The 56,292-nt window shown below is 71.1% G+C and carries 52 protein-coding genes, 1 tRNA gene and 1 riboswitch (1 of these 54 only partly in view); of the genes, 33 read left to right on the top strand and 20 right to left on the bottom strand.

The window, feature by feature from the left end:
- Positions 1–928: the 5' portion of a DUF6351 family protein gene (locus tag ACWDR3_RS21680; RefSeq protein ID WP_450354165.1), read on the bottom strand. 440 nt of this gene lie to the left of the window's left edge; the window shows 928 of its 1,368 coding nt (coding positions 1–928); the start codon lies at positions 926–928; the stop codon falls past the left edge of the window.
- A 245-nt stretch (positions 929–1,173) separates the two neighbouring features.
- Between ACWDR3_RS21680 and ACWDR3_RS21675 the strand changes: the two genes are divergently transcribed.
- A complete protein-coding gene (locus tag ACWDR3_RS21675) occupies positions 1,174–1,929 on the top strand; it encodes a cobalt-precorrin-6A reductase (RefSeq protein WP_450354147.1) in 756 nt (251 codons plus the stop codon).
- 36 nt (positions 1,930–1,965) lie between these two features.
- Here the strand turns inward: ACWDR3_RS21675 and ACWDR3_RS21670 are convergent, their stop codons facing one another.
- From ACWDR3_RS21670 to ACWDR3_RS21660, 3 genes are all read right to left on the bottom strand, one after another.
- Entirely contained in the window at positions 1,966–4,044 is a 2,079-nt protein-coding gene (locus tag ACWDR3_RS21670) for an MDR family MFS transporter (protein WP_450354146.1), read from the bottom strand.
- 118 nt (positions 4,045–4,162) lie between these two features.
- Positions 4,163–4,936 (bottom strand): precorrin-6A synthase (deacetylating), encoded by a 774-nt coding sequence (gene cobF / locus ACWDR3_RS21665; protein WP_450354145.1) that lies wholly within the window; start codon positions 4,934–4,936, stop codon positions 4,163–4,165.
- Between the two features lie 120 nt (positions 4,937–5,056).
- Positions 5,057–5,590, bottom strand: a complete 534-nt coding sequence (locus ACWDR3_RS21660) for a DUF309 domain-containing protein (RefSeq protein WP_450354144.1) — start codon at positions 5,588–5,590, stop codon at positions 5,057–5,059.
- 99 nt (positions 5,591–5,689) lie between these two features.
- Here ACWDR3_RS21660 and ACWDR3_RS21655 point away from each other — a divergent pair.
- Positions 5,690–5,763 (top strand) — tRNA-Pro (locus ACWDR3_RS21655).
- 101 nt (positions 5,764–5,864) lie between these two features.
- On the opposite strand, the gene ACWDR3_RS21650 is transcribed toward ACWDR3_RS21655, so the two are convergent.
- The gene (locus ACWDR3_RS21650; protein WP_450354143.1) at positions 5,865–7,259 is read right to left on the bottom strand and encodes a hypothetical protein; all 1,395 of its coding nucleotides are present in this window, start codon (positions 7,257–7,259) and stop codon (positions 5,865–5,867) included.
- Between the two features lie 290 nt (positions 7,260–7,549).
- Here ACWDR3_RS21650 and ACWDR3_RS21645 point away from each other — a divergent pair, with 290 nt between their 5' ends.
- The 3 genes from ACWDR3_RS21645 (at position 7,550) to ACWDR3_RS21635 (ending at position 11,334) form a co-directional block, all read left to right on the top strand.
- Positions 7,550–8,941 (top strand): alpha/beta hydrolase-fold protein, encoded by a 1,392-nt coding sequence (locus tag ACWDR3_RS21645; RefSeq protein ID WP_450354142.1) that lies wholly within the window; start codon positions 7,550–7,552, stop codon positions 8,939–8,941.
- Between the two features lie 213 nt (positions 8,942–9,154).
- The gene (locus tag ACWDR3_RS21640; RefSeq protein ID WP_450354141.1) at positions 9,155–10,447 is read left to right on the top strand and encodes an MFS transporter; all 1,293 of its coding nucleotides are present in this window, start codon (positions 9,155–9,157) and stop codon (positions 10,445–10,447) included.
- Positions 10,447–11,334, top strand: coding sequence for an NAD(P)-dependent oxidoreductase (locus tag ACWDR3_RS21635; RefSeq protein ID WP_450354140.1), 888 nt, complete (start codon positions 10,447–10,449; stop codon positions 11,332–11,334). The genes ACWDR3_RS21640 and ACWDR3_RS21635 overlap by 1 nt, the downstream gene beginning before the upstream one ends.
- Before the next feature lie 15 nt (positions 11,335–11,349).
- On the opposite strand, the gene ACWDR3_RS21630 is transcribed toward ACWDR3_RS21635, so the two are convergent.
- Positions 11,350–11,991, bottom strand: a complete 642-nt coding sequence (locus ACWDR3_RS21630) for a helix-turn-helix domain-containing protein (RefSeq protein WP_450354139.1) — start codon at positions 11,989–11,991, stop codon at positions 11,350–11,352.
- Between the two features lie 111 nt (positions 11,992–12,102).
- Between ACWDR3_RS21630 and ACWDR3_RS21625 the strand changes: the two genes are divergently transcribed.
- From ACWDR3_RS21625 to ACWDR3_RS21610, 4 genes are all read left to right on the top strand, one after another.
- The gene (locus ACWDR3_RS21625; RefSeq protein ID WP_450354138.1) at positions 12,103–12,930 is read left to right on the top strand and encodes an IclR family transcriptional regulator; all 828 of its coding nucleotides are present in this window, start codon (positions 12,103–12,105) and stop codon (positions 12,928–12,930) included.
- A gap of 410 nt (positions 12,931–13,340) precedes the next feature.
- Positions 13,341–14,360, top strand: a complete 1,020-nt coding sequence (locus tag ACWDR3_RS21620; protein WP_450354137.1) for an ArsR/SmtB family transcription factor — start codon at positions 13,341–13,343, stop codon at positions 14,358–14,360.
- Positions 14,361–14,447: 87 nt separating this feature from the next.
- Positions 14,448–14,873, top strand: coding sequence for a hypothetical protein (locus ACWDR3_RS21615; protein WP_450354136.1), 426 nt, complete (start codon positions 14,448–14,450; stop codon positions 14,871–14,873).
- Positions 14,874–14,952: 79 nt separating this feature from the next.
- Positions 14,953–15,834, top strand: coding sequence for a hypothetical protein (locus tag ACWDR3_RS21610; protein ID WP_450354135.1), 882 nt, complete (start codon positions 14,953–14,955; stop codon positions 15,832–15,834).
- Between the two features lie 13 nt (positions 15,835–15,847).
- On the opposite strand, the gene ACWDR3_RS21605 is transcribed toward ACWDR3_RS21610, so the two are convergent.
- Both ACWDR3_RS21605 and ACWDR3_RS21600 read right to left on the bottom strand, forming a co-directional pair.
- A complete protein-coding gene (locus ACWDR3_RS21605; RefSeq protein ID WP_450354134.1) occupies positions 15,848–16,795 on the bottom strand; it encodes a 3-carboxyethylcatechol 2,3-dioxygenase in 948 nt (315 codons plus the stop codon).
- Positions 16,792–17,790 (bottom strand): zinc-binding dehydrogenase, encoded by a 999-nt coding sequence (locus ACWDR3_RS21600; protein WP_450354133.1) that lies wholly within the window; start codon positions 17,788–17,790, stop codon positions 16,792–16,794. The genes ACWDR3_RS21605 and ACWDR3_RS21600 overlap by 4 nt, the downstream gene beginning before the upstream one ends.
- Positions 17,791–17,891: 101 nt before the next feature.
- Between ACWDR3_RS21600 and ACWDR3_RS21595 the strand changes: the two genes are divergently transcribed.
- The 8 genes from ACWDR3_RS21595 (at position 17,892) to ACWDR3_RS21560 (ending at position 25,243) form a co-directional block, all read left to right on the top strand.
- Entirely contained in the window at positions 17,892–19,268 is a 1,377-nt protein-coding gene (locus tag ACWDR3_RS21595) for an aromatic ring-hydroxylating dioxygenase subunit alpha (RefSeq protein ID WP_450354132.1), read from the top strand.
- Positions 19,265–19,600, top strand: coding sequence for a non-heme iron oxygenase ferredoxin subunit (locus ACWDR3_RS21590; RefSeq protein WP_450354131.1), 336 nt, complete (start codon positions 19,265–19,267; stop codon positions 19,598–19,600). Before ACWDR3_RS21595 ends, ACWDR3_RS21590 begins: the two co-directional genes overlap by 4 nt.
- A complete protein-coding gene (locus ACWDR3_RS21585) occupies positions 19,597–20,811 on the top strand; it encodes an NAD(P)/FAD-dependent oxidoreductase (protein ID WP_450354130.1) in 1,215 nt (404 codons plus the stop codon). The genes ACWDR3_RS21590 and ACWDR3_RS21585 overlap by 4 nt, the downstream gene beginning before the upstream one ends.
- Before the next feature lie 60 nt (positions 20,812–20,871).
- Positions 20,872–21,450, top strand: a complete 579-nt coding sequence (locus tag ACWDR3_RS21580) for a 3-phenylpropionate/cinnamic acid dioxygenase subunit beta (protein WP_450354129.1) — start codon at positions 20,872–20,874, stop codon at positions 21,448–21,450.
- Between the two features lie 22 nt (positions 21,451–21,472).
- A complete protein-coding gene (locus ACWDR3_RS21575; RefSeq protein WP_450354128.1) occupies positions 21,473–22,333 on the top strand; it encodes an alpha/beta fold hydrolase in 861 nt (286 codons plus the stop codon).
- Positions 22,330–23,169 (top strand): 3-(cis-5,6-dihydroxycyclohexa-1,3-dien-1-yl)propanoate dehydrogenase, encoded by an 840-nt coding sequence (gene hcaB / locus ACWDR3_RS21570; protein WP_450354127.1) that lies wholly within the window; start codon positions 22,330–22,332, stop codon positions 23,167–23,169. The genes ACWDR3_RS21575 and hcaB overlap by 4 nt, the downstream gene beginning before the upstream one ends.
- Positions 23,170–23,249: 80 nt before the next feature.
- Positions 23,250–24,842: an AMP-binding protein gene (locus tag ACWDR3_RS21565; RefSeq protein WP_450354126.1), complete on the top strand. Its 1,593-nt coding sequence runs from the start codon at positions 23,250–23,252 to the stop codon at positions 24,840–24,842.
- A 2-nt stretch (positions 24,843–24,844) separates the two neighbouring features.
- Positions 24,845–25,243 (top strand): hypothetical protein, encoded by a 399-nt coding sequence (locus tag ACWDR3_RS21560; RefSeq protein ID WP_450354125.1) that lies wholly within the window; start codon positions 24,845–24,847, stop codon positions 25,241–25,243.
- Between the two features lie 52 nt (positions 25,244–25,295).
- Here ACWDR3_RS21560 and ACWDR3_RS21555 read toward each other — a convergent pair whose 3' ends face one another.
- From ACWDR3_RS21555 to ACWDR3_RS21545, 3 genes are all read right to left on the bottom strand, one after another.
- Positions 25,296–26,987, bottom strand: coding sequence for a tannase/feruloyl esterase family alpha/beta hydrolase (locus ACWDR3_RS21555; protein WP_450354124.1), 1,692 nt, complete (start codon positions 26,985–26,987; stop codon positions 25,296–25,298).
- A gap of 231 nt (positions 26,988–27,218) precedes the next feature.
- Positions 27,219–28,136, bottom strand: a complete 918-nt coding sequence (locus ACWDR3_RS21550; RefSeq protein ID WP_450354123.1) for an SDR family NAD(P)-dependent oxidoreductase — start codon at positions 28,134–28,136, stop codon at positions 27,219–27,221.
- A 39-nt stretch (positions 28,137–28,175) separates the two neighbouring features.
- Positions 28,176–28,715 carry a TetR/AcrR family transcriptional regulator gene (locus ACWDR3_RS21545; RefSeq protein WP_450354122.1) on the bottom strand — a complete coding sequence of 180 codons (540 nt, stop codon included), beginning with the start codon at positions 28,713–28,715 and terminating at the stop codon, positions 28,176–28,178.
- Between the two features lie 135 nt (positions 28,716–28,850).
- Here ACWDR3_RS21545 and ACWDR3_RS21540 point away from each other — a divergent pair, with 135 nt between their 5' ends.
- Together ACWDR3_RS21540 and ACWDR3_RS21535 are read left to right on the top strand one after the other, a co-directional pair.
- A complete protein-coding gene (locus tag ACWDR3_RS21540) occupies positions 28,851–30,299 on the top strand; it encodes an aldehyde dehydrogenase (RefSeq protein ID WP_450354121.1) in 1,449 nt (482 codons plus the stop codon).
- Positions 30,300–30,372: 73 nt separating this feature from the next.
- Positions 30,373–31,224, top strand: a complete 852-nt coding sequence (locus ACWDR3_RS21535) for an oxidoreductase (protein ID WP_450354120.1) — start codon at positions 30,373–30,375, stop codon at positions 31,222–31,224.
- A gap of 38 nt (positions 31,225–31,262) precedes the next feature.
- Here the strand turns inward: ACWDR3_RS21535 and ACWDR3_RS21530 are convergent, their stop codons facing one another.
- The gene (locus ACWDR3_RS21530) at positions 31,263–32,210 is read right to left on the bottom strand and encodes an amidohydrolase (RefSeq protein WP_450354164.1); all 948 of its coding nucleotides are present in this window, start codon (positions 32,208–32,210) and stop codon (positions 31,263–31,265) included.
- Between the two features lie 23 nt (positions 32,211–32,233).
- On the bottom strand, positions 32,234–33,238 hold the full coding sequence (locus ACWDR3_RS21525; RefSeq protein ID WP_450354163.1) for a glycoside hydrolase family 43 protein: 1,005 nt from the start codon (positions 33,236–33,238) through the stop codon (positions 32,234–32,236).
- Between the two features lie 201 nt (positions 33,239–33,439).
- On the opposite strand from ACWDR3_RS21525, the gene ACWDR3_RS21520 reads away from it, so the two are divergent.
- The 12 genes from ACWDR3_RS21520 (at position 33,440) to ACWDR3_RS21465 (ending at position 45,780) form a co-directional block, all read left to right on the top strand.
- The gene (locus tag ACWDR3_RS21520) at positions 33,440–35,269 is read left to right on the top strand and encodes an ABC transporter ATP-binding protein (RefSeq protein ID WP_450354119.1); all 1,830 of its coding nucleotides are present in this window, start codon (positions 33,440–33,442) and stop codon (positions 35,267–35,269) included.
- A gap of 133 nt (positions 35,270–35,402) precedes the next feature.
- Entirely contained in the window at positions 35,403–35,513 is a 111-nt protein-coding gene (locus ACWDR3_RS21515) for a putative leader peptide (RefSeq protein WP_402344733.1), read from the top strand.
- A gap of 154 nt (positions 35,514–35,667) precedes the next feature.
- Positions 35,668–36,531, top strand: a complete 864-nt coding sequence (locus ACWDR3_RS21510; RefSeq protein ID WP_450354118.1) for a glutathione S-transferase C-terminal domain-containing protein — start codon at positions 35,668–35,670, stop codon at positions 36,529–36,531.
- Between the two features lie 76 nt (positions 36,532–36,607).
- A riboswitch (SAM riboswitch) is annotated at positions 36,608–36,717 on the top strand.
- Between the two features lie 338 nt (positions 36,718–37,055).
- Positions 37,056–38,036: an amino acid ABC transporter permease gene (locus ACWDR3_RS21505; RefSeq protein ID WP_450354116.1), complete on the top strand. Its 981-nt coding sequence runs from the start codon at positions 37,056–37,058 to the stop codon at positions 38,034–38,036.
- Positions 38,033–38,830, top strand: a complete 798-nt coding sequence (locus ACWDR3_RS21500; protein WP_450354115.1) for an amino acid ABC transporter ATP-binding protein — start codon at positions 38,033–38,035, stop codon at positions 38,828–38,830. Before ACWDR3_RS21505 ends, ACWDR3_RS21500 begins: the two co-directional genes overlap by 4 nt.
- A 65-nt stretch (positions 38,831–38,895) precedes the next feature.
- Complete coding sequence (locus tag ACWDR3_RS21495) at positions 38,896–39,924, top strand: ABC transporter substrate-binding protein (protein ID WP_450354114.1); 1,029 nt, start codon at positions 38,896–38,898, stop codon at positions 39,922–39,924.
- 80 nt (positions 39,925–40,004) lie between these two features.
- Complete coding sequence (locus ACWDR3_RS21490) at positions 40,005–40,742, top strand: GNAT family N-acetyltransferase (RefSeq protein WP_450354113.1); 738 nt, start codon at positions 40,005–40,007, stop codon at positions 40,740–40,742.
- Positions 40,743–40,789: 47 nt separating this feature from the next.
- The gene (locus ACWDR3_RS21485) at positions 40,790–40,879 is read left to right on the top strand and encodes a putative leader peptide (protein WP_450354112.1); all 90 of its coding nucleotides are present in this window, start codon (positions 40,790–40,792) and stop codon (positions 40,877–40,879) included.
- A gap of 76 nt (positions 40,880–40,955) precedes the next feature.
- The gene (locus ACWDR3_RS21480; protein WP_450354110.1) at positions 40,956–42,164 is read left to right on the top strand and encodes an LLM class flavin-dependent oxidoreductase; all 1,209 of its coding nucleotides are present in this window, start codon (positions 40,956–40,958) and stop codon (positions 42,162–42,164) included.
- 22 nt (positions 42,165–42,186) lie between these two features.
- Positions 42,187–43,560: an NtaA/DmoA family FMN-dependent monooxygenase gene (locus ACWDR3_RS21475; RefSeq protein WP_450354109.1), complete on the top strand. Its 1,374-nt coding sequence runs from the start codon at positions 42,187–42,189 to the stop codon at positions 43,558–43,560.
- On the top strand, positions 43,557–44,651 hold the full coding sequence (locus ACWDR3_RS21470) for an LLM class flavin-dependent oxidoreductase (RefSeq protein ID WP_450354108.1): 1,095 nt from the start codon (positions 43,557–43,559) through the stop codon (positions 44,649–44,651). The genes ACWDR3_RS21475 and ACWDR3_RS21470 overlap by 4 nt, the downstream gene beginning before the upstream one ends.
- Positions 44,644–45,780 (top strand): LLM class flavin-dependent oxidoreductase, encoded by a 1,137-nt coding sequence (locus ACWDR3_RS21465; protein WP_450354107.1) that lies wholly within the window; start codon positions 44,644–44,646, stop codon positions 45,778–45,780. Before ACWDR3_RS21470 ends, ACWDR3_RS21465 begins: the two co-directional genes overlap by 8 nt.
- Here the strand turns inward: ACWDR3_RS21465 and ACWDR3_RS21460 are convergent.
- The 5 genes from ACWDR3_RS21460 to ACWDR3_RS21440 form a co-directional block, all read right to left on the bottom strand.
- Positions 45,701–46,834: a phosphotransferase enzyme family protein gene (locus tag ACWDR3_RS21460; protein ID WP_450354106.1), complete on the bottom strand. Its 1,134-nt coding sequence runs from the start codon at positions 46,832–46,834 to the stop codon at positions 45,701–45,703. The genes ACWDR3_RS21465 and ACWDR3_RS21460 overlap by 80 nt on opposite strands.
- Positions 46,831–47,592: an ABC transporter ATP-binding protein gene (locus ACWDR3_RS21455; RefSeq protein ID WP_450354105.1), complete on the bottom strand. Its 762-nt coding sequence runs from the start codon at positions 47,590–47,592 to the stop codon at positions 46,831–46,833. Before ACWDR3_RS21455 ends, ACWDR3_RS21460 begins: the two co-directional genes overlap by 4 nt.
- Complete coding sequence (locus ACWDR3_RS21450; RefSeq protein ID WP_450354104.1) at positions 47,589–48,359, bottom strand: ABC transporter permease; 771 nt, start codon at positions 48,357–48,359, stop codon at positions 47,589–47,591. The genes ACWDR3_RS21455 and ACWDR3_RS21450 overlap by 4 nt, the downstream gene beginning before the upstream one ends.
- On the bottom strand, positions 48,356–49,393 hold the full coding sequence (locus ACWDR3_RS21445; protein WP_450354103.1) for an ABC transporter substrate-binding protein: 1,038 nt from the start codon (positions 49,391–49,393) through the stop codon (positions 48,356–48,358). Before ACWDR3_RS21445 ends, ACWDR3_RS21450 begins: the two co-directional genes overlap by 4 nt.
- 130 nt (positions 49,394–49,523) lie before the next feature.
- Complete coding sequence (locus ACWDR3_RS21440; protein ID WP_450354102.1) at positions 49,524–50,444, bottom strand: ABC transporter substrate-binding protein; 921 nt, start codon at positions 50,442–50,444, stop codon at positions 49,524–49,526.
- 451 nt (positions 50,445–50,895) lie between these two features.
- Between ACWDR3_RS21440 and ACWDR3_RS21435 the strand changes: the two genes are divergently transcribed.
- Positions 50,896–51,777: a sulfurtransferase gene (locus ACWDR3_RS21435; RefSeq protein WP_450354101.1), complete on the top strand. Its 882-nt coding sequence runs from the start codon at positions 50,896–50,898 to the stop codon at positions 51,775–51,777.
- A 178-nt stretch (positions 51,778–51,955) separates the two neighbouring features.
- Here the strand turns inward: ACWDR3_RS21435 and absR1 are convergent, their stop codons facing one another.
- Positions 51,956–53,041 (bottom strand): beta-glucuronidase AbsR1, encoded by a 1,086-nt coding sequence (absR1, locus tag ACWDR3_RS21430; protein ID WP_450354100.1) that lies wholly within the window; start codon positions 53,039–53,041, stop codon positions 51,956–51,958.
- Positions 53,042–53,136: 95 nt separating this feature from the next.
- Between absR1 and ACWDR3_RS21425 the strand changes: the two genes are divergently transcribed.
- A complete protein-coding gene (locus ACWDR3_RS21425) occupies positions 53,137–54,987 on the top strand; it encodes a LuxR family transcriptional regulator AbsR2 (RefSeq protein WP_450354099.1) in 1,851 nt (616 codons plus the stop codon).
- A 110-nt stretch (positions 54,988–55,097) separates the two neighbouring features.
- Here ACWDR3_RS21425 and ACWDR3_RS21420 read toward each other — a convergent pair whose 3' ends face one another.
- Positions 55,098–55,952, bottom strand: coding sequence for a helix-turn-helix transcriptional regulator (locus tag ACWDR3_RS21420; protein ID WP_450354098.1), 855 nt, complete (start codon positions 55,950–55,952; stop codon positions 55,098–55,100).
- Positions 55,953–56,292 lie beyond the last annotated feature (340 nt).

Below are 56,292 nucleotides of genomic sequence, written 5' to 3'. Positions count from 1 at the left end.
ACAGATCGCGTACGGCGGTCGGGTCCGCGCTGAAGCGCTCGACACCGGCGTTCAGCGCCTTGTCGTCGTGCGAACCGGTGTACCGGACGCCCTGGTTGGAGAACGGGTTCCGGTCGCCGAGGCGGTTGTGGACGATGTCCCGGAAGGTGAACGTCGCGAACCGCAGATGCGACTCCAGCGTCCGCTCGGGCAGGCGCGTGACGGCGAGGATGTCGTCGAGGTTCCGCTGCTGGAGCGCGGTCCGCTCGGCGGGCGCCGACTCGAATCCCGTGCACTCCTGGAGGCGTGCGCGCAGCCCGGCGGACGTCATCGTCGAGTCGGCGCGCAGACCCTGCCAGAGCGGGTACTGCGGCTCGGTCGGACGGGGGTGGTTCTGGCAGTAGTACTGATAGACCACGCGCAGGTCGACGCGGTAGTCGTACCCCCGGGACCCGCCCCCGAGGACCCCGCTGGTGAGCAGCGCCCCGTCGTACCGCCCGTGCTTCTTGCCGTACGTCTCGACGACCTTGGCGGCGACGTCCCCGCCCCACGACTGGCCGTGCACATAGGTCCGCCGGGGCTTGCCGAACTCCTTGACGAACAACTGGCGTGAGTTCTCGGTGTCCTCGGCCGCCATCCGGGTGCCGTAGCCGCCCCGCCGGTAGGACGAGCCGACCCAGGCGTACCCCTCCTCGACCATCACCGACCAGCGGGTCAGGTCGTCGACGCTGCGCTGCGGGTCGGAGGTGTTGCCGAGGTCGGGGCCGCCGTGGGCGTGGACGACGAGGGAGCCGTTCCAGTCCTTGGGGACGGCGATGGCGTAGAAGGCGCCGTTCTTGTCCTGGCCGGTGTAGCAGGTGGCCTTGCCGACCAGTTCGGCCGGACAGGTCGCGACCGCCGGCGGCGGGGCGGCCGCCCGGGCCGGCGGGGCTCCGCCGATGGTCCCCAGGAGCGCGACCGTCGCGGTGGCGACGACTCCCGCTCGACGCCAATCCCGTGCGCGTGTTCTCCAACTGTCCAAGGCGGCTCTCCTCGTCCAACGCCGACGCAGCGTCGCGCCGTGCGCGGCGATGCTAAATAGGGAGCGGGCGGGGGAGCCATGGCGGAGATCGTTCTGTTCATAGTGTTCGGCGGGCCGATCGCGCGAGCGTCCCGGTGCGGCCTCCCCGCGAACGACCTCGTACGCTCGCACGCATGTCCCCGCACGTCCTGATCCTCGGCGGCACCACCGAGGCCCGCGAACTCGCCGGTGTGCTCGTGGCGCGCGTCGGCGTGCGGGTCACGACGTCGTTGGCGGGGCGGGTAGCTCGGCCCGGGGAGCTGGACGGGGAGGTGCGGATCGGGGGGTTCGGCGGGTCGGAGGGTCTGGCGGACTGGCTGCGGGAGCAGCATGTGGACGCCGTCGTCGACGCCACGCATCCCTTCGCCGCCGCGATCACCGAGAACGCCGCGCGGGCCGGCGCGGCGACCGGAGTGCCGGTGGTGGTGCTGCGCCGCCCGGGGTGGCTCGCAGGACCTGCGGATCGGTGGCACCTGGTCGCGTCCCTGGCGGACGCGGCGGAGGCATTGCAGGGGTTCGGGAGACGGGTGTTCCTGACCACGGGACGACTCGGGCTGTCGGCCTTCGCCGGGGTGACTGACCGTCACTTCCTGGTGAGGTCAGTGGAGTTGCCCGAGCCGCCCTTGCCGCCGGACACCCAAGTGCTGCTGGCCCGCGGGCCGTTCGCCGTCGCCGACGAGACCGCGCTGCTGCGGGAACACCGCATCGACGTACTGGTGACGAAGGACAGCGGGGGAGAGGCGACCGCCGCCAAGCTGACGGCCGCGCGTGAACTCGGCCTGCCCGTGGTGGTCGTACGGCGGCCACCGCTGCCGGAGGGGGTGCGTGCGGTGGCCGATGTGGCGGGTGTGCTGGGGCGGTTGGGGCTCGACGGGCCCAACTCGCCCTGAACGGGAGCGCGGACGGGGTGGTGCCCGTCCGGATTGCTACGTCGACTTGCTCGACGCCAACTCCGGCTGTTTCTGCGGCAGTCCGGTGGACATGTCCTCGACCAGCAGGCGCTTGGCGATCGTGTCCACCGCTGCTCGCAGGTCGGTGCCGGACGGGCGGCCGACGTCCTGCTGCACCCGTTCCTCCAGCCACTTGCCCCAGGCGTCGCCGATGACCGTGGCCTCGCGTTCGCCCGCCGGGGTGTGGGAGAGCAGGGAGCCGTCGCGGGTCAGATAGCCCTCCGAGACCATGCGGTCGAAGACCGGCAGCAGTACTTCCGGCGGCAGATGCCGGCGGGCGGCGATCAGTCCGAGGCTGGAGTGGCCCACCATCCGCGTGTACAGCTCGACCTGCATCACGGCCCAGGCCCCGGCGATGTCCAGCCGGGTGTCGGAGTCGGTGATGATCCGCCGGGCGGTGTCCAGGTCCGTGCTGCCGATGATCTTCCCGACCGCCGCTTCGAGCAGCCGCTGCGAGTCGCCGCCGCGCGGTGACGCGAACCCCTCGCCCATGTCGGTGGAGCCCGCCCGGGCGCTGTCGCGTAGCTGGACCTGCTTGAGGAAGAGCGCGACCACGAACCCGACGACCGCGACCGGCACGGTCCACAGGAAGACCGTCTGGAGCGTGTCCGCGTAGGCGTTGACGATCGGGGCGGCTGTGGCCGAGGGCAGTTTGTGCAGGCCTTCTGGGCTGCTCGCCGCCTTGGTGAGGGTGGCCGGGTCCGTGCCGCCGACCCGCGCGGCGTTGGCGATGCCCTCGGAGAGGTTCGGCTTGAGGGAGTTGGCGTAGATCGTGCCGAAGACCGCGGTGCCGAAGGAACTGCCCAGCGTGCGGAAGAAGGTGACACCGGAGGTCGCCGTGCCGAGGTCGGCGTAGTCGACGGTGTTCTGTACCGCGATCGTCAGGACCTGCATGGACAGGCCGATCCCGGTGCCGAGCACGAACATGTACAGCGACTCCAGCCACGCACCGCTGGAGGGCCCCATGAGGGACATCAGATACAGGCCGACGCCCATCACCACGGAGCCGACGATCGGGAAATAGCGGTACTGCCCGGTCTTGCTGACCACGTTGCCGCTGACGACGGACGCGATCAGCAGCCCGATCACCATCGGCAGCGTCCGCACGCCGGAGACCGTGGCCGAGTCGCCGTCGACGTACTGCAGATAGGTCGGCAGATACGTCAACGCGCCGAGCATGGCGAAGCCGACGATGAAGCTGAGGATCGAGCACACCGTGAAGACCGGGTTGGCGAACAGCCGCATGGGCAGCATCGCTTCCTTGGCCCGGGTCTCCACCCAGCAGAACAGGCCCAGTGCGATCGCGCCGCCGACGAACAGCGTGATGATGGTCGGCGAACCCCACGCGTACTCGTTGCCGCCCCAACTGGTCGCCAGGATCAGCGCGCTCGCGCCGACCGCGACCAGCGCGATGCCCATGTAGTCGATGACCGGCCGGGACACCGACTTCACCACCGGGATGGTGCGGGCGGCCGCGGCGACGACGACGATCGCGATCGGCACGTTGACGTAGAACGCCCAGCGCCAGGTGAGATGGTCGGTGAACAGACCGCCGAGCAGCGGTCCGATGACCGTGGCGACGCCGAACACCGCGCCGATCGCGCCCTGGTACTTGCCGCGTTCGCGCAGCGGGATGACGTCGGCGATCAGCGCCATGGCGGTCACCATGAGGCCACCGGCGCCGATGCCCTGGACCGCGCGCCAGGCGATCAGCAGCGTCATGTTGGTGGAGAGACCGCACAGGAACGAGCCCGAGATGAAGACGATGGCCGAGACCTGGAAGACCACCTTGCGGCCGAACAGGTCACCGAACTTGCCGACCAGCACGGTCGACACGGTCTCCGCGAGCAGATACGCGGTCACCACCCACGACATGTGCTCCGCGCCGCCGAGGTCCGACACGATCGTCGGCAGGGCCGTGCCCACGATCGTCTGGTCCAGGGCCGCAAGGAGCATGCCCAGCATGATCGTCACGAAGACGATGTTGCGGCGGCGCGCGTCCAGCACCGGCGGCTGCGAGGCGGCGGGCGGTGCGGTGTCCTCGGTCACTGTCACGAGGTCACGATCCCACCGGGTTGCCGGAGACGCACGCGTTGCGGGACCGCTCGGGTGGCGGAATTTACTCTTGGGGGCTGTCGTTCGGATCAGCCCGGCGTCGCGGGCACAACAACCGCTACTTCCGGTCGGGATTCCGGCGCAGCAGATAGGTGTCCATGATCCAGCCCTTGCGCTCCCGCGCCTCGGCCCGCAGCCGCTCGATGCGCGGACCGGCCTCGGCGATCGGCCCGGAGACGAGGATCTCGTCCGGGGTGCCTATGTACGCGCCCCAGTAGATGTCGATGTCCTGATCGGCGTACCGCCGGAAGGCCTGGTGCGCGTCGAGCATCACAACGACATCATCCACCCCCTCCGGAAACTCCTCGGAGAGCCGCCTCCCGGTGGTGATCTGGACCGACCCGGCGACCCGGTTGAGCCCCGTCCGATGCCGGGCGACCAGCGCCGAGACGCTGCTGATCCCGGGAACGACGTCGTACTCGAAGGCCACCTCGCCCCGCTCCAGGATCTCCTCAAGAATCCCGAGCGTGCTGTCGTACAGCGCGGGATCCCCCCACACCAGGAACGCGCCGCTCTCCTCCTCGCCCAGTTCCTCGGCGATGAGCCGCTGGTAGATGGCGGCACGGGCACTGCGCCAGTCCCCGACGGCGGGGGAGTACGCGGCACCCCCGGCGGCCCGATCCCGCTCCGGATCGCGGGCCTCCACCACCCGGTACGACCCCTGCGGCACGTGCGCGTCGAGCATGTCCCGGCGCAACTGGGTCAGATCGCTCTTCACCTCGCCCTTGTCCAGGACGAAGAACACGTCCGTGCCGCGCAACGCCCTGACCGCCTGCAGGGTCAGCTGGTCGGGGTCGCCCGCGCCGATACCGATGACATGAATCTTTCGCACGCCCCCGAGTCTGCCGTACACCACTGACAACGAGTGCACCGCGTCTGTGCGGACAGACACCGGGACCTGCGCGTACCTGCGCAGACACCTACCTTCGCCAGCACTTACCTCCGCAAGCACTCACCCCCGCAGCCGAGGGGCCCGCGCCCCCGCGTCCACACTCTCGCCGCCGCGCTCCACGTCGTCCGCCAACTCCCGGGCCCACACGGCCAGTCCCGCGAGATCCATCCCGTACGGCCGCTGCCGTCCCGTGTCCGACGCCCACTCCTCCACCGCTCCGGCGCCCCGTCGCAGCAGCCGGACGCCGCCGGTGAGGTTGCCGCGCGCGGCATGCGTGAGTCCCACCGCGAGCTGGGCCAGCCCCCGCCACAGCGCCCTCTCCTCCTCGGGCCCCGACTTCCAGGCGTCCTCGAACACCTCGTGCGCGTGGAAGGGCTTCCCGGCCGAGAGCAGCTCCTGCGCCTCGACGACGGACCGCTCCGGTGGACGTACGACGCCCTCGGGCTGCCGCTCCACCCCGGCCGCGCCGTAGGGCAGCGGCCGCCCGAGCCCGTCGCGCGGCCGGGCGTTGCGCGCCCGCCCGTCGGCGTCCCGGTCGCGCCGGTCGGAGACCTCGTCCGGCGCTGCGTCCCTGCCGCGTCCCGTAGTACTCATACGCCAAGTGTCGCGCGCCCCCTGCCCCCTTCGGAGCGGCCGGCGGCGTGCGGTAAAGTACTGTCCGCGTGATCACGCGTTTCTCCGCGTGTGTCGCATCGGGACGTGGCGCAGCTTGGTAGCGCACTTGACTGGGGGTCAAGGGGTCGCAGGTTCAAATCCTGTCGTCCCGACGGTGTGAAGGGTCTTCACGGGCGAGAGCCTGTGAGGGCCCTTTTGCGTGGAGGGTCTTTGTCGGTGGAGCCTTTGTCGTGAGGTGCGGTCGGTGATTTCCTCATAGGGAATGCAGGATCTCGCCGATTTTCTCCGCCACCGTCTCCGCCGAGCCCTTCGCGTACGACGAATCCATCGCCTCGTACGTGATGCGGGCATAACTTCGGGATTCGGCCATGTTCTTGGCGCCGCCCTCCAGCATCGACATGACCGCGGTGTGTTTGAAGGGGGAATGCGCCTTGATGGTGAGGGCGGTGTCCGTGGACAGTTCCGGGGAGACTCCGACGAGGACGCCCTCGCCGAGGCGGAGGATCCAGATCGGGACGGGGGCCGTGCCGGTCGGGGTGAAGTCGTAGGTCTTCGTCGGTGCGGTGGGGTGGCCGCCGGGGACCGTGTCGACCGTGACGGAGTCGGTCAGCAGGCGGAGCTGAGACGCGCCGACGGTGGACGTCCTGATGGTCTCGCTGACCCGGACCACCTCCGTGCCGAGCCGCTCACCCTGCACCGTGAGCAGGATCCAGCCGGCGTCCTGGGCGTCGACCTGGGACCACTTGAGGTCCTTGTCGATGGTGTAGCGCTTGGAGCGGAACGCCGGTGACTGGTCGCCGCACGAGCCGACCAGGAAGAACCCGACGACGTCGTCCCCGTACTGCTCCTCCACGTGCCCGGCCGCCGCCCCAGCGAGGTCGGCAGTGATTGGCAGGTCGCCGCTGGCCATGACCGACTCCATCATCACGGAAGACTGGACGCTGTAGTTGACCAGGACGGCGATCGGCCTGCCGGCGGTGTCGTCGATGCGGGTCACGCCCACGCTCTTGTCGGACGGGCCGCTCTCGCCCGTGCCCAGCCACCAGCCGTCGGCGGTACGGACGTCCCGGTTGACGTTCACATCGCAGGTGCCGGTGCCGTGGCCGACCCGCGCGGGCCGGAGTCCTGAAACCGCCGCCGCGACCGCCGTCGAGGTCGCCGTCTTGATCTGCTCCACGTACTGCGCCGCCCCGCTGCCGCTGCTCGCGGCCTGCACATGCGGCGCGGAGAAGGTGTGCGTGACGGTCACGACGATGTCGGCCGTGGCCACGCCGGCCGCCGCGGAGATGATGGTCCGCATGGCGGCGATCGCCTCCGCGCTGATCGACGTCAGGTCCAGGACGGCGAGCGCGACGCGGCGGGAACCGCTCTCCAACAGCAGCACGCGCACGTGCAGGTCGTCGTGGACGGTGGTGAAGCCGTCGAGGGGGAGGAGCGAGGCCGGGAACGCGATCGCGGCCCGTCCGGCGCCCGCCTTCAGCACCGCGGAGCCGCCGCCGCGGTCCGCCTCCCGGTCGGCCGCCCGCGCGGTCGCCGTACCGCCCGCAAGGGACGTGGCCGCCACCGCCGCGGCGAGCGAACCGTTGAGAAACGAGCGGCGACGCAGCGGGCCGTCCTGCTTTTCACCGTTCTTCGCGTTCTCAGCCATGGAATGCACAACTCTCCTTCACGTTCGGGATCCGGAAGACACCCGATGGTGCAAGGGGAGTTGGCGGTCACATAGCGCGCGTCGTGAAATCTGAGCTTGCGCGTTCTGACTACCGCGCATGACCAGGAAACCTCTGCGTAACCTGTGAAAAAGAATGGTTCCGCCGCAGCATGGCGAAATTTCGCACAGCTTTCCCCAAGTCGATTTTCCTAACGTTTCCGTCATCGCCGGTCGATTCGAAACTAGGAGTGTGTGTTTTGGTGGAACGACGTACGTTTATCGCCGGATCAGTGGCGGCCGGATCCGCGGCCGTGGCCGGGGCGGCGACCTTCGGCGCAGGGGGTTTCAGCGCGGCGGCCGCACCCGCCGAAGAGGCCTCCACGGCCGAGCACATCCGCGGTGTCACCGCGATCACGAAGGTGTTCGGCGACGGTCAGAAGCTCATAGCCGTCGCCGTCGAGTACGACCGCGGCATCGACAACTCCTCTTTGTCGACGTCGACGTTCGCCGTCACCGACAGGACGGTCACCAAGGTCTACGCGAACACCGCGATCGACCTCGCCGAGCGGGGCAGGGACGGCCGCTACGTCATCGTCGAACTGTCTCCCGACGACACGGCGGCGGCGCTGTGGGTGACTCAGCAGGGCGGCTCCGGCACCCCGACGGGCACACCCACTGCCAGCTCTAGTGCCAGCGCCAATCCGAGCCCCAGCCCGAGCAGTTCCGGCAGCGCACCGGGCGGCGGGCCCAAGGTCGGCGACAGCACGCCGGGCGGGACGATCGTGGCGGCGAAGGCCTCGGTCGTCCAGAAGGGCACCGTCACCACGACCCGCGGGACCCGCTACGCGGCCGTCGACACCACGCTGACGACAAGTGCCGTGGTGAACCTGATCGTCGACGACTTCGAGCAGTTCACCTTCGAGGACCCCGCCACCGGCCAGACCCTCAGGTACAACCTCTTCATCCCGAAGGGCCATGACCGCCGCAAGCGCTACCCCCTCGTGCTGTTCATGCACGACGCGAGCGTCGTCAACGTCGCCACCGAGGGACCGCTCGTCCAGGGACTGGGCGCCGTGTGCTGGGCGGGCCCCGACGACCAGGCCAAGCACGAGTGCTTCGTCCTCGCCCCCGAGTACGGCTCGGTGGTCGTCGACGACACCTACGTACCCTCGTCGCTGTTCGACGCCACCGCCCACCTCGTCGAGGCGGTGACCGAGAGGTACGCCATCGACGAGAACCGCCGCTACACGACCGGCCAGTCGATGGGCGCCATGATGTCGCTGGGCCTGAACATCAAGTACCCGGACCTGTTCGCGGCCGCGTACATCGTCGCCGGCCAGTGGCCCTCCGACGTGGCCGCCCCGCTCGCCGACAAGAAGCTCTGGATCGTCGTCTCCCAGGACGACGACAAGGCATTCCCCGGCGAGAACGCCATCACCCAGGTCATCAAGGACCAGGGCACCAAGGTCGCCACCGCCGCGTGGGACGGCCAGTCCACGGACGCGCAGTTCGCCGCCGACGTCCGCCATCTGAAGGCGCAGAAAGCCCCGGTCAACTACGCCTCCTTCCAGACCGGCACGACCGTCCCGACCGGCTCCAACACCAGTGCCCACATGGGCACTTGGCGCATCGCCTACACCATCCCGGGCATCCGCGACTGGATCATGCGGCAGTCGAGGTGAGGCCGCCCCGGTAGGAGGGCCGTGCTGTGCCGGACGGTCGCGGCCATCGCTGAAACAGATAACCGCCATCTCCAACCATCTCCGCCGAACGGGAAACAACGACTCCGCCCGCATGTTGGAAACAACAGGCGGTGAACCAGGACCGGTCGGTTCCACACCGGCCGGCCGGTCCGCCGCCGACGGAATCCACCGTCAAGGGATCGGAGTGCTGTGATGTTGTCGACGTCGGCCAAGGGTCCGCGCACGGATCCCGCGCCCACCCCGAAGGACGGAGCCGCCCGGGCTCCGCACACCGTCCGCCGGTACGGCAGCGGCTTCTGGACGGTCGCCGCGGTGTTCGTGACGGCGATGGCGTTCTCCACCGTCCCCACCCCGCTGTACCCGCTGTACCAGGCCCGCGACGGGTTCTCCACGTTCACGGTGACCGTCGTGTTCGCCGTCTACGCCGTCGGCGTGCTGACGAGCCTGCTGCTCGCCGGGCACGTGTCGGACTGGCTGGGCCGCAAGAAGGTCCTGATCTCCGCGCTGGCGCTGGAACTGCTCGCCGCCGTGCTGTTCCTGTCCACCGCCTCGCTGCCCGTCCTGATCGTCGCCCGGCTGGTCACCGGCCTCGGCGTGGGCATGCTGACGGCGACCGCGACGGCCTATCTGCACGAGCTGCACGCCGCGCACCGGCCCGGCGCCTCGACGCGACGGTTCGAGATCGTGTCGACCGCGGCCAACATCGGCGGCCTCGGCGTAGGGCCGCTGGCCGCGGGTGTGCTCGCCGAGTACTTGGGGGCGCCGCTGCGACTGCCGTACGCCGTTTTCGTCGTACTGCTGCTGATCGGTGTCGCCGCCGTCGCTCTGACACCCGAGACGGTCCGGAAGCCGGCCGTGCGGCCCGCGTACCGGCCGCAGCGGGTCGGCGTGGCCCACAGTGATCGCGGATACCTCGCCGCGGCCGCGGCCGGTTTCACGTCCATGGCCGTGTTCGGCCTGTTCACCTCGGTGGCGCCCGGATTCGTCGCGGGCACCCTGCACCACCCGTCCCACGCGCTGGCGGGGCTGGTCGTGTTCGCGGTGTTCGGTGCCGCCGCCGCGGCCCAGACGGGCACCGGCCGGCTCGGCGACCGGACGCGCTGGTACGTCGGCCTTGGCGCCCAGGCCGCGGGGATGGCCGTACTCGCGATCGGCATGCATCTCGCGGGCCTGCCCGTGTTCCTGCTGGCCGGCGTCCTCGCCGGAGCGGGTGCCGGGGTGCTGTTCAAGTCGGCCGTCGGGCACGTGGCCGCCACGGCCGCCCCGGCCCAGCGCGGTGAGGCCCTCGCCGGCCTGTTCCTCGCCTCCTACCTCGGACTGGCCCTGCTGCCCGTCGGACTCGGCGTCGCCAGCCTCTTCATGAGCCTGGGGAACGCCACGACGTGGTTCACCGCCGTGGTGCTGGCGCTGTTGGCCACCGTCGCCGTGGGGGCCCGCCACCACGGTCCGGCCGCACCTGTTTCTTCCACCTTGGAGCGTGTGTGATGACAGAGAACAAGCAAACCGCAAGCACGAACGCGAAGGTCGCCGTCCTCGGGACCGGCGTCATGGGAACCCCCATCGCGCGGAACCTGCTGCGCGCGGGATTCGCCGTGCGGGTGTGGAACCGCACCCGGCAGAAGGCGGAGGCGCTCGCCGACGAGGGCGCGCAGGTCGCCTCCACGCCCGCCGAGGCGGCCAAGGACGCCGAGTTCCTGATCACCATGCTCACCGACGGGGCCGCCGTCCACAGCGCGATGAACGGTGTCGACGGCGCCCTGGCCACCCTCGCCCCGGACGCGGTGTGGATCCAGATGAGCACGGTCGGCGTCGGCGCGACCCAGCACCTGGCCCAACTCGCCGAAGGGCGCGTGGGGTTCGTCGACGCACCCGTGTCCGGGAGCTCGCAACCCGCGGAGCGCGGCGAGTTGCTCGTCCTCGCGTCCGGTCTCCCGGTACTGCGCCCCCGCGTCCAGCCGCTGTTCGACGCCGTCGGCCAACGGACCCTGTGGCTCGAACACCTCGGCGACGGCAGCCGGTTCAAGCTCGTACTGAACAACTGGCTCGCCGTCCTGGTCGAAGGCATGGCGGAGACCGTCAGCCTCACGGAGGCACTCGGCCTGGCACCCGACCTGTTCCTCGACACCCTCGCCGAGAGCCCGCTCGGGTCCGCCTACGCGACCGCGAAGGGGCACGCCATGGTCGACCACGACTTCGCCCCGGGCTTCCCGCTCCACCACGCGGGCAAGGACGCGGCCCTCGCCCTGGAGGCCGCCGACCGGCAGGGGCTGGAACTGCCGCTCACCGCAAGCCTGTTGAAGCGGTGGGACGAGGCGATCGCGAAGGGGCACGCGGACGAGGACGTGGCCTCGGCCGTCACCGCCGCCCGCTAGACGCGACAGACGGGGTCATCGGCCCGGGCCGCTCGTCGTTCCGCGGCCCACACCCCCGTGGGTGACGGTGGGACCGAACTGACGCACCTGAGGAATGGTCGTCACCATGTGCGCCGTCACCCGCTCGCTGAGGCAGACGTGGATGTGCGGCACGTCCCCCGGGAAGCGTGCGAAGTCGCCGGCCGACAGCTCCACCGGCTCGTTCAGGGGGCCCGTGCGCAGCTTGCCGGTGATCACGTAGATGTGGTGCAGGGTGCCCGCGGCGTGCCCGGGGATGGTCTCGTCCCGCCCGCCGCCGCGCTCCAGCCGGAGCATCAGGGTGCGGACGTAGCCGGAGCCGTACGTCTCGTCCAGCAGGCGTTCGGTCCAGTTGGGGGCGTCGGTCCACTCGACCTCGTCGTGCCGCTGGACGTAGACCGGGGTGCCCCACTCGGTGAGCAGCCGCCGGGCGGGCATGTCGAGGGCGGCGCCGAGGAGGGCGAGGGTCTCGACGGTGGGGTTCCCCTCGCCGTGCTCGATCTTGGACAGCGTCTGCTTCGACAGGCCGGAGCGGCGGGCCAGTTCACCCAGGGACATGGCCCGCTCCAGCCGGAAGCGGCGCACGTTGCGGGCCACGAGCTCGTTCTCACCGGGGTTGCCGTCACTTTTAATGTGCATCCCGTCATTGTTGACGAACGACCGGCCGCTGCGCATCCTTGTCACGTAAAGATTTCCGAGCGGTGTATTGAAAGTGACACCCGCTCGCCCCTCGATGTTGAGGTGACCCCCATGACCGCCACTCTCTCCGGACCCGGACCCGGGTCCACCCGCGACGACCGTGCCGCCGTGGACAAGGCCTTCTGCCTCCTCCTCGCCCTGGAGGACCGGACCGGTGGCGGGGTGGGCGTCAGCGAGCTGGCGCGGCGGGCGGGGCTGAGCAAGTCGACCGCGTTCCGGGTGCTGGGCATGCTGGAGCGCAACGGCGTCGTGGAGCGCACCGGCACGGAGTACCGCCTCGGCGAGCGTCTGCACCACCTCGGCCGGTCCGTCTACGGCCCCGGCGCGGAGGGCGTGCGCGACGTGCTCCTGCCCTTCCTCGCCGACCTGTACGAGGCGACCCGGGAGACGGTCCACGTGGCCGTGCTGCACGACGTCCACGCCGTCTACCTGGCCAAGCTGTACGGCCACCGCCCCGCCCCCGTCCCGTCCCGCATCGGCGGCCGGCTGCCGGCCCACGCCACGGCGGTGGGCAAGGTCCTGCTCGCCTACGACTCCGGCGGCGCCGAGGAGGCGCTGTCCCGCCCGCTGGAGCGGTTCACCGAACACACCGTCGCCGACGCGGCGGCCCTAGCCGACGAACTGGCGAGCATCCGGCGTACCGGCGTCGCCTTCGATCACGAGGAGTACCAGCCCGGCCTGGTCTGCGTCGCGGCCCCGGTCGTGGGACCGGGCGGCCGCGCGGTGGCCGCCCTGTCGGTCGCCGGCCGCCGCGGCCAGACCGACGTGGAACGCCTGAGCGCCCAGGCCCGCCGAGTGGCCGCGGAGGCGTCCCGGGCCTGGACGAGGCACGCACGGCGGATGCGGGTGGCGCGATCGGTGGCGTACGAGGAGGAGTGACGGGTGTCGAAGTGGGGTGCTGGGCGCTGGAGTTGGGGTCGGGTGCCGGAATGGCGTGCTGGGCGCTGGAGTCAGGGGTCGGGTGCCGGAATGGAGTGCTGGGCGCTGGAGTTGGGTGCGGGGCTCCGAAGTGGTGCGCCGAGCAATGAAGTTGGGTGTGGGCCGCCGAAGTGATGTGCCGGGTGCTGACGTTGGGTGTCAGGTTTCGAAGTGAGGTGCCCGGCAACGAAGTTGGCCGTCGAGTGCCGAAGTGTGTCGGGTGCTGAGAGGATGCGTCCGATCCTGTTCGCGTAGGCCACGGGGCGCCCGCGAAGCGCTGTCCCGGAGGCCGGTTCCCGTGGTGTCCCCGGGTGCGGTGTGCCCCTGGCCGCTCCCAGGGCGAGGTGACCACTCGACTTGGGGCGGTTCTCTTGCTGCGCATTCACTTCACGCCGCAGGACTTGACCCGCGTCCGGGTGGCCGCCGCCCCGGACCCGCTCTGGGAGATCGCCTGCAGCCTGCACCGGCTGCAGACCACGCGAGGCCGCTGGGCGTACGCCGACTGGTACCGCGAGACCCGGGCCACCCTCGCCGGCACCCAACTCGGCGCGGCCGTACGCCGGCTCCTGGTCCCTGTGCTGCCCCGGGCCCGCTACCTGCCCGACTTCCTCACCCCGCACGAAGCCGCCGACGGCCTGGACCGGGGGCTCGCCGCGATCGTCGACACTCCGCCGGAGCGGGTCGCCCACGAGATACAGATGCTGGACCGGTTCAGCGGCGCCCCCGACTGGGCGCCCCGGCTGCTGGAACGCGCGGCCCGGGAAGACCTGGCCGGACTCCTGCGCGCGTACCACGAAGCGGTCATCGCGCCCCACGAGAACCGCATCCTCGCCACCGTCGACGCGGAGCGCGCCCTGCGCGGCAGGGACGTCCTCGCGGGCGGGCTCGATGGGCTGCTCGCCGGTCTGTCACCCGCCGTCCGCTGGCACCCGCCGGTCCTGTACGTCGACTACGTCGAGGACCGGGACCTGTACCTGGCGGGCCGCGGACTGCGTCTGGTCCCGTCCTACTTCTGCTGGCAGTCGCCGGTCTCGATGGCCGACGACACCCTCCAGCCGCTGCTGGTCTACCCCGTGCACGGCCTCCGCGCCCCCGCCCCCGAACGCCCCGCCGACGCCTCCCTCGCCGCGCTGCTCGGCCGTACCCGCGCGGCCGTGCTGCGGTCCCTCGCGCCGGGCGCGACCACGTCCGAACTGGCCGGATCCCTGGGCGTGTCCATGGCCACCGCCTCCCACCACACCACCGTGCTGCGCGACGCCGGCCTGATCTTCAGCCATCGCCACCACAACACGGTGCTGCACACCCTCACGCCGCTCGGTGCCGCGCTGCTCAGGCCGGCTTCACGCGATGTGCCGGAGGGGCGAATTCCACCGAGGGACAAGGGACTTTAGACCACCGTCGAAGGACATGGCCCGTGGGGAGTGTGCTCTGCGAGCGTTCGGGTGACTGATCCACTCCGACCCGACCTTGGGGGAATCGTGACGAAAGCCATGACCGCGGGCGTGCTCGCGCTCGTCACCGCAGCAGGCTGTCTGGTGCTCGCGCCCACCGCGTCCGCGGCGGCACAAGCGTGTGTGACCACGGCGATGACGACCGGACCCCGCGGCGGCGTGGGCAGCACGGCGAAGAAGTCGGCGACCAGTAGTTGCAGCGACCTCAACCTGACCGAAGCGGTGAATCTGGTCTATTCGGGCGACCTGCCCTCCGACAGCGACTCCTACGCCGGCCGTCTCTACTACACCTCCACCAGCTCCTGGAAGACCTGCAGCGCGGGTTACATATGGGCCGAGGACGGCAGCTACGCCCCCGACAAAAAGGTTCTGTGCACCAATGTGAACGACAACGTGAAGTTCACGGTGGTCAGTTACAACAACCAAGGCGACTACGTCGAGATCACGCACTGAACCCGTTCCGGTCCCAGGGGTGCCGTGGCCCCGAGCGGACCACGGCACCGCCCTCCCGCAGGCAGGACCCACGATCCCCATGTCCCGGATGCCCCGCCGCGCACTCACAGCCCTCATCCTCGTCCTGCTCACCACGGCCGTCGCCACCGCCTGCACGGCCGCCCCGGCAGAACGGCCCGTCTCCGGGCCCCGTGCGGCCACCGTGACGCCGGCTCGCCTGAGCGACGCCCTGCCGGCCGATCTCGTGCGCATGGTCCTGCCCGCGACCGGCGCGGAGTCCCGCTGGACACAGGGGCTGGACGTGTTCACCCAGCAGGTGCAGCAGGCCGCGGCGGCCTCCTGTGCCGACGAGCACGGCTTCACCCTGCCCGCCTCGGCCCCCGTCGCCTTCATCCGCTTCTCCGAACTCCCCGACCTGGACTTCATCGCCCGCCACGGCACCAGCGAGAGCGCCACCGTGCCCGCGCCGTCGGCGAGCCCCGCCCCGGCCCGGACCGGAACCACGGCCGAGGTACGCGCCTGCCTCGCCCGGGGCACGGCGGCGGCCGAGACCCTGCGCGACCGTTACGTCGACGTGCAGGGGGAGTGGTTCGGCACGATCACCTCGCTGCGCCGCGACCCCGCCACCCTCCGCGCCCTGCGCACCCTGCCGGACTGCTTCACGCGATACGGCATCGAAGCCCGCGACGAGCAGGCCTACTTCGCCCTCGCCGACCGGCTGATGCAGTCCGCCGACGCGAGCGAACTTCCCGCGCGGGAAAGGGAGTTGGGTCAGGCGTACGCCGCCTGTATGCGTCCGGTCGAGGCGGTCCGCGAACCCGCCCGCGCCACGCTGCGCACCCGCTTCCTCGCGGACCCCGAACACGCCGACGCCGTCCGCGCGTTGCGCACCACCCTGGTCCCGGCCCTGCGCGCCGCCGAGAAGCGGTACGGCGTGCCCCTGGTGTTCCCGCAGCCCTAGCGGCCGTACCGCCTCATCGCCTCGGCGCTTGCTCCGCCGTCGCCACCGCGAACCCCGCGATCCACTCGGGGATCGGCGCGTAGAAGCGGGAGGTCATGCGGTACGGGCCGGTGGCGGCCAGGGAGGCGAACGCCGCTATCCAGGTGCGTACTTCGTGGGCCGAGCCGCCGCCCTCGGCGCCCATCCAGTCCACGCTCCACCAGTCCACCTCGGTGAGGCGGCCGCTCTCCAGGGTGTCGAGGACGAGGTTGTCCCAGGCGGGGTTGATCGGGATCATCGAGGTCGAGCCGGCCGCGTAGTCCCGCCCGGCCTGGACGACGCGCTGCTCGCCCCTGGCCCGTTGTTCCGGGGTCGGCGGGTGTCCTTCGATGAGCGCGTCGGTCACGCGGGGCGGGGCGCCTTCGAGGACGGGCACGGGTGGGTCGTGCGAGAGCCCGCCGGAGCCGAGGAAGAGGACTCGCCGGTCGAGTGCGGCGGCCGCCTCGCCGAGCGCTGTGCCCAGCGCGCGGACGCGGGCGACCGGACCCAGCGGGGTGGCGACCCCGTTGACGAAGACCGGCACGACCGGGACCCGGTCGATGCCTCCGAAGAGGACCTCCAGGGGCTGCACGAAACCGTGGTCGACCGTCATACGGGCGGAGACGGTCAGGTCGATCCCGCGCTCCAGCGCACCGCGCGCGAGGGTGCGGGCCGATTCCGTGTCCACCGACAGGGGGCCCGCCGCCGACCCGAAGTCGCCGACGGCGATCGCCTCGGTGGCCAGGCAGAACGGCGGCATCTCCTTGTAGAAGAAGCCGTTGTAGTGGTCCGGCGCGTACAGCACGACCAGCTCCGGGTCGAAGTCGCGCACGAAGGCGCGCGCGGTGTCGACGGCTTTCGCGACGGACGACAGTACGTCCGGCTCGGGATCGTTCTTGCCGATCAGAGGCGAGTGGGACAGGCCGACGGCCGCCGCTGTCATCGTCGTGCTCCTGGGGTGTGCGGGTCGGACGGGTGGACGACGAGCTTTCCGGTGAGCCGTCCGTCGATCATGAGCTGGAAGCCCTTGTGGATCTCGTCGAGGGGGAGCGTGCGGTCGATCACCGGGCGTACTCCGGTGGCGTCCAACAGGCCGAGCAGCGCGGCGAGTTCGGCGCGGGTGCAGCCTGTCGAGCCGAGGACGCGCTGCTGGAGGTAGAAGATGCGGCCCAGGTCGGCGGGCGGGTTGGTGCCGCTGGTCGCGCCCGCGATCACGAGGGTGCCGCCGGGGCGCAGGGACTTGAGGGAGTGCGACCAGGTGGCCTCGCCGACCGTCTCGACGACCACGTCGACCCGCTCGGGCAGCCGCTCGCCGGTCGGCAGGGCCGCACGTGCGCCCCAACTCACCGCCTGGGCCCGCTTGTCCGCGCTGCGACTGGTCGCGTAGACGACGGCGCCCGCGGCCACGGCCAGCTTGATCGCGGCCGAGGCGACACCGCCGCCCGCCCCCTGGACGAGGACCCGGTCACCCGCGGAGAGCCGCGCCTGCGTGAACAGCATCCGGTAGGCGGTGCCCCAGGCGACGGGCAGACAGGCCGCCTCGTCGAAGGAGAGCCAGCCCGGCTTGGGGATCAGATTGCGGGTCGGCACGGTGAGGTACTCGGCGAAGGCCCCGTCGTGCCGTTCCGACAGCAGGGCGCGGCCCGGATCGAGGGTCTCGTCGCCTCCGCCCGCGTCCGGGTCGGCGATGACCGGGTGGACCAGTACCTCGTTGCCGTCCTCGTCGACGCCGGCCGCGTCGCAGCCGAGGACGACCGGGAGCCGCTCGGGCGGGTGGCCGACCCCGCGCAGGGTCCACAGGTCGTGCATGTTCAGGGAGGACGCGACCACGCGGACCCGCGACCAGCCGGGCCGGGGATCGGGCCGGGGGACGTCCCCCAGGACGAGCCCGGACAGCGGATCGGCCGCGCTCTGGGAGACGGCGGTTGCAGCAAGCATGCGCTCACACTCGGCCGGGCCCGGGGGCCGCCGACAGCGCGTGTGCCGTCGTACGGAACGACGGATGGAAGCCCCGCGACCTGTGCTGTTGCCTGGGCCGCATGACCTCGACGATCGAACCCCGGGGCGCGGCCACAGTGGCCCCGCGCGGGGCCCTGAACCGCCCGGCGGAGCTGGCGCGGAACCTCGATGTCGCCGGGCTCGTGGACACCGAGGGCGGGCTGCTGGACCGGGTGATCTTCACCGATCGGCAGCTGTACCGGCAGGAGCTGCGGCGCGTGTTCGCGCCGAGCTGGCTGTTCCTCGCGCACACCGACCAGTTCCACAAGCCGGGCGACTTCTTCACCACGTACATGGGCGAGGACCCGGTCATCGTGACGCTCGACCGGGACCGGCGGATCCGCGCCTATCTCAACTCCTGCCGGCACCGCGGGGCCCGTGTCTGCCGCGCCGACTTCGGCACGACCCGCAACTTCACCTGCACGTACCACGGTTGGTCCTACAACCTGGACGGCTCGCTGGTGAGCGTGCCCAACAAGGACGGCTATCCGGCCTCCTTCGCGTCGGGGGAGTGGGGCCTGGTCGAGGTGCCGCACGTGGAGACGTACCACGGGCTGGTCTTCGGCACCTGGAACCCGCGGCCGTCGTCGCTGCGCGAGGCCCTCGGCGACATGGCCTGGTACATGGACGCGATGCTCGACCACGACGACGAGGGGACCGTCGTGGTCGGCGGGGTCCACAAGTGGGTGCTGGAGGGCAACTGGAAGCTGGCGGCCGAGCAGTTCGCCACCGACTGGTACCACGTCAACATGAGCCACGCCTCGGCTCTGATGCTGCTCTCGCCGAACGGCAAGAAGCCCAACGAGGAGGTCGTGCACCGCACGGGTCGCCAGTACGTGAGCCCGAACGGGCACGGCGCCGGCTTCCCCGTCCATCCGAAGAACCGCTTCGACGCGCAGACCGTGCACCGGTGGACCGACTACTTCGCGCTGCGCGAGCGGCTCGGTGACGCGCGGGTGGAGGGGCCGTTGACCAACGGACACGCCACCGTCTTCCCCAACTTCTCCTACCTGCCCGTCAACGGCTCCATCCGGGTCTGGCACCCCAAGGGCCCGGACCGCATGGAGGTGTGGGCCTGGACCGTCGTGGACAAGTCGATGCCGGACGAGGTGCGCGAGGCCCAACGCCTGTACAACCTGCGCACGTTCGGACCCAGCGGCATCTTCGAGCAGGACGACGGCGAGAACTGGAGCGAGGTGCAGGCCGTCTCGCACGGCTTCATCACCAACGGCGTGCCGCTCAACTACCAGATGGGCATGGGCTCGGAGCGCGAGGACGGCCGCTACCCCGGCCGGACCAGCGAGCTGTACAGCGACGCGGCGGGCCGGGCCTTCTACGGCCGCTGGCGCGAACTCATGAACACCCCTGCCTGGCACGAGAGTTCGCACGCCGACCCGCACGAGGAGCAGCAGTCATGAGTGAAGGCATCCGCGTCGCGGCCCTCGCGGACATCCCGCGGGGCGAGGGCCTCGCCGTCGACAAGACGCTCACGGGCACGACCGACGACATCGCCCTGCTGCGCGACACCGACGACAGCGTGTACGCGCTCGACGACACCTGCACCCACGAGGACGCCTCCCTCGCCGACGGCTGGGTCGAGGACGGCTACGTCGAATGCCCCCTGCACTCCAGCAGGTTCTGCCTGAAGAACGGCGAGGTCCAGGGCCTGCCCGCGACGCGGAACGCCTGCCCGCACCGCGTCGAGGTACGGGACGGCGAGATCTACCTCTTCCCCGGCGAGACACCGTGACCGACCGGGTGGTGATCGTGGGCGGCGGTGTCGCCGGGGTGAGCACGGCGGCGGCACTGCGCGCCGGCGGCTTCGACGGCGACCTCACCCTGGTGGACGCCGAGGAACTCCCGTACGACCGGCCGCCGTTGTCGAAGGAGTTCCTGGCCGGGGAGAAGGACGTCAAGCAGATCGCCCTCCAACCGGCGCAGTGGTACGACGACCAGCGGATCCGGCTGGTGAACCGCAGCGTGGTCATGGGGCTGCGCCGGCGAGAGGGTGCCGTCGAGCTGATGGACGGTCATCTGCTGCCCGCCGACCGCGTGGTCCTGGCGACCGGCGGTGGCGCGGCCCGGCCGCCGATCCCCGGCATCGACAGCGCGCGGATCCATGTGCTGCGCAGCGCCGAGGACGCGGACCGGCTGCGGCCGTGCCTCGTGCCGGGCGCCCGGCTGCTCGTGGTCGGCGCGGGACTGATTGGGGCGGAGGTCGCGTCGACCGCCGTACGGTCCGGCTGCGAGGTTCACCTGGTCGACCCGGTGGCCGTGCCGCTCGCGGCGGCGCTCGGGCCCCAACTCGCCGACTGGCTGCACGCGTTGCACACACGGCACGGCATCACGGTCGAGGCCGCCGCCGTCGAGCGGTTCACCGAGCGGGCCGACGGCATCGAGGCGTGGCTCTCCGGAGCCCCGGCCCCGCGGACCTTCGACGCGGTGCTGCTCGGCGTCGGGATGGTGCCGCGGGTCGAACTCGCCCAGGCGACGGGACTTGAGGTCGACCGCGGCATCGTCGTGGACGAACGCCATGTCACCTCGCACCCGGCCGTGCTCGCCGTCGGCGACTCGGCCCGGACCCGACGCGACGGCGTGCTCCTGGCGCGCACGGAGCACTGGGAGGCGGCCCGGCACGACGGCGAGCGCGCGGCGGCCGGCCTGCTCGGCACCCCGCCGCCCGAGGCGACCGCCCCCTGGTTCTGGACCGACCGCCACGGGCGGCACGTCGAGGCCGTCGGACACATGGAACACGCCGAACTGACCGTCGTACGCGGGTCCTTCGACGACCGGTCCTTCTCGGTCTTCGGGCTGAGAGACGGCCACGTCGTCGCGGCGGCCGGCGTCGACGACCCGACGGCGGTACGCGCGGCCCGCCGCATGATCGACCGGCGGATCCCGGTGGAGCCCGCGCGGCTGGCCGACCCCACCGTCAACATCCGTGCGCTGCTGCGCGGTTGACGTACCGCCTGACGGCACACACCGTACCGACGCCGCACGGAGAAGGGATCGAATGCGACCGTGAGCACAGCCACCACCGAGCAGAGCGCCTCCCGCGCGGGAACGCGCGCCGACCGCGACACGCACTTCGAGGTCGAGCAGTTCTACTACCAGGAGGCCGACCTCCTCGACGCAGGCCGCTACGCCGACTGGCTCGACCTGCTCGCGGACGACCTGGACTACTGGATGCCGACCCGCACCAACCGACTGCGGCGCCAGCAGGCGCTGTCCGTGGCGGCCCGCGGCGAGGCGGCGTTCTTCGACGAGAGCAAGGACAGTCTGGCCTGGCGGATCCGCCGGTTCGACTCCGGCATGGCCTGGGCCGAGGACCCGCCCTCACGCACCCGCCACCTGGTGACCAATGTGATGGCCCGGCACGTCGACCCCGCGGAACACGAGGAGTTCACCGAGAACGACCTGTGGGTGCGCTCGGCGTTCCTGGTCTACCGCAACCGGCTGGAGCGGGAGGAGAACGTGTTCGCCGGCAGCCGCACGGACGTCCTTCGGCGGGCCCCGGACGGCGGTCTGCAGGTGGCCCGCCGGACCGTCCTCCTGGACCAGAACGTCCTGCTGTCGAAGAACATCTCCACGTTCTTCTGAACTCTCCTGATGAGGAATCGTCGTGACCGACCTCGAACTCGAACACCGTCAAGTGCCCACCTCGCTCGGTGAGATCGCCGTGGCCGAGACGGGCGAGGGCCCCGTGCTGGTGATGCTGCACGGCGGCGGTCCCGGTGCCTCCGGTGTCAGCAACTACCACCAGAACCTCGCCGCGTTGGCCCCGCACTTCCGCGTCGTCCTGCCCGATCAGCCCGGTTTCGGGGGCAGTTACCGGCCGACCGGGGACGACCTGGAGAAGCGGTCGATCACCGAGATCACGGTCGACGCGCTGGCGCAGACGCTGGACGCCCTCGGCATCGACACCTTCCACCTGCTGGGCAACAGCCTCGGCGGCGCGGCGGCCATCGCCCTGGCACAGCAACACCCCGAGCGGGTGAGCCGCCTGGTGCTGATGGCCCCCGGCGGCGGCTGGCTGCCCTTCGGGCCCACGCCCACCGAGGGACAGAAGGAGATGTTCCGCTACTACAACGGCGGCGGCCCGAGCGAGAAGAAGATGGCCGCGTTCATCCGCGCCATGGTCTACGACCACCGGCAGTTCGGCGAAGAGGTCGTACGCGCCCGCTACGAGGCCTCCCTCGACGAGAGCCACATCGCCTTCTACCACACCTACAACGCCGCGTTCGCGCAGCGCGGCGGCATGGACCCGCTCTGGCGTGACCTGCACCGGATCAAGGCCCCCACCCTGCTGCTGTGGGGACGCGACGACCGGACGATCACCCTCGACGGCGCCCAGCTCATGCTCAAGCAGATCCGTGACGTCCAGCTCCATGTCTTCGGACGCTGCGGCCACTGGGTGCAGTTGGAGCGACAGCGGGAGTTCGAGGAACTGGTCACCGGCTTCCTCAGGGAGCGTGCGGCGTGAGCGGCGGCTGGCTGGAGGGACAGACGGCACTGGTCACCGGCGGCGGGTCGGGCATCGGACGCGCCGTCGCCGAGCGCTTCCTCGCCGAGGGCGCGTCGGTCACCGTCCTCGGCCGGGACAAGGACCAACTCGACGACGTCGTACGCTCCTTCGCGGACCCCTCCCGTATCCACGCCGTCACCGCGGACGTCCGTGACTCCGCCGCCCTGCACGCCGCCGTCGCGGAGACGGTCGAGCGCTTCGGCCGGCTGGACACCCTCGTTGCCAACGCCGGAGTGTGGGACTACCAACGGCAGTTGACCCGGCTCGGCCCCGAGGAACTCGACACCGCCTTCGACGAGATCTTCTCCATCAACGTCAAGGGCTATCTGCTGGCCGCGGAGGCCGCCTGGCGCGAGCTGGTGAAGTCGCGCGGCAGCATCGTGATGACGCTGTCCAACGCTTCCTTCTACGTCAACGGCGGCGGCCCCCTGTACACCGCGAGCAAGCACGCCTGTCTCGGTCTGATGCGGGAGCTGGCCTACGAGTTGGCCCCCAAGGTGCGGGTCAACGGCGTCGCCTGCGGGGGCATGAACACCGACCTGCGCGGGCCCGAGTCCCTCGCCCTCGACGGCCGCTCGATCGGCGCGTCCTTCGCGAAGCGGAGCCCGGCGAACGGATCGCCGCCGCCCATTCCGCTGCACGACTCCAGCACGGACCCGCGCGACTTCACCGGGCCGTACGTCCTGCTCGCCGCCCGCGCGCAGAGCGGTCCCATCACCGGGCACGCCATCTCGGCCGACGGCGGCATCGGCGTACGCGGGTTCGCGCACGCCGCCGGCGGCGACCACCTCTGACGCCCGGCACCCCGACCAGCACCGCCCCCGCCGAAACCGCCCGACCGCCACCGCCAGACCCGCTCGACGAGGAGCCGCACGTGAGCACACCACCCCACCCGGCCAACTCGGGTCTGCACGTCAATCTCAACCCGGCCGCCGCCGTGGCCGCGAACGCGCGCACCGACGCCGACAGCGTCGTGATCCGGTACGCCGGTGGTGACCTGACGTACGCCCAACTCGACGACAAGGCTGCCCGGTTGGCCGCCGTACTGGGCCGAGGCGGCGTCGGGGACGGGGACCGGGTCGCCCACCTCGGGCTCAACAGCGGCTCGTTCCTGGTGACGATGCTGGCCGCGTTCCGGCTCGGTGCCGTCTTCGTACCGGTCAACTTCCGCCTCGCGGAACCCGAGTTGACCGCCGTCCTGGTGGGCAGCGGCGCGGTCGCCCTCGTGTGCGAGGAGGGGCACCGGGAGAGTGCCGACCGGGTCCGCGGCGACACCGCGCTCGACCGCCTGCTCCTCGTCGACGACGACCCCCTGGTGCCCACGGCGGGAGCGGCGGGCTGGGAGTCCTGGTCCGCTCTGATCGACGCGGCGCGGCCTCTGACCGATGTGGCGGTCAAACACGCCGACGACCCCGCGCTGTTGATGTTCACCTCCGGCACCACGGGCCTGCCGAAGGGAGTCGTCCTGACCCATGGCAACCTCTGGTGGAACGCCGTCAACGTCGACCTGCGGCTCGACACGCGCAGGGGTGACGTCACCTACGCGGCGGCACCCCTCTTCCACATCGGCGGCCTCAACACCTTCGTGGTCCGCACCCTGGTGCGGGGCGGGACCGTGGTGGTGCGGCGCGGCTTCGACCCGCGGACGTGCGTGGAGGACGTGGTCGAGCACCAGGTCAACTCGATGTTCGGCGTGGCCCAGATGTTCGCCGCCCTGGCCCGTGAACCCGGCGTCTTCGACCGGGACTTGAGCTGTCTGCGCTCGATCGTGGTCGCGGGCGCCCCGGTGCCGCCCTCGCTCATCGAGCTGTACGCCAAACAGGGCGTCCTGCTCCAACAGGCCTGGGGCCTCACGGAGACGGCGCCCTTCGCCACCCACCTGCCCGCCGAGCGCACGATGGAGAAGATCGGCTCGGCCGGGATCCCGATGCCGTTCACCGAGGTGCGCGTGGTCGACCCGGCCACCAACACACCGCTTGCTCCCGGGAGTTCCGGCGAGATCGTCGTCCGCGGACCGAACGTCACCGCCGGCTACTGGCGCAACCCGGACGCCGACCGGGCGGCCTTCGACGCCGAGGGGTGGTTCCACTCCGGGGACATCGGCTTCCTCGACGAGGACGGCTACCTCTACATCGTCGACCGGCTGAAGGACATGATCATCAGCGGCGGCGAGAACGTGTACCCCGCCGAGGTCGAACGGGTCCTGGCGGCCATGCCGGGCGTGGTGGACGTGGCGGTGGTCGGGGTGGCCGACGAGGAGTGGGGCGAGACCGTGGCCGCCGTGGTCAGCGTGGACGGCACGGTGGACATCACCCTTGAGTCCGTCCGCGCCTACGCGGCCCGCGATCTGGCCCGGTACAAGCTCCCACGGCGCCTCAAAGTCGTAGGAGCCGTGCCGAGGAACGCGTCGGGGAAGCTCGACAAGGTCGTCGTACGCCGACTGAGCACGGAAGACGGGGAGAACTGACCTTGTCCGGCAAGGGTGTTGAGGGGTCCGCACGAGAGGGTGCCCGCCTGGAGGATGCCGTACGAGTCCGGCGGTGCTCGGCCGGTCGGCTCAGGGACGCGTATCCCGTCGGTGTCCACGACGTGGAGGTCGTGATCGGCGGGCCGCAACGGGGTGATGAGAAGTCGGTCGAGTCGCTGCGACGGGCGGCGCGCACGGCCCTCTCTTCCGATCCGAAGTGCCGGCGCGTCGTCCACGCGGTCGAGGAGGACGACCTGGCGGGCGCCGAGGACGCGGAGGCCGCCGGTTTCCGGCATGTCGTCGACGTGGATCTGCCCGAGGGCGCGTTCCGTCTGTTCGTCCTCGAACCGGCGTGGGTCACCGAAGGCGACTCGGACCTGGATCGCGTGTCGGGGACCTGAGATCCGCGCGGACGAAGCGGGGCACGTGCGTCACGTGCCCCGCTTCAACGCCTCAGCGCCGGTCCTTGGCGGTGCGGGACGCGGCGGCCAGATCGGCCGGGACGGTGGTGCGGGTCTTGCACGGGGCGTCGGAGCCGGCGCCCACGGCCGTGTCGGGATAGGCGCAGATGGTGCGTTCGACCCCGGCGGCCGTGTCCTTCTGGTCGAAGGACTCCGGCGCCTTGCCGTGCTCGGTCCAGGCCTGCAACGCGTCCAGAAGCTGGGACAGGGCGGACGCGGTGCCCGTGAGCGTGGGCTCGGTGTGGCCGACGTCGGGGAAGTAGAAGGAACGGACGAACGACCGGGTGTCCTGGACGCCGTAGCGGTCGAACAGGCGCTGCTGGTAGTTGTACGAGTTGAACGGGGCGATCAGCGGGTCGTTGGTGCCGACGTAGTACAGGATCTTGCCGTTGTTGCGGCGGACGTCGGACAGGTCGGTGCTGTCGGTCGACGCCGTCTTCTCGAACTTGCGGTAGGACGCCTCGAAGGTCTTGGGGAAGTTCTCCATCGTGAGGCCTGCGCGCCAGTCGTAACCGGCGTCCTGGGCAAGCCAGTTGCGCAGGTACGTCTCGATCAGCGGGCTCATGGAGTTGCCGCCCGGCAACAGGACGGAGAAGGACGTGCCGCGGGTGAGGCCGCCCCACAGGCGGTTGCCGTCGGCGTCGCGCGGGCCGTCCCAGATCAGGTTGACGGCCTCGGCCTCCGCCGGGGTGAGCCCGCTGACCTTCGAGGCGTCGAAGGTGCAGCGGCGCGGTTCGGCGATGACCTTGTCCTCGACGCCGTCCAGGCCGTCGCACGCGGCGACGGCGGCGGCGTTCGCCGCGTCGCTCTTGGCGGGTGACAGCCCCTTGGCGCCCAGGAGTTCGTTGACCACGACGGCCGGCCAGGCCTCGCCGACGATGAAGCGGTTCCAGTTGATCGCCGGGTATCCCAGCAGGAACCCGTCGTAGAGGCCGCCGTGCCGCTGGGCCATCTGCGAGCCCTGTCGGCCGCCGGTGGAGCCGCCGACCCAGTAGTTCCACCGGGCGGCCGTGCCGTAATAGGTCTTGGCGAGGTCGAGCGCCCAGATGGTCTGGGCGTGTTCGCTGCGGTCGATGAAGTCCTCGACCTGCGAGGTCAGCAGCTTGCCCGCCGGGTCGAGCACGAAGCCGCCGCCCGCGAGACCGCAGTTCGGCTGCGCGTTGGCCACGCCTGTCGTGGGGTTCGTCGCGTTGCACCAGGCGGTGTTGTGCCCGGTGTCGGTGCTCGAACCGACCTCGCCCCGCTGCAGTGCGAAGGTGGTGTCGGGGACGAAACCGACGTAGCCGCCGCCTCCGATGTTGAGCACACGGCCGTTCCAGGCGCCGGACAGGTCACCACCGGTCCCGCCGTCGGTTCCGCTGAGCGGCAGGGTGACCCGGACGTTGATGTCGCGCTCCGGAACGAGGTCGACCCGGCAGTGGGCGGGCACCTTGTCCGTCGCCGGGACGAGGGTGGAGGTCGCCGAACGGACCTGGTGCCCGGCCAGCAGACCGGCGCTCAGGTCCGCGCACGAGGGTGCCGCGGTGGGCCGGGCGGCCGCGACGGCGGGAGGCTGCGCGATCAACAGGGTCAGCGCGGCGGTGACGGCCGCGCCGGGCAGCAGGGCGGGGGAGAACCGGCCGCGGCGGCGAAGTGGGGGCGGCAGCGGTCGCGGCACGGTGCGCGGGCGGGCGTGATCCCTCATGGGCGGCCCTTCCTTGATCGGAGACGAGGCGGGCGCTGACATCCCAGCCGCCACGACCGGCACGCGGAAGGCGGTGTGCCGTGCAGCGGCACGGGAGCGCCGACCCCCTTGCCCGGGGCTCCGACGGATTCAGCGGGCCATTGACTCGTACCGATCTGGCCGTGCACTCGTCCCGATCAGAAGGCGTACGTCACTCAGACGGGGTACGCCACTCAGACGGGCTACGTCCCGTCAGACGGGGTACGTCACTCCGGTCAGTTCCTCCGAAGCCGCCCACAAGTCGCGCTGCATGCCCGGGTCGTGGGACTGCTCGCTGGACCGCACCCGCACCGGGTAGCCCCTGAGCTCCTGGAACCCGCGCGGTCCGTAGTACTCGCCGCCCCGCACGCCGGGGTCGGTCGCCGCGCGCAGGGTGGGCAGCGCGCCGCGGTCCGCGGGCTGCGAGATCAGCGGATTGAACGCCGTGACGAGTGTGCGTACGACGAAGGCGGAGTTGCGGATGAGTTCGGTGGCCGCGAGGCCCGGGTGGGCGGCGACGGCGACGGTCGCGGCCTTGCCCGCCATGCGGCGCTGGAGCTGATAGGTGAACTCCAGGTTGGCCAGCTTCGACTGGCCGTACGCGCCCACCCGGCTGTAGGGCCGCCGTTCCCATTGCAGGTCGTTCAGGTCGATCGAGGCCTGGATGCGGTGGGCCAGGCTGCTGACCGTCACCACCCGGGAGCCCTCGACCGTCAGCATCCGGTCCAGCAGCAGTCCGGTGAACGCGAAGTGGCCGAGGTGGTTGGTGCCCAGCTGGAGTTCGAACCCGTCACGGGTCGTGCCCTTGGGCGTGTACATCACCCCGGCGTTGTTGATCAGCAGGTCGATCCTGGGGAGCCGGTCCCGCAGGTCGCCTGCCGCGGTGCGCACCGAGTCGAGCGAGGTGAGGTCGAGGTGCTGCACCGTGAGGTCCGCGTCGGGAGTGGCGGCGGAGATCCGGTCGGCGGCCCGCCGGCCCTTCTCCGTGTCGCGTACCGCCAGCACCACCGCGGCACCGCGCGCGGCGAGGACCTTGGCGGTCTCGAAACCGATCCCGGTGTTGGCGCCGGTGACCACGGCGACGCGACCCTGCTGGTCGGGCACGTCCGCGGCGGTCCACTTGTCGTTCACGATTCCTCCAGGGTGATGGCCGGGGGCGCGTGAAGGGGCCTACCCGACGCCTTGCAGGAGTGAGTTCACCACGAGGTCGGCGGCCGGGCCCGGTTCGATGTCGACGAACACATGGGCCATGGTGTCGACCATGCTGCTCAGCAGCGCCGTCGCCCACCCAGGGGGCAGGTCCTGCCGGATCAGCCCCTCGTCGGCCGCGCGCCGCATGAACGCCTCCAGCCGCTCGCGCAGTGCCTCGGCCCGCTGCTCGGCCTCGGCGTCCTCCTGCATCATCCGCCGGATGTCCACCGGCCAGCGCCGGCTGACCGGGATGATCGACTCGACGTATCCGTGCAGCGCGATCGCGACCGGCGCCTTCTCCAGGCGGACCGCGTCCATGACCACCTCGGCGGCGTCGAGCTTCGCCGCGTAGACGGCGGACAACAGGGCTTCCCTGCTCGCGAACCGCCGATAGACCGTGCGCCGGTCGACTCCGGCCTCCGCGGCGATCGCGGCCATGGTCGTGGCCGGGTCCCGCGCGAGCAGCCGTGCGCCCGTCTGCAGGACCGCGTCCAGGTTGCGGGCCGCGTCGGCTCTCATCGCGGTGATCACCTTCCGTAGGTCCAGGGTGCTGTAGCGCCACAATAGCATTGCGCTTGTTGCATTAACTGTCACATCGACGTAGCGTTTGTCGCGTCAACCTCTACACGGCAGGGACAGAGAGAAGACGGCGCCATGATCGTGCGCGACAAGCTCTACACAGGCGGTCGCTGGACCGACCCGAGTTTCACCACCCCGCTCGACATCCGTTCACCCCATGACCAGTCGCTCGTCGGCCGGTCCGTCCAGGCCCGGCCGGCCGACATCGACCGCGCGGTCGTGGCGGCCCGGGCGGCCTTCGACGAAGGGCCCTGGCGGCAGACGACCCCGGAGCAGCGCCAGGACCTGATCGTGCGGCTGAACAAGCTGCGCGAGGAGAGGGCCGAGGAGATCGCGGGGCTGATCACCACCGAGCGCGGCAATCCGCTCTGGTTCAACAGGGCCGGGCAGGGCGGACTGACCCGGCAGGCGCTCGGCTACCTCAAGGCCGCCCGCGAGTTCGGCTGGGAGGAGACGCTCGACCCGTCCGTGCCCGACGCCGCCTTCCGCAGTGTCGTACGCCGTGAGGCCGTCGGAGTCGTGGCCGCCGTCATCCCGTGGAACTCACCGTTCTCGGCGGCGCTGGCGAAGATGATCCCGGCGCTGCTCGCGGGCAACACCGTGATCCTGAAGGCCTCGCCGGAGAACTCGCTCAGCATGATGCTGCTGGCCGACCTCTTCGACGAGCTGGGGCTGCCCGAGGGCGTGGTCAGCATCCTCCCGGCCGACCGGGAGACCAGCGAGTACCTGGTCGCGCATCCCGGCGTCGACAAGGTGGCCTTTACCGGCTCGACCGGCGCGGGCCGTGCCATCGCGGCCGTCGCGGGACGCCAACTCAAGCGCGTCAGCCTGGAGTTGGGCGGCAAGTCCGCGGCGATCATCCTGCCCGACGCGGACCTGACCGAGGCCGTGCCCGCGCTGCGGTTCGCCTCGCTGATGAACAACGGCGAGGCGTGCATCGCCCAGACCCGGGTGCTCGCGGCGCGCAGCCGGTACGAGGAGGTCGTGGCCGCCCTCAAGGACCTGCTCGACGGACTGAAGGTCGGCGACCCGTCCGACGAGGACACCTTCATCGGCCCGCTGGTCCGCGCCGAACAGCAGGAGCGCGTACGGTCCTACATCCGCCTCGGCATCGAGGAGGGCGCCCGTCTGGTCACCGGCGGAGCCGAGTCGCCCGCCGGGCTTGAGCGGGGCAACTACGTCAAGCCGACCCTGTTCGCCGACGTCGACAACGACATGCGGATCGCTCGCGAGGAGATCTTCGGCCCCGTCCTGGTGGTGATCCCCTTCGACGGCGAGGACGACGCCGTGCGCATCGCCAACGACTCCGAGTACGGCCTCAGCGGTGGCGTCTGGACGGCCGACGTCGAACACGGCCTTGAGCTCGCCCGCCGGATCAGGACCGGCACCTTCACCGTCAACAGCGCGCCCATCGGCTTCGACGGTCCGTTCGGCGGCTACAAGGCGAGCGGCACCGGGCGCGAGTACGGCGCCGTCGGCCTGACCGAGTACGTCGAGCACAAGACGATCACCATCCCGGCCTGATCGCCCCAACTGGCGTGCCCTGCACAGAAGAAGCCTGCACAGAAGCAGCCCGCACAGAAGAAGGAAGATGACGATGACTACCAAGACCTGGCTCGTCACCGGCGCCTCCGCCGGACTGGGACGCGAACTCGTGGTGGCCGCACTCAACCGCGGCGACCGTGTCGTGGCGACATCGCGTCGGCCCGAACGCCTCGACGACCTCGCGTGCGAACACGGCGACCGACTGTTCGCCGTGGCGCTCGACGTCAACGATGCCGACGACGCCCGCGCGGTGGTGGCAGCTGCCACCGAGCGCTTCGGCACGGTGGACGTCGTGGTGAACAACGCCGGTTACGCCACCAGCGCGGCGATCGAGGAGATCCCGGACGCCGACTTCCGGGCCCAGCTGGACATCAATCTGTACGGCGTGGTCAACGTGACCAAGGCGGTGCTTCCCGTCCTGCGCCGGCAGCGCTCCGGGCACATCGTCCAGATCTCGTCGATCGGCGGGCGAGTGGGCGGCACCCCAGGCCTCGGCGCGTACCAGACCGCGAAGTTCGCGGTGGAGGGGTTCTCGGAGGTGCTCGCCAACGAGGTGGCGCCGCTCGGCATCAAGGTGATCATCGTCGAGCCCGGGGGACTGCGCACCAACTGGGTCGCGGGAGCCGCCACTTCACCCGTCCCGGTCGGCGAGGACTACGACCGGACCGTCGGCCAGTGGGCGCGCAGGTTCGCCGAGTACAACGGCAAGGAACCCGGTGACCCGGCCAGGGCGGCGCGGGTCATCGCGGAGATCGTCGACGCCGAAGAGCCGCCGCGCCGCCTGCTGCTCGGCTCGGACGCGCTGGGCATCGCGCTGGAGTCGGGGGCCGAGCGCTCCGCGGAGGCCGAGAAGTGGGCGGACGTCAGCCGGTCGACGGACTTCCCCACATCCGACGAGCGGTAGGCAAGCGGTGGGCGGGATACAGGTGACCAGTCGGCCGGTCACCCCTTCCCGGTCAGCAGACGCCACGGGTTGTCGACCCGGAACGCCCGCCCCGCCGCCCCGCCCAGACCGAAGCCCGGACGCTCCGGTGGCCCGGCATAGGGCCGGTCCGTGCCCTGGACGACGGCATCCGCGCCGAGCGCCGCCACGATCGCCTCGACGGCGCGCGGACCGTACGAGGACGTCTCCACGAACACGTTCCGGTCCACCCCGTCCACCTGGTCCGCCCCGTCACCCCGCGCCGCGAAGCGCTCCCCGTGCAGCGGGGCGAGCCCGGCCAACAGCGCGAAGCAGACCCGCAGTTGAGGGTGCCGGGGCCGCCCGAAGGCCCGGAACGCGAACCAAGAGGCGTGCATCTGCTGGACGTAGGGGACCATCGCGGGCCACCAGCCGGGCCCAGGCGCCCCCACGCCTGAAGACCTCGGCAGCGCCGGCCCGGGGTGGACGAACAGTGGGAGATCGCGCTCTTCGAGAAGGTCGAGCAGCGGCGCGCACCGGGCGTAACCGGCCGCGTCGGCAAGGGAGTTGGCCGGGAGCTGGAGCCCGACCAGCCCCAGCCTCGGTCCCGGCCCGCGCCCCAGATCCAGAGCCTCGGCCGTCCCGTCCGCGTCGATGTCCCGCACATTGGCCGCCGCCCACGCCCCGAATGGCTCCGGCAATGCAATCGCGTCCTCGTGATGCGCGTCGATCAGCGGCCGTGCCTCCTCGGCCGGCAGCCACTCGATGCCGAGCGGGGCGGACAGCGAGACGAGGGCCCGGCCGAGGCCGTCGGCGGCGGCCAGTTCGGCGCGCCGCGCGAGGTCGTGGTCGGCGGCGGAGACCTCGTAGGGCGGCTCACCGACCGTGTGGAGGGTCCAGCCGTCGAGGTACGGCGGTTCGGTGCGGGCGCGCAGGGCGGCCACGAACGCGGGGCCCCACAGATGCTGATGGACATCGACGTTCGTCAGACGCTGAGGGACATCGACACTCATCACGCCAACTCACCGTCCAGGTCGGTCCGTTGGCGCAGCACGCGCAGTTCCGCGCCGTCCAGTTCCATCTCGTACAGCTTGCCCCGCGCGTTCTCGAACGGTCGGTGCAGGATCATCATCAGCTGGCCGTCGAAGGTGTGGAACAGCATGCCGTGACCGCTGTCCTGCCGGACCAGGGGCCGACGTTGGTGCCACGGTCCGGTGAGGTCGCCGGACTCCGAGACGGCGTACGTCTGCACGTAGCCGCCGCTGAGCGTGCCGTCCGCGGCGGCGACGTTCTTCTCGTACGTCGACCACAGCATGAGCAGGGTGCCGTCGGGTGTGCGGTGGAGCTGAGGGCCGTCGGTGACGTAGGGCGCGAGTTGGTGCGGTACGCCGGCGGGGAGCTGCTCGGTGATCCAGGGCGCGTCCGAGGCCTTGAACAGGAGCACCGGGTCGCCGACGGTCCTCGTCAGGTCCGGGGCCAGTCGGATCGCCTCCATCGTGCCGTCGATGGTCTGCAGCCACTCGTGCGCGTACACCATCCACGGCTGCCCGGACGGGTCGACGTACAGCGTGCCGTCGAGGGTCATGAGGTGGTCCGGTGGGGTGGGGCCGGACGGGTCCACGACGGTGAAGGGGCCCAACAGAGAGTCGGACACGGCCGTGACCGTGCCCCGCATGTGGTTCGGGAGCTGGAAGGGCGTGCCCCAACGGCCGGGCGGCGGGACCGGGAGCGGGCGGTCCGTGTTGTGCAGGGTCGTGAACAGGTAGTACCTGCCGTCCCGTCGGTGCACCTCCGGGGCCCAGGCGCCGTCGGTGGCCCAGATGCCCGGCTGGTCCTCGGTACGGAAGACGACGACCGGGCGCGTCCAGTCGCGCAGGTCGTGGCTGCGGTAGACCATCGTGCCGGTGCCGTCCACGCCCGACACGGACGGGTCGTTGGACGTGTAGAGGTGGTAGGTGCGGGTCAGGTCGTCGGCGACCACGAAAGGGTCGTGCAACGGCATCTCGGGCAGGCGCATCGGCTCGTTCTGGGGCACGTTGCCAGCGTACGGCCGACCTCTGACACCTCCTGAGGCACGTGCGCGCGCGCTGCCGTCCCACCAGCCGCCGTCGGCCGGACATCACCCGCGGTCGGCCGGAAAAACGCGTGGACCGGGTCGTACCGGTCGCAGGAGACTGCCATGCCTGGCCGCACGCGGGGACACGACGACAGGGTGGGAATGGGAACGCCTGCATCGCACGACGGACCACCGGGCCGGGGCTCGGTTCTGCTCGCACTTCGTTACTACGGACGGGAGTTGGCGCGGCTGCGGCGGCTGACGCTGCCCGCCATGCTGATGCCCGCGCTGGGCAACGTCGGCATCGCCTACATCGCGCCGCTCGTCGTCGCCAAGCTGGTCGGCCGTATCGCCGACGACGACGGCCTCGGCGTACGCGAGACCCTGCCGTACGTCCTCGCCTTCACCGTCGTCCTGCTGCTCGCGGAGACGCTCTGGCGGATCGGACTGCACTGCCTCAACCGCCTCGACGCCCTCGGTATCGAGCACCTCTATGTGATCGGCCTGGACGAACTGTTCGCCAAGGACGCCTCGTTCTTCCACGACAACTTCGCCGGCTCGCTGACCAAGCGGGTCCTCAGCTTCGCCTCGCGGTTCGAGGAGTTCGTCGACACACTGACGTTCAACATCATGGGCAGCCTGATTCCCTTGCTGTTCGGGTCGATCGTGCTGTGGCGCTACGAACCCCTGCTGGTCGTCGGCCTGTTGACGATGATCACCGTGACGGCGGTGTGCGTGGCGCCCCTCGTCCGGCGGCGCCAGCGGCTGGTGGACCAGCGTGAGGCTGCCATCGCGCGCGTGTCGGGGCATGTCGCCGACAGCCTGATGAACATGGACACCGTGCGGGCGTTCGCCGCCGAGGAGCGCGAGGCGGCCGAGCACCGCTCCCGGGTCGCCACCTCTCGTCGACTGACGCTGATGTCGTGGGACTACGGCAATCTGCGCATCGACACGCTGGTCGCGCCGCTGTCCGTGGCGACCAACGCGCTCGGGCTGCTGCTCGCGGTGACGCTGAGCCGGGGCGGGCACGGTGTGGAGGCGGTCGTGGTCGCGTTCACGTACTACACCAACGCCACCCGGATCATGTTCGAGTTCAACCAGATCTACCGGCGGCTGGAGAGCTCGATGACGGAGGCCGCGCAGTTCACCGAGCTGTTGCACTCGCCACCGACCGTGCTCGACCCGGTGAAGCCGGACCCGCTGCCGGCGCGTGCCGCCTCCGTGCGCTTCGAGCGGATCACGTTCTCCCACGGCTCCGGCGCCCCGCTCTTCGACGGACTCGATCTCGTCGTGCCCGGCGGCGCGAAGATCGGCCTCGTCGGGCGGTCCGGCGGCGGCAAGACCACCCTCACCCGGCTGCTGCTGCGGATGACGGACCTGGACGCCGGCCGGATCCTGATCGGCGGCCAGGACATCAGCAGGCTCCGCCAGGCCGACCTGCGCGGCCTGATCGCCTACGTGCCCCAGGACCCGGCCATGTTCCACCGCAGCCTGCGGGACAACATCGCCTTCGCCCGCCCCGACGCCACCGACGCCGAGATCCGCCGGGCGGCCGAGGCGGCGCACGTGACGGAGTTCGCCGACGCGCTGCCCGAGGGCTTCGAGACGATGGTCGGCGAGCGCGGCATCAAACTCTCCGGCGGCCAGCGCCAGCGGGTCGCGCTGGCCCGGGCGATCCTGCGCGACGCGCCGATCCTGCTCCTCGACGAGGCGACCAGCGCGCTCGACTCGGAGAGCGAAGTCCTCGTCCAGGAAGCGCTGTGGCGGCTCATGGAGGGGCGCACGGCGCTCGTGGTCGCGCACCGGCTGAGCACGGTCGCCGGCATGGACCGCCTCGTGGTCCTGGACCGCGGACGGATCGTCGAGCAGGGCACGCACCAGGAACTGCTCGCCTCCGAAGGCGCCTACGCCAAGCTGTGGCGCCACCAGTCCGGCGGCTTCCTCACCGACAGCCCGACGGACGACGACGCCGCCCGGGCCGACGTGAACTGAACGGGACACCGGAGACCGATGGGGGCACCGGAAGCGAACGGGACACCGACCGGTCGGTGGACGCCCTCTTGACGCCGCAGCCAGGGGGATCGACACTCCAGAAGGGAATCCTAGTGAACAGGTAGGGAATGACATGAGGCGCCTTGGACCGGTCACCGTACGCGTGAGCCGCTCGCCTCTCCTCACCTCCCGCCGCCACATCGATCTGCTGCGCGTCTGCAGCGCGATCAGCCGCCTCGGCTGAGCCGCGCCCCTCCCGTGCCCGCGACGCCCACGCGTCGTCCCGCGACCGGACGCCACCGGCGTCGTCCGTCCGCCACGCACGGCTGAGCCCGGCCCCTTCCCGTCCGACGTCGCTTCCGCCGCGCGTACGTCCGCGCCCGCTCCCGGGGAGAGTCATGTCCGTCACACCGCTGGCCGCCCACACCACCACTCCGTCCACGCCCGCCTTCCGGGGCCGCATCGGCGGCGATCCGCGCAGCGGCCACTACGCCGTTCCGCGCCGCTACCGCCTCCATCTGTCCACCGCGTGTCCCGACGGCCTGCGCATCGCCGTCACCCACAGCCTGCTCGGCCTGGACACCGTCTGTCCGGCGACCTATCTGCCCGCCGTTCCCGACTCCCCGCAGGACGGCCACTCCGTGCTGCGCCCGCTGTACGAGGCGAGCGCCCACCGCTACTCAGGACCGGCCGTCGGACCCGTCCTCAGCGACGACTGGTCCGGGCGGATCGTCAGCACGCACGCTCCGGACATCACCCGCGACCTCGCCCGCCGCTTCGGCGCCGACCGGCTCTCGCTGTACCCGTGCGGCGCGGAGTCGGAGATCGAGGCCGTCGAGCGGATGTGCGCACAGGACATCGAGGGAGCCGCCCAGCGCGCCGGACAGTCCGGCATCGAGCAGGCGGAGCGCGACGCGGCCCTTGAGGCGCTGCTGGAATCGCTGGGCGCTCTGGAGCGCTGGCTCGTCGGCCGCGACCACATGATCCGGGATCAGATCACCGCCGCCGACGTCGAGTTGTGGGTCACGCTGGTCCAACTCGACACCGTGCACCGCCATCACCTGGACGCCTGCGCGGTCGAGCGCATCGCCGACCACCCCACCCTGTGGGCGTACGCCCGCCGGCTGGCCGCCCACCCGGCCTTCGGCACCCATCTCGACCTGGACGGCATCGCCCGCCGCCATCACGCCCGCTGCCGGGGACTGGAGGCGGCCGGCGCGGCCGTACAGATCCTCGACTGGGCTGCCCACGCGGCCCACTAGCAGTCCCGTAGCCGTTCCACTTCGTGGACCGGCGTTGACATTCGTTCGGGCAAGTGTCTTGAATATCGCCCAGAACGGTCATGAGTGTCAGCGACAAGCCCTGGCTTGCTGACCGGCAACCCTCGCACCGCGGTGGGGTGCCCCAGGTGACGACCGGACCGGATGACGTTTCGGTAAGCGCGCGGCCCCTTCCGGGGGCCTCCGACAGTGACAGGTGACGCCATGTACGCAGCTCCCAGGACGGCCGCATGCCGCCCGCAGGGCTGCGTACTGTCGTACGCGAACCTGTTCGTCGCCGACCGCGCCGTCGATCTGCTCCGGGTCAGCAGCGCACTGTGTACCGCACCGGGCCGTGCCCGCTGTCGGGGCTGACGACCACCCAGCCCGCGCACCTCTGACGCACACCCGCCTCCGCCGGTGTGCAGTTCCCCTCCCCGCCCCCAGCCCCGTGCACCCGCGCGCGCCGCCCGCCGTCGCGCGTCCACCGCCGCGGTGCGGGGTGTCCGAACCTGCCGGAGCCCACCATGAGTGAACCCCCTGGCGCCGCCGTGTCCCTCGCCGAGGCACCGCCTGCCGACGAACCGTCAAAACCCCTCACCGCACAGCGAGTTCAGCCGCTGCGCCGGCCGGGGCGCTGGATCGCCACCGCGGTCGTGCTGGTCCTCGCGGCCCAGTTCGTGCACGGCCTGGCGACCAACCCGTTCTACCAGTGGGACCGCTTCGGGTACTGGTTCCTGCGGCCGACCATCCTCGACGGGCTGCTCATCACCCTCGAAGTGGCCGCCTACAGCGCCGTGTTGGGCCTCCTCGGCGGCATCCTGCTCGCCCTGGCCAGACTCTCCAGGTCGCCGGTGCTGCGCGCGGTGAGCTGGACCTACGTCTGGGCCCTGCGCTCGATCCCGCTGATCGTGGTACTGCTCTTCCTCTACAACTTCAGCGCCCTCTACAAGACGTTGAGCGTCGGCGTCCCCTTCGGGCCGGCCTTCTTCTCCTTCGACGAGTCGAGGCTGGCCACGGACATGGTCGTCGCCGTCATCGGCCTGAGTCTCAACGAGGCGGCCTACGCGGCCGAAGTGGTCCGCGGCGGCATCCTCTCCGTCGACCAGGGCCAGCACGAGGCGGCCTCCGCCCTCGGCCTGCCCAAGAGCTACCAGTTCCGCCGGATCGTCTTCCCGCAGGCGCTGCGCTCCATCACCCCGAACTACGTCAACCAGCTGATCGGCCTGATCAAGAGCACCTCGCTGGTCTTCTACGTCTCTCTGCTCGACCTGTTCGGCTCCGCGCAGACGATGGGCTCCACCTACCCCGGCGACATCGTCCCGCTGCTCCTGGTCGTCACCGTCTGGTACCTGATCCTGACCAGCGTGGTGTCCGTCATCCAGTTCTACGTCGAGCGGTACTACGCCCGGGGCGCCACGCGCTCCCTGCCGCCGACCCCGATCCAGAAGCTCCGCACCGGCCTCACCGATCTGCGGGCCCGCATCCGCCGGGAGGCCGCGATATGAGCGCCCAGACCCTCGAACCGCCGACCGACATCACGCCCGCCGCCGTGGAGGTGCACGACGTGCACAAGTGGTACGGCGCCCACCGGGTGCTGGACGGCGTCGACCTGACCGTGCGGCCCGGCGAGGTCACCGTCATCCTCGGCCCGTCCGGCTCTGGCAAGTCCACGCTGCTGCGGGTCATCAACCACCTGGAGAAGCCGGAGATCGGCTACGTCAGCGTCAACGGCGAACTGATCGGCGTGAAGAGGCAGGGGGAGCGGCTGAAGGAGCTCAGCGAGCGGGCCATCCGCGCCCAGCGCAGCCGGATCGGGTTCGTCTTCCAGAACTTCAACCTGTTCCCGCACCTGACCGTCCTCGACAACGTGGCCGCGGCACCGGTGGCCACCGGCCGGCTCGGCAAGCCCGAAGCCCTGGAACTGGCCCGCGAGTTGCTCGGCCGGGTCGGGCTCGGCGAGAAGGCCGGCGCCTATCCGCGCCAGCTGTCCGGCGGCCAGCAGCAGCGCGTCGCCATCGCCCGCGCCCTCGCCCTGCGCCCCGGCGTCATCCTCTTCGACGAGCCGACCTCCGCCCTCGACCCCGAACTCGTCGGCGAAGTCCTCGCCGTCATCAAGGACTTGGCGACCAGCGGCACCACCCTCGTCATCGTCACCCACGAGATCGGCTTCGCCCGCGAGGTCGCCGACCGGGTCGTCTTCATCGACGGCGGAAAGATCGTCGAGCAGGGCCCGCCGCACGAGGTCCTCGACAAGCCGCAGCACGAACGGACCCGCGACTTCCTCAGCAAGGTCCTCTGACCCCCCGCACCTCCAGCACCTTTCGCCCTCTTCCACCGTCCCGAACACCGAACCTAGGAACAGCCATGTCTCCCCTCAGCCTTCGCAGCAGACTCACTCGCGGACTCACCGCCGGCACCGTCGTCGCCGCTCTCGCCGGCGGGCTCGCCGCCTGCGGGGGAGACAGCGACGCGGCCACCACGACCGACAACGCGGCCGCCGGTTCGGTCACCGTGGGTGCCCTGTCCCTCGGCGCCGCCAAGGAGACCACGCTGAAGGTCTCCGAAGTGAAGTCGATCAGCGCCGAGTTGCCCAAGGACATAGCCAAGAGCGGCAAGTTGGAGATCGGTGTCGGCTTTCTGCCCGCCGGCTCCCCGCCGCTCGGTTACGTCGGCTCGGACCAGAAGACCCTCACCGGTTCGGAGACCGACATCGGCCGTCTGGTCGCCGCCGTCCTCGGCCTCAAGCCCGAGCTGAAGAACTCCACTTGGGAGAACCTCTTCATCGGCCTGGACAGCGGCAAGGTCCAGGTCGCCTTCTCCAACGTGACCGACACCGAGGAGCGCAAGGCGAAGTACGAGTTCGCCTCCTACCGCGAGGACAACCTCGGCTTCGCGGTGAAGGCCGACAACTCCTGGAACTTCGACGGCAATTACGAGAACCTCGCCGGCAAGACCGTCGCCGTGGGCGCGGGCACCAACCAGGAGCGGATCCTCCTGGAGTGGAAGAAGAAGCTCGCCGCCGAGGGCAAGAAGGCGCTCACGGTCAAGTACTTCCAGGACAACAACAGCACCTACCTCGCGCTGACCTCCGGGAAGATCGACGCCTACCTCTCGCCGAACCCCTCGGTCGCCTACCAGGTCTCCTCGACCAAGGGCACGGCCAAGGCGGTCCGCAACGCGGGCACGTACTCCGGCGCCGGCTCCTCCCTCCAGGGCCTGATCGCGGCCACCGCGAAGAAGGACAGCGGCCTCGCCAAGCCGCTGGCCGACGCGATCAACTACCTGATCAAGAACGGGCAGTACGCCAAGTGGCTGGCCGCCTGGAACCTCTCCAACGAGGCCGTCGCCAAGTCCGAGGTCAACCCGCCCGGACTGCCCCTCAGCGACTCCTGACCCACCCTCTCCGCAAGGGGACCCCGCCGCGTCCCGGCAGGGTCCCCGACCCGTGCGACCAGTACCGGAGCCGTCACCCGATGTCTTCCACCGCCAGTCTCGACACCACCACCTCCCACGTCCTGGACAACCCGGCCTGGGCCGCGCTCACCGGCCCGCACGCCCACTTCGCCGAGCGCGTCGGCCGCGCCGCCCGCTACCCCGTCGACGTGGCCGGCTTCCACGCCATCACCGACAATGACGACCCGCGCGCCTGGGCCGACCTGGCCGCCCTCGTCGGCCCCGGCGGCACCGCCGCGGTGCGCGGAGTGAGCGAGGCTCCGCACGGCTGGGAGATCGTCCGCTCCGGTGAGGGCGTCCAGTTCGTCGACACCGGCCTGTGGGCCGAGCCCGCCCCCGAGGCCGTACGCCTCGGACCCGACGACGTACCCGAGATCCTCGACCTGGTCGCCCGCACCGAACCCGGCCCCTACCTGCCCCGCACCGTCGAACTGGGCACCTACCTGGGCATCCGCCACGAGGGCCGGCTCGTCGCCCTGGCCGGGGAACGCCTGCACCCGCCCGGCTGGACCGAGATCAGCGCCGTGTGCACCGACCCCGGACACCGCGGCCGGGGCCTGGCCACCCGCCTGGTCCGCGCGGTCGCCGCCGGCATCAAGGAACGCGGCGAGCAGCCCTTCCTGCACGCGGCGGCCACCAACGCGAACGCGATCCGGCTGTACGAATCGATCGGCTTCACGCTGCGCGCCCGTACGGTCTTCTCCCTCCTGCGGTTCACCGGGCCGACCGGCGCCGCGGATCCGGAAGAAACGGCATAGCCGTGCCGTTGTCCTTTACGAAGCCGGACTCCGTGGAGGTGGAGCACATGGGTGGCGCGTCCCTCGTGCACGTGTGTCTCACCACGCGGCAGCACATCGATCTGCTGCGCGTGGCCGGCGCGCTCTGTCGCCCCTGACGCCGTTGCCCCAGCGCCGTGAGCCCATGTCCCTGGGCCGGCGATCTCGTACGGACCTCCAGGAAGGCACCCACTCGTGTCATCGACCTCCCCTTCCCACCTGCATCTCGCGGTCGCCCTCGACGGCACCGGCTGGCACCCCGCCTCCTGGCGCGAGCAAGTCGCCCGCCCCCGGGACCTGTTCACCGCCGGCTACTGGGCCGACCTGGTCGCCGAGGCCGAGCGCGGCCTGCTCGACTTCGTCACCTTCGAGGACGGGCTCGGCCTGCAGTCCTCGCACTACGGCGACCTCGACGGCCGCACCGACCAGGTCCGTGGACGTCTCGACGCCGTACTGACCGCGTCCCGCATCGCGCCCCTGACCCGGCACATCGGCCTGGTGCCGGCCGTGATCGCCACGCACACCGAGCCGTTCCACCTCTCCAAGGCGATCGCCACCCTCGACTATGTGAGCGGCGGCCGCGCGGGCCTGCGGGTGCAGATCAGCGCCCGCCCGCACGAGGCCGACCACTTCGGCCGCCGCACCTTCCCGCCGATCAATTTGGAAGAGCTGCGCACCCCGGCCGGACAGCAGCGGCTCACCGACCTCTTCGACGAGGCCGCCGACTACGTCGAGGTCGTGCGCCGGCTCTGGGACAGCTGGGAGGACGACGCGGAGATCCGGGACACCGCCACCGGCCGCTTCGTCGACCGCGACAAGCTGCACTACATCGACTTCGAGGGCCCGCACTTCAGCGTCAAGGGCCCCTCCATCACCCCGCGCCCGCCGCAGGGCCAGCCCCTCGTCACCTCCCTCGCCCACCAGACCGTCCCCTACCGACTGGTGGCCCGCCAGGCCGACATCGGCTACGTCACCCCGCGTGACGGCGAAGACGCCCGCGCGATCGTCGCCGAGATCCGCGCCGAGCAGGAGGCGGCCGGCCGCGCCGACGAACTCGTCCATGTCTTCGGCGACTTGGTGGTCTTCCTCGACGACGACCAGGCCGCCGCGGAGGACCGACGCGCTCGTCTGGACGCCCTCGCGGGGGAGCCGTACGAGAGCGACGCGCGGATCTTCGCCGGTACGCCCACTCAACTCGCCGACCTGCTCCAGGAGTTGGCGGCGGAGGGCCTGACCGGCTTCCGGCTGCGCCCCGCTGTCCTCGGCCACGATCTGCCCGCCATCACCGACGGTCTGGTCCCCGAACTCCAGCGCCGCGGCGCCTTCCGCACCGTCTACGAGGCCGACACCCTGCGCGGCCTGCTGGGCCTCGCCCGCCCCGCCAACCGCTATGCCGCCGTCTGAGCCGGAAGGACCGACCGCACCCATGAGCAAGCCGCTGAAGCAGATCCATCTGGCCGCGCACTTCCCGGGCGTCAACAACACCACGGTGTGGAGCGACCCCAAGGCCGGCAGTCACATCGAGTTCAGCTCCTTCGTGCACTTCGCGCAGACCGCCGAACGCGCCAAGTTCGACTTCCTGTTCCTCGCCGAAGGACTCCGCCTGCGCGAACAAGGCGGGAAGATCTACGACTTGGACGTCGTCGGCCGCCCCGACACCTTCACCGTGCTGGCCGCGCTCGCCGCCGTCACCGAGCACCTCGGCCTGACCGGCACCATCAACTCCACCTTCAACGAGCCCTATGAGGTGGCCCGACAGTTCGCCAGCCTGGATCACCTCTCCGGCGGCCGGTCCGCGTGGAACGTCGTCACCTCCTGGGACGCCTTCACCGGCGAGAACTTCCGGCGGGGCGGCTTCCTGCCGCAGGAGGAGCGGTACTCCCGCGCCAAGGAGTTCCTGGCCACGACGAACGAGCTCTTCGACTCGTGGCACGGCGACGAGATAGTCGCCGACCAGGCGAGCGGCACCTTCCTGCGGGACGCGAAGGCCGGTTCCTTCGTCCACGACGGCCAACACTTCGACATCCACGGCCAGTTCAACGTCCCGCGCTCCCCGCAGGGCCGCCCGGTCATCTTCCAGGCCGGCGACTCCGACGACGGACGCGAGTTCGCCGCCTCCTCCGCCGACGCCATCTTCAGCCGCTACGCGCAGCTGGAACCGGGGCAGGCCTTCTACACCGACGTCAAGAACCGCCTCGCCAAGTACGGCCGCCGGCATGACGAGTTGCTGATCCTGCCCGCCGCGAGCTTCGTCCTCGCCGACACCGACGCCGAGGCGGAGGTACTGGCGAAGGAGGTGCGCCGCCAGCAGGTCAGCGGCGCCACCGCCATCAAGCACCTGGAGTTCGTCTGGAACCGGGACTTGTCCTCGTACGACCCCGAAGGCCCGCTGCCTGAGATCGATCCCGACCTCGGGGAGAACCACATCTCCAAGGGCCGCGCCCAGGTGCGGATGTACCGCGACCCGCTGGCCACCGCCCGCGAGTGGCGCGAGCTGGCCGCCGCCAACAACTGGTCCATCCGCGACCTCGTCATCGAGACGGGCAACCGGCAGAACTTCATCGGCTCCCCGGAGACCGTCGCCAGGACCATCAACGAGTACGTGCAGGCCGACGCCAGCGACGGCTTCATCCTCGTCCCGCACATCACCCCGACCGGCCTAGACGACTTCGCCGACAAGGTCGTCCCGCTGCTCCAGGAACAGGGCGTGTTCCGCACCGAGTACGAGGGCCCGACCCTGCGCCACCAACTCGGTCTCGCTCACCCGGACGAGGCGGCGGCCGAGCGGGCCGCGTCGTGAAGTTCCTCGCGATCACGCTGATCGTCCACCGCCCCGACCCGGTCACCGGGGTGCTGAAACCGACCCACGAGCGGTTCCGCGAGGTGCTCGACAACGCCCTGCTCGCCGAGGAGTTGGGCTTCGACGGCTTCGGGGTGGGGGAGCGGCACGAGCGGCCGTTCATCTCCTCCTCCCCGACCGTCGTGCTGAGCCATGTGGCCGCCCTGACCAAGCGGATCCGCCTGTTCACCGCCGTCACGACCCTCAGCCTGCTGGATCCGGTCCGGGCGTACGAGGACTACGCGACCCTCGACCACCTCTCGAACGGGCGTCTCGACCTGATCATCGGCAAGGGCAACGGCGCCGCCCAGCGGGACCTGTTCCAGGTCACGCCCGAGGACCAGTGGGACCGCAACGCCGAGAGCTACGAGGTGTTCCGGCGGATCTGGCGGCAGGACAAGGTGACGGCGGCGACCCGCTTCCGCCCGCCGCTGGAGAACGCCGAGGTGTGGCCGCGGCCGTACCAGAAGCCGGTCCGGGTCTGGCACGGCAGCGCGACCAGCAAGGAGTCGGTCGACCTCGCCGCCCGTTACGGCGACCCGTTGTTCTCGGCGAACGTCACCAACCCCATAGAGCCGTATGCCGAGTTGATCCGCTACTACCGCGAGCGCTGGGAGCACTACGGCCACGACCCGGCCGACATCGCGATCGGCGCCGGCACGGCGGGCGTCCTCGTCACGCCCACATCCCAGGAGGCGTTGGCCGCGTACCGGCCGATCTTCGAGTCCAACCTGGCCTTCTTCAAGCAGGCGGGCCTGCCCGTCGTCTTCGAGACCCTGGAGGACTATGTCGAGCGCAGCTCGGCCCTGATCGGCAGCCCGCAGCAGGTCATCGACAAAGTGCACCGCTACCACGAGCAGTTCGGGCACACGGTGGTCCATCTGCACGCGGACGCGAGCGGCCTGTCCGACGCCCAGCACCGGGACTCGCTCGAACTCTTCCAGTCGGCGGTCGCCCCGGTCCTGCGCACGGACATCCCGGACCCGCCCTTCGACTGGGGCCCGGTCCTGCCGACACCATCGGTCGGCAGCGAGGAGCCGACCCGTGTCTGACATCCCCCTCGGCGTCCTCGACCTGGTTCCGATCTCGTCGGGCTCGACCGCCGCCGACGCCCTGCGCAATTCCATCGACCTGGCCCGACAGACCGAACAACTCGGCTACGCCCGCTACTGGTTCGCCGAGCACCACCTCAACCCCGGGGTCGCGGGCACCTCCCCGGCGGTCGTCCTGGCCCTGACCGCCGCCGTCACCTCCACCATCCGTCTCGGCTCCGGAGCCGTTCAACTCGGCCACCGCACCGCGCTGTCGACGGTGGAGGAGTTCGGGCTGATCGACGCGCTGCACCCCGGCCGCTTCGACCTGGGCCTCGGCCGCTCGGGCGGACGCCCGCCGGGGGAGCGGCCCACCGGGCCGACGGCCACACCCGTCGTCGACGGACGCGCCCCGAACGGCCTGCTCATCCCGCCCCGCTTCTCCTTCGAACGCCTCCTCGGCTCACCCCGCATCGCCCTGCAACGCAAGCTGCTCCTGCTGCCGGGCGCCGAATCCCAGGACTACGCCGAGCAGATCGACGACATCCTCGCCCTGCTGGCCGGCACCTACCGTTCCCCGGAGGGCGTCGAGGCGCACGTAGTGCCCGGCGAGGGCGCGGAGTTGGAGCTGTGGATCCTGGGCAGCAGCGGTGGCCAGAGCGCCGAGGTCGCGGGCGCCCGAGGCCTGCGCTTCGCCGCCAACTACCACGTCAGCCCCGCCACAGTCCTGGAGGCGGTGGACGGCTACCGCGCCCACTTCCAGCCCTCCGACCACCTTGAGAAACCCCACGTCAGTGTCTCCGCGGACGTCGTGGTCGCCGAGGACGACACCACCGCCCGCGAACTCGCCACCGGGTACGGCCTCTGGGTCCGCAGCATCCGCACGGCCGAGGGCGCGATCGCGTTCCCGACCCCCGAGGAGGCCCGCACGCACACGTGGACCGACGAGGACAGGGAACTGGTCCAGGACCGCCTCGACACCCAGTTCGTCGGCTCGCCGGGCCGGGTGGCCGACCTGCTGGAACAACTCCAAGAGGCCACCGGCGCCGACGAGTTGCTCATCACTACGATCACCCACGACCACGCGGACCGGGTGCGTTCGTACGAGCTGCTGGCACAGGAGTGGCGTCGGCGGGGGCACAGCTCCTGAGAAGGTCCAGGAGTCGTCGGCCCGACGCTCCGGCGAACCACTCGGCGTGCCCGACGTAGTACTCGTACGCCAGACGGGAGTTCTCCGCGGACCGGGTGACGCCGTGGAAGTAGCCCAGCTCGGAGAGGGCGAACTCCGCGTGCACGAGCGGCAGTAGCTCCGGGAGCGCTGCCGACTCGGCGGGGGTGAGGGGCCGTACGGACCGGTAGCCGCCGAGGAGGGCGACGGCGTCGGCCTCGCGGACCGGGCGGTCGGGGTGCAGCCACTGCACCGCGTTGCGCTCGATCGCCGTGGCCAGGTCGTGCACGGCGGTCGTGCGGTCGCTCATGCCGAAGTCCAGGACGGTGGAGACCCGACCGGCCTCGTCCCAGAGGAGGTTGGAGGCGTGCCAGTCGTTGTGGGTCCAGAGCGGGGTGAGGTCCGGAAGGTGGGGAGCCAGGCGTTCGTGGAGGGGGAGCAGGACGCGGTGCGTGTCCTCGCGCCAGGGGAACTCCCTTAGGGCAGCGGCCAGATGGGGGCGCTCGGACACGTACCGGTCCAGCGCAGCCGTCGGGTCGTCGTCGGCGAACACCGTGAACGACGCGACCAGCGGCTGCACTTGACGGCGTGGAGCGTCGAAGCCGGCTGCGGCCAGGTGGAGCCGGGCCAGCGCCTCGCCCGCCGCTCGCGCGTGCGCGGTGGACCGGAACGGCGACCAGGACAGCGCGTCCCGATACAGATCGGTGCCGACTCCGGCCGAGTGCACCTCGTACGTCCACTCACCGCGCGCCACCGCGTCCAGCACCTTCACCACGGGCGCGCCGTGCTCCCGCAGATGGCGCAGGAACGCGTGCTCCTCCGAGAGCCCGTCGAGGGTTCGTACGGAGACGTGGTGCCGTTTCACGAACAGGCGTCGCCCGTCGCGCTCGACGACGGCCGCCGCCGAAAGGGGACGCGGGCTGCGCCACACCACCCGCGCCGGGCCGACCACTTGGGTGACCTCCGCGTCGGTCAGCGGGGCCCAGTCGGGGCGGACCGGCTCGGTGCCAAGGCCGTGCGCCAGGTGTGAACTCACGGTGTCCTCAACGCCGTTGTGCCCCGCAGGGAGTCCAGGATCCGGCGCTCGGTCGCCGCGAACTCGGGTGCCGTGAAGTCGTCGGCGCCGCGCGGGCGGGGGAGCGGTACCTCGACGCGGTCGACCACCGTGGCGGGGCGCGGGGAGAGGACGTGCACGGTGTCCGCGAGCAGTACCGCCTCCCGGATGTCGTGGGTGACCAGGACGACCGTCCAGCGGTGGCGCTGCCACATGTCGGACAGCCACAGCTGCATCTCGGTCCGGGTGAGGGAGTCGAGCGCGCCGAACGGCTCGTCCAGCAGCAGGACAGGCCGTCCGAGGACGACCGTGCGCAGCAGCGCCGCCCGCTGCCGCATACCGCCGCTGAGCTGGGCGGGGTACGCCTTCTGGAAGCCGTCGAGCCCGAAGTCGGCGAAGAGTGCGTCGGCCCGCGCCCGCGCTTCCTTATTCCGTACCCCTTCTGCCTCCAGCCCCAGCGCCGTGTTGTCCAGCACTGTTCGCCAGGGGAACAGGAGGTCCTTCTGCGGCATGTAGGCGACCTTGCCGGACTTCACGCCGGCCGGCTCGCCCTCCACCAGCACCTGCCCGGAGGTGGGCCGGTCGAGCCCGGAGACCAGGTTGAACAGCGTGCTCTTGCCGCTGCCGCTCGGGCCGATCACTGCCGCGAACTCGCCCGGTTCCACGGCGAGTTCGAGATCCCTCAACACCTCAAGCGGCCCGAAGGACTTGCCCACACCCGCGATGCGCACGCTGCTCACGACTTCGCCTCCTTGAGCGACCGCTCCCACGGCAGCACCAGCCGCTGCAACAGATACGTGGCCCCGAACAGCGCGATGCTCAGCGCCGCCGTCACCCCCACCGCCGCGAACACCAGATCCGTGCGGAACGCGCTCTTCTGCGCCTGCATGTAGATCCCCAGTCCCGCCTCGGCGCCCGCGTACTCGGCGAACACCGCGCCGACCACGGCGTAGGTGATGCTCACCCGCAGCCCCGCGAAGAAGTACGGCATCGCGCTCGGGACCCGGACCAGCCGGAACGCCCGCCACCGGCCCGCGCCGAGCGAGCGCAGCAGCCGCATCGCCTCGGTGTCGGTCGCGGCGAAGCCGGCGGCCAGGTTCGCCGCCAGCGGGAAGAACGTCGTCAGGGTGACGACCAGCATCTTCGGCAGCAGCCCGAAGCCGAACCAGATGATCAGCAGGGGAGCGACCGCGACGATCGGGATCGTCTGCGAGGCGACCAGCAGCGGATACAGGCCCCGCCGGGCCGCCGAGGAGAAGTCCAGCAGGACGGCGACCGACCAGGCCGCCACGAAGGAGAGCGCGAAACCGAGCAGGGTCTCCTGGAGGGTGGGCAGGGTCTGCGCCCACAACTCCTCGCGGTTGGCCCAGCCTTGGGTCACCACCCGGGCGGGACTCGGCAGGGTGGTCGGATCGACTCCGGCGACGGACACGTACAGCTGCCAGCCGCCGATCACGACGGCCAGGAGCAGCAGGGGCGGCCACAACGACCGCAGCAGGGCTCTCACTTGGCGGCCGGGAGGTAGGCGTCGGTGAAGAAGGTGGAGGCGTCGGGGGCCGAGGTCAGCTTCTTGCCGTTGGCGTCGACCAGCAGACCCGCCCGGTACCCGAAGTCCGCGAACGCCTTCCACCGTGCCGCGCTCTGTGTGCCGATCGAGCCGTCCGCGCCCCGGTAGTACTCCTTGGCGAGCAACTCCTCGCTCTTCTTCACCAGTTCGGTGTTGGTGAGCACGCTCTTGTTGGCCGCGACCAGCAGATCGGCCGCCTGGTCGGGATGGTCGGCGGCGTACCGGTAGCCCTTGTCGACGGCGGCCAGGAACTTCTTCGCCACCGCCGGGTTCTTCTTCAGGTACTGGTCCGAGGACGCCACCAGCGTCGAGTAGATCTCCGGGAACCCGTAGTCGGAGAGCTGGAAGTTCTTCAGCGGCTTGCCGCTCAGCTCCGCCTCCAGGCCCTCCCAGGTCGGCATCGGCATGGCGAAGTCCGCCTTGCCCGCGTAAAGGGCCGCGTACGCCGAGGTGTTGAGGGTGATCTGCTTGAAGTCGCCCTGGCCGCCCGCGTTCTGGATGACCTTCTGCAGCAGCGGCTTCTCGTAGGGGGCGCCGAAACCGGCGTACGTCTTGCCGTCCAGGTCCTTGGGCGAGGCGATGTCGTCCCGGTCGGCCTTGACGGCGATGGTCACGTTCGTCTTCTGCGTCACCGCGTACACGGAGGTGATGTCCTGGCCGGCCGCCCGCGCGGTCGTCACGCCCTCCTGGTAGGAGATCCCGAAGTCGGCCTTGTGGTTCGCGATCAGCGTCTCGGGCGCGGTCGACCCGTAGGGCACGATCTTCAGATCGATCCCGGCGTCCTTGAACCAGCCCTTCTGCAACGCCACATAGATCCCGGTGTGGTTGGTGTTCGGGGTCCAGTCGAGCGCGAGGGTGACGGTCGTGGTGCCGTCCTTGGTGGCGGTGGACGTGTCCGCCGAGCACCCGGTGACGGCGAGCAGGGAACTCGCGGCTATCGCGGACAGGGCGGACAGAGCGGTACGGCGGTGCATGGCAGGGTCCTTCACACGGAGGGGAGTCGGGCGTGGCGGGGCGGTAGAGCCCGACACAGCGCGCTGCCCACCCGCATGAAGTCGACGGCGAGACGCCGGGTCAGCGTCCCCGCCTGGCAGATCCGGACGCTCACGCGGCCACGTCCAGCAGGCCGTTGGTGAAGGACCGGTCCCAGTCCCGGTCGTGCGCGAGCGCGCCGTTCTCCGCGAGCCAGTGCGCGTAAGGGCCCATGCGGTGCGGGTCGATCACGCCCCAACGCCCTTCCTGGTCCGTCCAGGTGGGGGCGATCAGTGCGAGCGACCGTGCGATCAGCGGGCGCGGGAAGTACGGGATGACCCGCTCAAGGAGTTCCAGGGTGCCCTCGGGCCGCGCGGCCGCCGCCGCGTAGCCGCGGGCCGTGACGGCGAGGAAGTCCCGTACCAGGGAAGGCTGTTGGTCGAGCAGCCGCTCGCTCGTGCCCAGCAGATAGCTGTGGTAGCGCGGTGCGCCTATCTCGTCGACGGGCCAGGTCAGGCGCCGCTCCTCGGGCAGGTCGCCGCGCAGTGCGTCCCAGGACCAGTAGTTGCCGAAGGTGGCGTCGGCCTCGCCCGCCTCGATGTCGTCCACGGTCAGCTCGCGGGCGCCCGCGTCGACGGTGATCACGGCGTCCGGGTCGCCGCCGTCGGCCGCGACCAGGTGCCTGACCATGGCCCGGCCGCGCGGGGTCGGGTTGTAGGCGAGCCGGCGGCCCGCGAGGTCGCGCGGGCGGGTGATGCCGGTGGAGGTCGTGGTCTGCACCGCCTCCAGGCCGCGGTGGTTGACGGCCGCCACCGCGATCAGCGGCTGCGCGTGCTCGGCGCGGCGGGCGAGGAGCCGGTTCGGCGGGAAGATCCCGAAGTCCACCTCGCCCCGCGCCAGGTACTCCAACGTGTCGCCACGCCCCGGATCCTGCACCACCAGCTCGACGTCCAGACCGGCTTCGGCGTACCAGTCACGGGCACGAGAGACGTACAGACCGGCTGAATTCGGCCACGGGTGGAAATAGTCGAGCATGACCCGGATGTGCGGCATGGAGGTACTCCGAAGGCGGCGCGCGTCGGCGCGGTGAAAGGCGGGGCAGGCGGGGAAGGCGCGGAGGTGTCAGCGGGACCCGTGACAACAAGAACCGTGACAACAGGCTCCGTGGCGACAAGCTCCCGGACGACAACAGGAGCCCCATGCCAGGGCGTTGGCCGCCGGAGGCACAGGCATCGGCTCGACTGCTGCGTACACGTGAACTCCTACGCGGGGCGCCCGAAGGCGCGATAGGTGCGGTCGGCGTCCCCATGGGGACCGTGCTCGACGAGCCGGTCCCAGACGCCCTCTCAGCCCAACCGGGTAGGGGCTCCCGCGTAGATGGCCGAAACCATAACCGCAGCTCCCGGATCCTGTGCAAGCGCGTTCCAAAATGTGGGACGAGGCTGACCGAGGGACAAGACGCCCAGGTCACAGGGGTGGCCGCACCGGCGTACCATCGGCCGCCATGACCTCCCTGCTGCCCGGCCCCCTGGTCGACGACGCCTGGCTGGCCGACCATGTCGACGACCCGCGGCTGGTCGTCCTCGACGCCACCTGCCTGCTGCCCTCACCGCGCCACGACGGCGACTACCGGTACGCGAGCGGACGCGGGAGCTGGGCGGAGCGCCATCTGCCCGGCTCGCGCCACGCCGACCTGACCGGGGACTTCGCCGATCACGACGCGCCGTACCACTTCGCCGTGCCCTCGCCCGACGCCCTCGCTGCCGCGCTGGCCCGGCTCGGTGTGGGGCGGGGGAGTGCGGTGGTGACGTACGACACGGGTGGCGGGATCTGGGCGGCCCGACTGTGGTGGATGCTCCGCGCGATCTCCGTACCGGTGGCGGTGCTCGACGGCGGCCTCGCGGCCTGGGAGGCGGCGGGTCGCCCGCTCGCCATCGGCGACGACACACCGCCGGCGCCGGATGTCGTGCCCGTCACTCCCGCCCCGCGCCCCGATCTGTGGACCGGCATCGAAGAGGTGGCCTCGATCAGCCGCGGCGAACGCCCCGGCGTGCTGGTCTGTGCCCTGCCCACCGGCGGCTACGACGGTTCCGTGCCCACCCGCTACAGCCGCCGCGGGCACATCCCCGCCAGCCGCAGCCTCCCCGGCCGCGACCTCCTCGACGCCGATGCCCGTGTCCTGCCGCCCGCCGAACTCGCCGCGAAGGTCGGCGCGGTGCTCGACACCGCGGAGTCACCCGTCGTCCTCTACTGCGGCGGCGGCATCGCGGCGGCGGGCGCGGCCCTCGCCCTCACCCTGCTCGGCCGAACGGACGTGTCGCTCTACGACGGTTCGCTGGAGGAGTGGTCCAAGGACCCCGCGCGGCCAGTGGAGTTGGGGCGCTGAGGCAGACGTATCTTCGCGACTGACGGGCGGACCGTTCGACGGTGATCACGGCCGCTTCCGGGACATGTGGCGTGGCCGGGCAACGGTCTCCCTCCCCCGAAGGCGACCGTTGCCCGACCGCTCCCCCGGCGCCGGACAGGTGGTCCAGCACGCCCGAGTGGTGCGGTTCTCCGTGCTGCTACCAGCACATGACCGCTGTCTGTCCCGGTCCCCAGGCCGAGTACAGACGCACACGGACGTAGTAGCGGCGGCCCTTGACGAGACGGGCCCTGATGGTGGCGTTGTGCGGTGTTCCGCCGTCGTCGCGGCCGGTCAGGTAGCGGGGCTCCTCGTCCCGTTCCTCGAAGACCACGACGACGGTGTCACTGTCGCCGAAGGTGCCCACGGTGTATTCGCGGGTCTCCGGCGGATCGATCACGAAGTCCGCCTGCTCGCCAGGGCCCAGACCCAGCGGCGCCGAACGGAAGGGCACCAGCGCGGGCGGCTGCGGCGGATCGGCCGGCGGATACCAGCGCAGCACGAACTCCTTGTCGGCCGGCGACAGCGAACCCGGCGGATTCAGACCCGCCCGGAACTGCTCCGGCTCCAGGATCAGCCCGCCCGAGAACGGATACTCCATGATCGACTGCGGGTCCCAGACGGAGCCGTTGACCTCGTCCGGGTCCAGCTTGCGCAGGATGTTGAAGAACGTCTTGTCCCGGCTCCAGAAGTTCGGCGAGCCCGCCAGATCGGCGTAGACGGCCTCGTCGTCCCAGTGGATCCCGGCGAACGGGCTCTGGTGCTCGTGCAGCATCCCGAGGGCGTGCCCGATCTCGTGCAGGGCCGTCCCGCGCTCCCCGGGCGCGGTCAGGTCCCAACCGAAGTTCATCGTGCGGTCGTTCACGCCGACCTGCAGCGCGTCCCGGCCCACTGTCGACCACGAGCCGTCGCCGAGCTGGAACCCGATGCGCACCTCGGCCTCCGTGCGGTCCGCGACCTCGACGAAGGACACGCCGAGTCCGAGATCCCGCCACTCCTGGAAGCACTCGCGCACCACGTCCCGCTGCTCCTTGGCGCCGACCCACGACACCCGCCGCACCGCCCCGGTGCCCGGGACGGGGATCACGGAGGCGTCGCCCTCGCCGTCGAAGAAGCAGTAGTGCAGGACCGTGCCGTTGACCCACATCCGGTTGCCCGAGATGAGCGCACTGCGCCGCTCGGCGGTCAGCCCTGCCGCGAAGGCGGGGGCCGACTGCTGCGCGAGGGAGCAGTAGCGTCCGGTCATGCGCACAGCCTGCCCCGAACCAGGTCACAGGCGCCTGAGTCGGGGTCTACTCAAGTCGCCCTGTATCAGGACTGAGTACTCGCGCTCATACTCCCGTGACGACTTTCGAACGCGACGCGAAGACCCTTGAACTGCCCTGGCCGTTCACCGGACGAGAGGACGAGCTCGAGCTGATCCGCCGGTCCCTGACCGCGAGCCACCACGGCATCGTGGTCACCGGCCCCGCGGGCTCGGGCAAGACCCGGCTCGTCACCGAGGCACTGCGGGGCAGCGACCGGGCCAGGGCGGCCGGCACTCCCGAGACCCGCCACCTCTCCTTCGCCGCGTTCGCGCACCTCCTGCCCGAGACGGTCTCCCTGCACCGGGCGGTCCAACTCCTCTCCGGCATACGGTTGTTGCTGGTCGACGACGCCCACCTGCTCGACGACGCCTCGGCCGCCCTCGTGCACCAGCTCGCCGTACACGGCCGCACCCGACTGGTGGTCGTCGCGGCCGACGGCACACCGGTACCCGGCGCGATCTCCCGCCTGTGGACGGGCGAGTTGCTGCCCCGCCTCCTCCTGGAACCGCTGCCCCGCGAGGACACCGAACAGCTCCTCGCGGCCGGCCTCGGCGCGGACCTGGAGCCGCTCACCCTCAACCGACTGCTCCGCCTCTGCGGCGGCGACCTGCGCCTGCTGCGCGACCTGGTCGACGCGGTGCGCGAGCGTGGGCTGCTCAACCGCCGCCCGGACACGGAGAGTTGGTCCTGGCGCGGCCCGCTGCCGGTCACGACGACAGTCCGCGAGCGCGCCGCGCGCGTGCTGGACCGGCCGCACGGGGACGAACGCGAGACCCTCCAACGCCTGGCCTTCGGCGAGCCGTTGGAGCAGGACACGGATGCCTTCGACCTCCATGTCCTCGAACACCTGGAGGCCGACGGCCTGGTGCGCATCGACGAGCACCGGGGAACTCCCGTCGGCCTCACCACCGTCCGCCTCGCGCATCCCCTGTACGGCCCGGTGCTGCGCGCCGCGGCCGGCCGGCTGCGGGCACGCCGGCTGGCCCGGCGACCCGAGCAGTGGCGGCCGGCCCTCGACGCCGAGGCCGCCGAGCTGACCGGGCGGATCGAGCGGGCGGACGTCAGGACCACGGCCACGCCGGTGGGGGAGTGGCTGGTCGAGGAGGGCGCGTCGGTGCCGGCGGGGTACGCCGCCGTACGCGCCCGGTATGCGCGGCTCCGGGGGGAGCTGCGCGAGGCGGCGGCCTGGGCGAGGGAGGGACTGCGGGACGACGGGGGAGACCTGTCCTGCCGTACCGAACTCGCCCTGGCCACCGCCCAGTCGGGGGAGACGGGCACCGCTTGCACGGCCGCCGGGGGACCGCTCGGGGGCGGCGCGGCCGTGTGGCTGGCGGTGTCCGGGGGGGACGTCGACGGGGCGCTCGAGACGATCGGAGCGGGAGACTCGTACGAACTGTACGAGGCCGTTCGTCTCGGCGCCCCGGAGGCGGTCGTCGACCGGCTGCCCGCCGACGGTGTCCTCGCCCTGCACGCCGACGCGCTCGCCCGCGGCGACGGACCCGACCTGGACCGGGCCGCCGAGGCGCTGGAGCGGCGCGGCCTGCTGCTGTTCGCCGCAGAGGCGCACGCCCAGGCGGTACGGGCCCACCGCGACCCGCGCGCCGCGCGCACCTCACGCACCCGTGCCGTCGCCCTCGCCCGCCGCTGCCAGGGTGCCCGCACCCCGGCCCTGTCCGGCCTGGTCCTCGGTGAACTCACCGCCCGCCAGCGGCAGATCGTCACCCTGGCGGCCGCGGGCCTGAGCAACCGTCAGATTGCGGAGCAACTCACCCTGTCCATCCGCACGGTGGGCAACCACCTCTACAGCGCGTACGCCCGGCTCGGCGCCAGCGACCGCGGGGCGCTGCCCTGGCTCACGGCGGTACCGGACGCCCAGCCGGCCTGAGCCGCACACCGGAGCGGCGGTCTGACCCCCGGTATTCGGGGGAGGGGTCAGGCCGCCCTGTCGTGTCCGGACACGGGACGCCCTGCGCGGTCGACCCGGCCCCACCGCCGTCAGCCGACGGGAAAGGTGTCCGTGCCCACGACGTTCAGCAGGGCCAGCTTCTCGTGGCTCTCGGTGCCCGGCGTCGCGGTGAAGATGAGCAGGGACTGGGACTGGTCGGGGTCCAGCAGGTTCTGGCAGAACAGGTCGATGCGGCCGACCTGCGGGTGGACGAACCGTTTGGCGTCGCTCCAGCGCAGGCCGACCTCCTGCTGATCCCACAGGGACGCGAACTCGCCGCTGCGGCGCAGGAGTTCGGCCACCAGGCGGGCGGCCTGCGACCGGGGTCCTTCCCGCGTGGAGGCGGCTCGCAGGAGGGCGACGTTCACCCGGCTGTTGAGACCGTGGTCGTCGGGGAGGTAGCGCTCGCGCGCGGCCGGGTCGGTGAACCAGCGGTAGGGGGCACTGCGCGCCTGACCGGTGTAGTGGGTCTGCTCCCCGAGCAGGGCCACGGCTGGCGCCGTCTGCAGCAGGGTCTCGCCGAGCGGGCCCATCACCTGTGCCGGCGTGTCCTGCAGCCGGTCCACGACCCGCATCAGCCCCGGACTGACGTGCTCACCACGCAGCTGCCGGTGCGGTGCGCGGTGCCCGCACAGCAGGAACAGGTGATCGCGCTCGTCCGGCGTCAGGCGCAGACCGCGGGCGACGGCGGCCGCCATCTGCGGCGAGGGCTGCGGCCCGTCCCCGCGTTCCAGCCGGGCGACGTAGTCCGCGGACATGTCGCACAGTTCGGCCACCTCCTCCCTGCGCAACCCGCGCGTGCGGCGCCGCGATCCGCGCCGCAGCCCCACGTCCTCCGGCTGCAGCGCCTCCCGACGGGCCCGCAGGAAGGCACCCAACTGGGCGCGGTCCACCGACTGTTCCATGAAGAAGCCCCTCCCTGAAGTCCGCCGCGCTCTGTACGCCGGTCCACGCATCGTCGCAGGCCCGGACGACCGCAGCCACGGACTGCGAGTCAGTGGATGAGCGGATCCTTCATCCGTGCCACCGGGTGCCGTGGACTGGTCGCAGTTCCGCGGTGACCGACACCGCGGCGAGCGAACGGAGGAGGTCCCCATGGACAAGAGGACGGATACGCGGACGGGCCGGCGGACGGGCAAGTGGACAGCCGCGCCGAGGTGAGGAAGCGGTCCGTCACGACGGCGGTGACCTCGGGCGGCTTCGGCTGCGCCACCTGGACGCGCACGGTCACCGCGGGGGCGATCC

The sequence above is a fragment of the Streptomyces sp. NPDC001002 genome, from assembly GCF_053599215.1.
This window is presented reverse-complemented; position numbering and strand designations above follow the sequence as displayed.

Excerpts from the sequence above, each read along its gene's own strand:
- ACWDR3_RS21610 (WP_450354135.1), top strand. The coding sequence starts at position 14,953 with ATGTCCCGGATGCCCCGCCGCGCACTCACAGCCCTCATCCTCGTCCTG.
- ACWDR3_RS21650 (WP_450354143.1), bottom strand. The coding sequence starts at position 7,259 with ATGGCTGAGAACGCGAAGAACGGTGAAAAGCAGGACGGCCCGCTGCGT.
- ACWDR3_RS21445 (WP_450354103.1), bottom strand. The coding sequence starts at position 49,393 with ATGCACCGCCGTACCGCTCTGTCCGCCCTGTCCGCGATAGCCGCGAGT.
- ACWDR3_RS21475 (WP_450354109.1), top strand. The coding sequence starts at position 42,187 with ATGAGCAAGCCGCTGAAGCAGATCCATCTGGCCGCGCACTTCCCGGGC.
- ACWDR3_RS21625 (WP_450354138.1), top strand. The coding sequence starts at position 12,103 with ATGACCGCCACTCTCTCCGGACCCGGACCCGGGTCCACCCGCGACGAC.
- ACWDR3_RS21440 (WP_450354102.1), bottom strand. The coding sequence starts at position 50,444 with ATGCCGCACATCCGGGTCATGCTCGACTATTTCCACCCGTGGCCGAAT.
- ACWDR3_RS21515 (WP_402344733.1), top strand. The coding sequence starts at position 35,403 with ATGAGGCGCCTTGGACCGGTCACCGTACGCGTGAGCCGCTCGCCTCTC.
- ACWDR3_RS21545 (WP_450354122.1), bottom strand. The coding sequence starts at position 28,715 with ATGAGAGCCGACGCGGCCCGCAACCTGGACGCGGTCCTGCAGACGGGC.
- ACWDR3_RS21490 (WP_450354113.1), top strand. The coding sequence starts at position 40,005 with ATGTCTTCCACCGCCAGTCTCGACACCACCACCTCCCACGTCCTGGAC.
- ACWDR3_RS21525 (WP_450354163.1), bottom strand. The coding sequence starts at position 33,238 with ATGCGCCTGCCCGAGATGCCGTTGCACGACCCTTTCGTGGTCGCCGAC.
- ACWDR3_RS21510 (WP_450354118.1), top strand. The coding sequence starts at position 35,668 with ATGTCCGTCACACCGCTGGCCGCCCACACCACCACTCCGTCCACGCCC.
- ACWDR3_RS21675 (WP_450354147.1), top strand. The coding sequence starts at position 1,174 with ATGTCCCCGCACGTCCTGATCCTCGGCGGCACCACCGAGGCCCGCGAA.
- ACWDR3_RS21630 (WP_450354139.1), bottom strand. The coding sequence starts at position 11,991 with ATGCACATTAAAAGTGACGGCAACCCCGGTGAGAACGAGCTCGTGGCC.
- ACWDR3_RS21635 (WP_450354140.1), top strand. The coding sequence starts at position 10,447 with ATGACAGAGAACAAGCAAACCGCAAGCACGAACGCGAAGGTCGCCGTC.
- ACWDR3_RS21540 (WP_450354121.1), top strand. The coding sequence starts at position 28,851 with ATGATCGTGCGCGACAAGCTCTACACAGGCGGTCGCTGGACCGACCCG.
- ACWDR3_RS21660 (WP_450354144.1), bottom strand. The coding sequence starts at position 5,590 with ATGAGTACTACGGGACGCGGCAGGGACGCAGCGCCGGACGAGGTCTCC.
- ACWDR3_RS21555 (WP_450354124.1), bottom strand. The coding sequence starts at position 26,987 with ATGAGGGATCACGCCCGCCCGCGCACCGTGCCGCGACCGCTGCCGCCC.
- ACWDR3_RS21520 (WP_450354119.1), top strand. The coding sequence starts at position 33,440 with ATGGGAACGCCTGCATCGCACGACGGACCACCGGGCCGGGGCTCGGTT.
- ACWDR3_RS21640 (WP_450354141.1), top strand. The coding sequence starts at position 9,155 with ATGTTGTCGACGTCGGCCAAGGGTCCGCGCACGGATCCCGCGCCCACC.
- ACWDR3_RS21590 (WP_450354131.1), top strand. The coding sequence starts at position 19,265 with ATGAGTGAAGGCATCCGCGTCGCGGCCCTCGCGGACATCCCGCGGGGC.
- ACWDR3_RS21535 (WP_450354120.1), top strand. The coding sequence starts at position 30,373 with ATGACTACCAAGACCTGGCTCGTCACCGGCGCCTCCGCCGGACTGGGA.
- ACWDR3_RS21420 (WP_450354098.1), bottom strand. The coding sequence starts at position 55,952 with ATGGAACAGTCGGTGGACCGCGCCCAGTTGGGTGCCTTCCTGCGGGCC.
- ACWDR3_RS21495 (WP_450354114.1), top strand. The coding sequence starts at position 38,896 with ATGTCTCCCCTCAGCCTTCGCAGCAGACTCACTCGCGGACTCACCGCC.
- ACWDR3_RS21595 (WP_450354132.1), top strand. The coding sequence starts at position 17,892 with ATGACCTCGACGATCGAACCCCGGGGCGCGGCCACAGTGGCCCCGCGC.
- ACWDR3_RS21435 (WP_450354101.1), top strand. The coding sequence starts at position 50,896 with ATGACCTCCCTGCTGCCCGGCCCCCTGGTCGACGACGCCTGGCTGGCC.
- ACWDR3_RS21605 (WP_450354134.1), bottom strand. The coding sequence starts at position 16,795 with ATGACAGCGGCGGCCGTCGGCCTGTCCCACTCGCCTCTGATCGGCAAG.
- absR1 (WP_450354100.1), bottom strand. The coding sequence starts at position 53,041 with ATGACCGGACGCTACTGCTCCCTCGCGCAGCAGTCGGCCCCCGCCTTC.
- ACWDR3_RS21500 (WP_450354115.1), top strand. The coding sequence starts at position 38,033 with ATGAGCGCCCAGACCCTCGAACCGCCGACCGACATCACGCCCGCCGCC.
- ACWDR3_RS21505 (WP_450354116.1), top strand. The coding sequence starts at position 37,056 with ATGAGTGAACCCCCTGGCGCCGCCGTGTCCCTCGCCGAGGCACCGCCT.
- ACWDR3_RS21485 (WP_450354112.1), top strand. The coding sequence starts at position 40,790 with ATGGGTGGCGCGTCCCTCGTGCACGTGTGTCTCACCACGCGGCAGCAC.
- ACWDR3_RS21600 (WP_450354133.1), bottom strand. The coding sequence starts at position 17,790 with ATGCTTGCTGCAACCGCCGTCTCCCAGAGCGCGGCCGATCCGCTGTCC.